The 57,671-nt window shown below is 39.5% G+C and carries 43 protein-coding genes and 2 pseudogenes (2 of these 45 running past the window's edge); 35 read left to right on the top strand and 10 right to left on the bottom strand.

Annotated features, from left to right (window positions below; translation table 11 throughout):
- A protein-coding gene (locus tag ACOWPH_RS12590) for a GNAT family N-acetyltransferase (RefSeq protein ID WP_015215724.1) crosses the window boundary here: on the top strand, positions 1-986 show its 3' portion. 430 nt of this gene lie to the left of the window's left edge; 986 of the gene's 1,416 nt are visible here — the last part of the coding sequence; its start codon lies off the left edge, out of view; it ends in the stop codon at positions 984-986.
- Positions 987-1,194: 208 nt separating this feature from the next.
- On the top strand, positions 1,195-2,193 hold the full coding sequence (locus tag ACOWPH_RS12585; RefSeq protein WP_015215723.1) for a histone deacetylase superfamily: 999 nt from the start codon (positions 1,195-1,197) through the stop codon (positions 2,191-2,193).
- A 20-nt stretch (positions 2,194-2,213) separates the two neighbouring features.
- Here the strand turns inward: ACOWPH_RS12585 and gntT are convergent, their stop codons facing one another.
- Positions 2,214-3,665 carry a guanitoxin biosynthesis MATE family efflux transporter GntT gene (gene gntT / locus ACOWPH_RS12580; RefSeq protein WP_015215722.1) on the bottom strand — a complete coding sequence of 484 codons (1,452 nt, stop codon included), beginning with the start codon at positions 3,663-3,665 and terminating at the stop codon, positions 2,214-2,216.
- A gap of 203 nt (positions 3,666-3,868) precedes the next feature.
- A pseudogene (locus ACOWPH_RS12575) lies at positions 3,869-4,003 on the bottom strand (ISAs1 family transposase); the annotation flags it as partial.
- A 184-nt stretch (positions 4,004-4,187) separates the two neighbouring features.
- On the opposite strand from ACOWPH_RS12575, the gene ACOWPH_RS12570 reads away from it, so the two are divergent.
- The 9 genes from ACOWPH_RS12570 (at position 4,188) to ACOWPH_RS12530 (ending at position 20,764) form a co-directional block, all read left to right on the top strand.
- Complete coding sequence (locus ACOWPH_RS12570; protein ID WP_171815804.1) at positions 4,188-4,340, top strand: hypothetical protein; 153 nt, start codon at positions 4,188-4,190, stop codon at positions 4,338-4,340.
- 38 nt (positions 4,341-4,378) lie between these two features.
- Complete coding sequence (locus ACOWPH_RS12565) at positions 4,379-7,135, top strand: non-ribosomal peptide synthetase (RefSeq protein WP_422665731.1); 2,757 nt, start codon at positions 4,379-4,381, stop codon at positions 7,133-7,135.
- Complete coding sequence (locus tag ACOWPH_RS12560) at positions 7,111-7,680, top strand: phosphopantetheine-binding protein (protein ID WP_422665730.1); 570 nt, start codon at positions 7,111-7,113, stop codon at positions 7,678-7,680. Before ACOWPH_RS12565 ends, ACOWPH_RS12560 begins: the two co-directional genes overlap by 25 nt.
- Positions 7,677-10,385 (top strand): condensation domain-containing protein, encoded by a 2,709-nt coding sequence (locus ACOWPH_RS12555; protein WP_422665729.1) that lies wholly within the window; start codon positions 7,677-7,679, stop codon positions 10,383-10,385. The genes ACOWPH_RS12560 and ACOWPH_RS12555 overlap by 4 nt, the downstream gene beginning before the upstream one ends.
- Before the next feature lie 65 nt (positions 10,386-10,450).
- Positions 10,451-13,801 carry a condensation domain-containing protein gene (locus ACOWPH_RS12550; protein WP_422665728.1) on the top strand — a complete coding sequence of 1,117 codons (3,351 nt, stop codon included), beginning with the start codon at positions 10,451-10,453 and terminating at the stop codon, positions 13,799-13,801.
- A gap of 362 nt (positions 13,802-14,163) precedes the next feature.
- On the top strand, positions 14,164-16,329 hold the full coding sequence (pabB, locus tag ACOWPH_RS12545) for an aminodeoxychorismate synthase component I (RefSeq protein WP_042466074.1): 2,166 nt from the start codon (positions 14,164-14,166) through the stop codon (positions 16,327-16,329).
- Positions 16,330-16,898: 569 nt separating this feature from the next.
- Positions 16,899-17,555, top strand: a complete 657-nt coding sequence (locus tag ACOWPH_RS12540) for a vWA domain-containing protein (protein ID WP_015215717.1) — start codon at positions 16,899-16,901, stop codon at positions 17,553-17,555.
- A gap of 20 nt (positions 17,556-17,575) precedes the next feature.
- Positions 17,576-18,343: a PP2C family serine/threonine-protein phosphatase gene (locus ACOWPH_RS12535; RefSeq protein WP_015215716.1), complete on the top strand. Its 768-nt coding sequence runs from the start codon at positions 17,576-17,578 to the stop codon at positions 18,341-18,343.
- Positions 18,344-18,535: 192 nt separating this feature from the next.
- Positions 18,536-20,764 (top strand): protein kinase domain-containing protein, encoded by a 2,229-nt coding sequence (locus ACOWPH_RS12530; RefSeq protein WP_096713131.1) that lies wholly within the window; start codon positions 18,536-18,538, stop codon positions 20,762-20,764.
- Between the two features lie 37 nt (positions 20,765-20,801).
- On the opposite strand, the gene ACOWPH_RS12525 is transcribed toward ACOWPH_RS12530, so the two are convergent.
- Together ACOWPH_RS12525 and ACOWPH_RS12520 are read right to left on the bottom strand one after the other, a co-directional pair.
- Positions 20,802-21,134, bottom strand: coding sequence for a pentapeptide repeat-containing protein (locus ACOWPH_RS12525; RefSeq protein ID WP_096713132.1), 333 nt, complete (start codon positions 21,132-21,134; stop codon positions 20,802-20,804).
- Positions 21,135-21,563: 429 nt separating this feature from the next.
- Positions 21,564-23,216, bottom strand: coding sequence for a Ppx/GppA phosphatase family protein (locus ACOWPH_RS12520; RefSeq protein ID WP_015215714.1), 1,653 nt, complete (start codon positions 23,214-23,216; stop codon positions 21,564-21,566).
- Between the two features lie 225 nt (positions 23,217-23,441).
- On the opposite strand from ACOWPH_RS12520, the gene ACOWPH_RS12515 reads away from it, so the two are divergent.
- Positions 23,442-24,323, top strand: coding sequence for a 4-hydroxybenzoate solanesyltransferase (locus tag ACOWPH_RS12515; RefSeq protein WP_015215713.1), 882 nt, complete (start codon positions 23,442-23,444; stop codon positions 24,321-24,323).
- Between the two features lie 194 nt (positions 24,324-24,517).
- On the opposite strand, the gene ACOWPH_RS12510 is transcribed toward ACOWPH_RS12515, so the two are convergent.
- Both ACOWPH_RS12510 and ACOWPH_RS12505 read right to left on the bottom strand, forming a co-directional pair.
- The gene (locus tag ACOWPH_RS12510) at positions 24,518-26,386 is read right to left on the bottom strand and encodes a sensor histidine kinase (RefSeq protein WP_015215712.1); all 1,869 of its coding nucleotides are present in this window, start codon (positions 26,384-26,386) and stop codon (positions 24,518-24,520) included.
- Between the two features lie 15 nt (positions 26,387-26,401).
- Positions 26,402-27,295, bottom strand: a complete 894-nt coding sequence (locus ACOWPH_RS12505) for a phosphate/phosphite/phosphonate ABC transporter substrate-binding protein (protein ID WP_015215711.1) — start codon at positions 27,293-27,295, stop codon at positions 26,402-26,404.
- 430 nt (positions 27,296-27,725) lie between these two features.
- On the opposite strand from ACOWPH_RS12505, the gene ACOWPH_RS12500 reads away from it, so the two are divergent.
- The 12 genes from ACOWPH_RS12500 to ACOWPH_RS12445 all read left to right on the top strand — a co-directional run bounded on the left by ACOWPH_RS12500 (position 27,726) and on the right by ACOWPH_RS12445 (position 40,286).
- Complete coding sequence (locus ACOWPH_RS12500; protein WP_015215710.1) at positions 27,726-28,304, top strand: hypothetical protein; 579 nt, start codon at positions 27,726-27,728, stop codon at positions 28,302-28,304.
- A 204-nt stretch (positions 28,305-28,508) separates the two neighbouring features.
- Positions 28,509-28,709, top strand: coding sequence for a hypothetical protein (locus ACOWPH_RS12495; protein ID WP_015215709.1), 201 nt, complete (start codon positions 28,509-28,511; stop codon positions 28,707-28,709).
- Between the two features lie 302 nt (positions 28,710-29,011).
- The gene (locus ACOWPH_RS12490) at positions 29,012-30,244 is read left to right on the top strand and encodes a GNAT family N-acetyltransferase (protein ID WP_015215708.1); all 1,233 of its coding nucleotides are present in this window, start codon (positions 29,012-29,014) and stop codon (positions 30,242-30,244) included.
- Positions 30,245-30,248: 4 nt separating this feature from the next.
- A complete protein-coding gene (gene ruvX / locus ACOWPH_RS12485; RefSeq protein ID WP_015215707.1) occupies positions 30,249-30,722 on the top strand; it encodes a Holliday junction resolvase RuvX in 474 nt (157 codons plus the stop codon).
- A 131-nt stretch (positions 30,723-30,853) separates the two neighbouring features.
- A complete protein-coding gene (locus tag ACOWPH_RS12480; RefSeq protein WP_015215706.1) occupies positions 30,854-31,426 on the top strand; it encodes a DUF3727 domain-containing protein in 573 nt (190 codons plus the stop codon).
- A 360-nt stretch (positions 31,427-31,786) separates the two neighbouring features.
- Positions 31,787-32,326: a YqeG family HAD IIIA-type phosphatase gene (locus ACOWPH_RS12475; RefSeq protein WP_015215705.1), complete on the top strand. Its 540-nt coding sequence runs from the start codon at positions 31,787-31,789 to the stop codon at positions 32,324-32,326.
- A 279-nt stretch (positions 32,327-32,605) separates the two neighbouring features.
- Positions 32,606-33,715, top strand: a complete 1,110-nt coding sequence (gene proB, locus ACOWPH_RS12470; RefSeq protein WP_015215704.1) for a glutamate 5-kinase — start codon at positions 32,606-32,608, stop codon at positions 33,713-33,715.
- Positions 33,716-34,178: 463 nt separating this feature from the next.
- Complete coding sequence (locus ACOWPH_RS12465; RefSeq protein WP_015215703.1) at positions 34,179-37,085, top strand: PAS domain-containing sensor histidine kinase; 2,907 nt, start codon at positions 34,179-34,181, stop codon at positions 37,083-37,085.
- Positions 37,086-37,287: 202 nt separating this feature from the next.
- Positions 37,288-37,710 carry a response regulator gene (locus ACOWPH_RS12460; RefSeq protein ID WP_015215702.1) on the top strand — a complete coding sequence of 141 codons (423 nt, stop codon included), beginning with the start codon at positions 37,288-37,290 and terminating at the stop codon, positions 37,708-37,710.
- Between the two features lie 9 nt (positions 37,711-37,719).
- On the top strand, positions 37,720-38,637 hold the full coding sequence (locus ACOWPH_RS12455; RefSeq protein WP_422665727.1) for a diguanylate cyclase domain-containing protein: 918 nt from the start codon (positions 37,720-37,722) through the stop codon (positions 38,635-38,637).
- Positions 38,627-39,457: a putative bifunctional diguanylate cyclase/phosphodiesterase gene (locus ACOWPH_RS12450; protein WP_422665726.1), complete on the top strand. Its 831-nt coding sequence runs from the start codon at positions 38,627-38,629 to the stop codon at positions 39,455-39,457. The genes ACOWPH_RS12455 and ACOWPH_RS12450 overlap by 11 nt, the downstream gene beginning before the upstream one ends.
- A 148-nt stretch (positions 39,458-39,605) precedes the next feature.
- Positions 39,606-40,286, top strand: a complete 681-nt coding sequence (locus ACOWPH_RS12445) for a hypothetical protein (protein WP_015215700.1) — start codon at positions 39,606-39,608, stop codon at positions 40,284-40,286.
- A gap of 171 nt (positions 40,287-40,457) precedes the next feature.
- Here the strand turns inward: ACOWPH_RS12445 and dnaG are convergent, their stop codons facing one another.
- Complete coding sequence (gene dnaG, locus ACOWPH_RS12440; RefSeq protein ID WP_015215699.1) at positions 40,458-42,365, bottom strand: DNA primase; 1,908 nt, start codon at positions 42,363-42,365, stop codon at positions 40,458-40,460.
- A 342-nt stretch (positions 42,366-42,707) separates the two neighbouring features.
- Here dnaG and ACOWPH_RS12435 point away from each other — a divergent pair, with 342 nt between their 5' ends.
- From ACOWPH_RS12435 to ACOWPH_RS12420, 4 genes are all read left to right on the top strand, one after another.
- Positions 42,708-44,060, top strand: coding sequence for an N-acetylmuramoyl-L-alanine amidase (locus ACOWPH_RS12435; protein WP_015215698.1), 1,353 nt, complete (start codon positions 42,708-42,710; stop codon positions 44,058-44,060).
- 458 nt (positions 44,061-44,518) lie between these two features.
- Positions 44,519-45,010: a DUF6174 domain-containing protein gene (locus ACOWPH_RS12430; protein ID WP_015215697.1), complete on the top strand. Its 492-nt coding sequence runs from the start codon at positions 44,519-44,521 to the stop codon at positions 45,008-45,010.
- Positions 45,011-45,288: 278 nt separating this feature from the next.
- A complete protein-coding gene (locus ACOWPH_RS12425; RefSeq protein ID WP_015215696.1) occupies positions 45,289-46,143 on the top strand; it encodes a M23 family metallopeptidase in 855 nt (284 codons plus the stop codon).
- 190 nt (positions 46,144-46,333) lie between these two features.
- Positions 46,334-46,936, top strand: a complete 603-nt coding sequence (locus tag ACOWPH_RS12420) for a peptidoglycan-binding domain-containing protein (protein ID WP_015215695.1) — start codon at positions 46,334-46,336, stop codon at positions 46,934-46,936.
- A gap of 62 nt (positions 46,937-46,998) precedes the next feature.
- On the opposite strand, the gene wecB is transcribed toward ACOWPH_RS12420, so the two are convergent.
- Complete coding sequence (gene wecB, locus ACOWPH_RS12415; protein ID WP_015215694.1) at positions 46,999-48,108, bottom strand: non-hydrolyzing UDP-N-acetylglucosamine 2-epimerase; 1,110 nt, start codon at positions 48,106-48,108, stop codon at positions 46,999-47,001.
- 576 nt (positions 48,109-48,684) lie between these two features.
- Here wecB and ACOWPH_RS12410 point away from each other — a divergent pair.
- Positions 48,685-49,270, top strand: a pseudogene (locus ACOWPH_RS12410) (YdeI/OmpD-associated family protein).
- Positions 49,271-49,598: 328 nt separating this feature from the next.
- Here ACOWPH_RS12410 and ACOWPH_RS12405 read toward each other — a convergent pair.
- Entirely contained in the window at positions 49,599-49,970 is a 372-nt protein-coding gene (locus ACOWPH_RS12405; protein WP_015215692.1) for a hypothetical protein, read from the bottom strand.
- A 765-nt stretch (positions 49,971-50,735) separates the two neighbouring features.
- On the opposite strand from ACOWPH_RS12405, the gene ACOWPH_RS12400 reads away from it, so the two are divergent.
- From ACOWPH_RS12400 to ACOWPH_RS12375, 6 genes are all read left to right on the top strand, one after another.
- Positions 50,736-51,986, top strand: coding sequence for a type IV pilus twitching motility protein PilT (locus ACOWPH_RS12400; protein ID WP_015215691.1), 1,251 nt, complete (start codon positions 50,736-50,738; stop codon positions 51,984-51,986).
- 88 nt (positions 51,987-52,074) lie between these two features.
- Positions 52,075-52,845, top strand: coding sequence for a circadian clock KaiB family protein (locus ACOWPH_RS12395; RefSeq protein WP_015215690.1), 771 nt, complete (start codon positions 52,075-52,077; stop codon positions 52,843-52,845).
- A 66-nt stretch (positions 52,846-52,911) separates the two neighbouring features.
- Complete coding sequence (locus tag ACOWPH_RS12390; protein WP_015215689.1) at positions 52,912-53,664, top strand: MBL fold metallo-hydrolase; 753 nt, start codon at positions 52,912-52,914, stop codon at positions 53,662-53,664.
- A 108-nt stretch (positions 53,665-53,772) separates the two neighbouring features.
- Positions 53,773-55,377, top strand: coding sequence for a tetratricopeptide repeat protein (locus ACOWPH_RS12385; protein ID WP_015215688.1), 1,605 nt, complete (start codon positions 53,773-53,775; stop codon positions 55,375-55,377).
- A 44-nt stretch (positions 55,378-55,421) separates the two neighbouring features.
- Positions 55,422-55,991 (top strand): hypothetical protein, encoded by a 570-nt coding sequence (locus ACOWPH_RS12380; protein ID WP_015215687.1) that lies wholly within the window; start codon positions 55,422-55,424, stop codon positions 55,989-55,991.
- Positions 55,992-56,064: 73 nt separating this feature from the next.
- Positions 56,065-56,817 (top strand): hypothetical protein, encoded by a 753-nt coding sequence (locus ACOWPH_RS12375; RefSeq protein ID WP_250855211.1) that lies wholly within the window; start codon positions 56,065-56,067, stop codon positions 56,815-56,817.
- Positions 56,818-56,994: 177 nt separating this feature from the next.
- Here the strand turns inward: ACOWPH_RS12375 and ACOWPH_RS12370 are convergent, their stop codons facing one another.
- Positions 56,995-57,671: the 3' portion of a PRC-barrel domain-containing protein gene (locus ACOWPH_RS12370; RefSeq protein WP_015215685.1), read on the bottom strand. Its footprint extends 313 nt past the window's final position; only the last 677 of its 990 coding nucleotides appear in the window; the start codon falls outside the window, past its right edge; it ends in the stop codon at positions 56,995-56,997.

The raw sequence follows: 57,671 nt of genomic DNA, 5'->3' as shown, positions 1-57,671 counted from the left end.
CCGCAGCCGGTTCTACCCTCGCTAGAGCTAAGATCAGTGGCTTCTATGCTGTTGAAGCTGCGGCCGATCGCAATGCCAAAAAGCAAGGATTTGACGGTAATCTAATGTTAAATCCAGATGGCACCATCTGCGAAATGACAGGAGCAAATATTTTTATCGTCAAAGACTCTGTTTTGTATACTCCTGTTCTTCCTCAGAGTATTGATGGAGTCACAAGGCGTTTGGTTATTGAATTAGCGAGCGAATTGAGTATCCCTGTCAAAGAAGTACCCTTGCCTTTGGGAGACTTGATGGTGGCAGATGAAGTATTTGTTACCGGCACATATCATGAGATTCGTCCAGTTTCTGCCGTAGGTGGACAGGTTCTCGGTAGTCAATTACCTGGACTTGTTACCCAACGGCTGCAAGAGCGTTTCCAAAAAATGTTTCACAACCCGGAAGATGTCATCGCATCACGTTGGCTGACAGGAACGGTTATAGAAAAATCTATACCCAAGCCTGTGGCTAGTCAAGCATACCAGATTCGTGCTGCTGAGTTAACCGACGTTCCTGGGGTGATTGCAGGTATTGGTTCTCTGTTAGCGGAACTAAAAGGTGTTACAGAATTTCAACTTCCTCCTGCCGCAACGGAAGTTTGTCAGCGTCTGATTGCGGGAAAATATCCTGGTGCTATTTTCGTGGCCAATCCACAAGGGGACAATGATTCTATCCTTGGTTTGATTACTTTAACTGTGCAAGAAGCGATTCATGTGGCGGGTTCTTTTGTGCTAGTTCAGGAGTTATGGGTTCATCCAGAGCATCGTAGTCAAAATATCGGTGAAAATCTCATGAAAGCTGTGGAAACCTACTCTCATCAACAGGGAATTTCTCGGATAGAAGTTTGTTTACCAACCCATGAGTTCCCCAGCTTTTCTAGCACTCACCATTTTTATCACAAGAGTGGCTTTGAAGATTTTGGGCCGCGAATGCGGAAGATACTGGGTTGATACTCCCCGGTCTAAAAACACGGGGATTTTTGGTTCAACAAGACCACTTAAACTAGACTCCTTGCGTTATCTAGCGAGCGAGGTGAAACCCTACCCAAGCGATAAAGCGTACATCTCCGGCTTAAAAGACATCGACACCTAAAAATCCCAAAAATTTTTAGGTGTTAATTCCGGGGTTTTCAACCTATTTTCTTATAAGAGATTTGCCATGACAACTACAAATATACGTCATTTGTCTTTGGAGGTGAGCTTGCAAAGGGAAATGCAAGGCGCATCTCCAATAATTGTTACTTCTGAGGGAAACAAGGCTGGCAAAGAAGTTGAAGAACGTAGCCAGTGTATTGTTAAAGGTTTAGAGCGTCTTCCTAGATGCAATTTTTCCACAGCAGAGGTTAGCGATCGCTATCTTGACAACATTCTCCAAAAAATTCATCATCAGGAGTACCTTGACTTTTTGGATCATTGGAATCGGGTGCTGGTAGGAGAAGAGTTACTGTTTGATTATCCGTTTGTTGACCAGGGAATTGCAGCAGATACTCCTCTATTTGCGGGAGTCTACGACTTGTCTCGTGAAGGGGCTAGAACTGCAATCGCCGCAGCACAAAAAATTGTCAATGGTGCTTCTTTGTCCTATGCTTTGTGTAGACCTCCCGGACACCATGCTGGTCCTGCTTGGTTAGGAGGGTATTGCTTTTTAAATAATGCAGTTGCGGCTGTAGTTACACTTCTAGAATCTGGAATAGGTCCGGTAGGATTGATTGATATTGACTTTCATTTTGGCAATGGTTCTGCTGCTTTATTAGCATCACGACCAAGTGTTTGGTTCGGTTCTATTCACAGTTCCACAATCGTTAGTTACCCTTACAAAGAAGTTCAACCAGCTAATGATAGTCAAACTTTCATTCCTTTTTCCCATTCACCTAGTTCAGAAGAATTTTTAACTGGAGTTGAACAGCTAGTTAAAAAGTCCAAAATTGAATTTGGCTGCGCGGCTATGGTTGTTTCTGTTGGCTATGACATTATCATTGATGATCCTCATGGAGGTTGGCATCTACCACCTGCTATTTTCGAGGAAATTGGTCAGATTCTTGCCCAAGCATCCATACCACTTTGTATAGTGCAGGAAGGAGGCTATTTGTTAAATGCTTTAGAAGAATGTGCCTATAAATTTGGATTAGGATTGCTCGGTCGTAGTCAAAATAGTTAACTTTGGTGAAAAAATATGGTTCAAAATAACTTCTCTTCTTGACCTATCGGCAAATTTTCGACCATTATCTGTTTATGGGTTTCTTCAAAAGTCAGAGTCAAGGCTGAACTTGGTTCTAAAGCTGCGAGGGAAACACTACTATCGTCAATATCATTGCTAAATGTACTAGGTAACTTGATGACAAACATCAGCATTCTGATTGCATAAAAAACAGATAGACTCAACCACAAGAGATGGTTACTTGAAAACTTAATCGCAACAAAATTCGTAGGCGCAAACCCGACGATAAAAGCGATTAAGCTAACATTACGAAGAGTATGTCCTTGTGCCAACCCTAAGAAGTATCCTTCCAGGGTGAAATCTATTGAACTAAGTATGAGGACGAGTAGCAACCAGGGAACAAAAGTATCTATGTTAGATACGACTTCGGTGTGGTTAGTTAACAACCTAAAAATAGGATCAGGAAATAGCACACACACCCCCCCGAAAAACAATCCTACTACCAGAGCAGTTAAGACAGAAACACCAGCCAGGGGTGCTAATTGTTGTGCAGATCCTTTTCCTTTAAAGTTGCCTACCAAAGTTTCTGTACCAAATCCCAATCCGTCTACAAAATATGTATTAAAACTGACTATCTGCCACAGTAAAGCATTTTGAGCATAAATCATCGTCCCCATTTGTACTCCTTGATAGCTAAATGTTAAGGAGATAAACAAAAGAACTAAATTGCTAATAAAGATGTTTCCATTCAGGGTCAAGTTAGATTTTATAGCTGAGATTTCCCAGATTTTTCCAGCTAGAGTTCGTATTTCAATCCACTGAAATTCTCTGCACAAAAATATCAATCCCACCAACAACGATAGATATTGGCTTGTTGCAGAAGAAACTCCTGCCCCTGTACTTTCCCATCCCAAATAGATAATAAACAGATAGTCAAGTGCGATTTTGATACCATTGCCAACGAATGACAACAGCACAACTAAGCCACTTTTTTCTCGTCCTAGTAGCCAACCTATCAGGACAAAATTGAGCAAAACCGCAGGCGCTCCCCAAATTTGGGCGTTGAAATAGGCAAGACCTGAAGATTTGATCTCTGGGGTAACATTTAGTAGGGCAAACCCAATCTCTCCCAAAGGGTATCGCAAGAGTGCGATCGCACTCCCCAGCATCAGAGCAATTAAACCATTACGCAGTCCTACCAACAACATACCTTCTCGGTCATTTCGTCCAACTGCTTGCGCTGTTACTCCAGTGGTTCCCATTCGTAAAAAGAGTAAAACGAAGTAGAGAAAGTTAAGCAAGTTTCCAGCGAGTGTGACTCCAGCGAAGTGATGGATTTCTTCAAGATGACCTAAGAAGATGACACTGACTAAATTAGCCAGCGGTACCATAATATTTGATAGGACGTTGGCTAGAGCTAGTCGGAAGTAGCGGGGTATAAAGTCATACTGGCTGGAAAATGTCAGATTCATAGATTAAGCAGCTAATTACGGGGTCTAACACTTCATAAATCATTCAGAATAGCCCTTTGTATACAGTCTACTTGACAACTGCCAAAAAAGACCGATTGACTGTACTCAAAGGATTGCAAAACGTTAGAGAATTTGAATTTATTCTGAATCAACTGACCAGTGAATTGCTGAAAAATTTCCCACTAGGTGAATGCCTAAGCCATTTCCTCTACCTTACATTGTTCTAATACTAATTTATTAGTAGTTGCCCATGCACTCACCATATGAATGGCTTTTTTATTCTTTCCTTTATCATAAGGATGCCTTAATGTTTTACCATCTATTGCCATAACTTCTCCTGCTGCGGAATGTGGGCTATAATTGCAAACCGCAACATTTATCCAAAAGATTATCCAATTTTTTTCGGTGATTTACGTACCGATATACCAGAATTTATTCCTCAGTTGTCTCAGTCAAACTATTGCCTTAGACGAAAAGAATAAACCTTGGACTACTAAAACCCTCAGTTACTAAATTGAGAAATTGGTAATAGCCGGTTTACTAGTCAAAGAAAGTAAATTATGTCCAGAATGTCATCCGTTACTCACGGAAATTGCTACTCGTCATGCTATAGAAACTGGAAAGTTTGAGATATTAGTTGCAGCCGTAGAGGAAAAATGCTTCTTTCGTTTATAATTACCTGAGTTCGATACTAAGAAAAACGCTTGTAATTTATGCAATTTCCCCTCTCGTATGGTCAACAAGCGATGTTGTTTCTCTACCAGATAGCACCTCAAAACATCGCTTACAATATATATACGACGGTGCGGATTAGCTCAGAGTTAGACTTGGAAGCATGGCATCGAGCGTGGCTTCTTATAGTAGAACGTCATCCTATCCTGCGAACTACCTATACGCAGCATGAAGATCAACCTGTTCAAGTAGTTCACCCATACCAAGAAGTAGATATTAAAGTAACAGATGCTGCTGCTTGGAACTTAGACTATTTGCAGAAGCAAATTCTGGCAGAAGCTGACCGTCCCTACAACTTGGAAACAGGCCCAATGCTGCGGGTTCATTTATTTACACAGTCGGCAACTGAACATATTCAATTGCTGGCTATGCACCACATTGCTGGGGATATGTGGTCTTTTGACATATTATTAAATGAATTCCAATTACTATATGCCGCTGAAGTAAAAACATCGCTTCAAGTTTCTTCACAGGTTATCGAAAATTCTTTTATTTCCAATTTCCAAACAGATAATATTCTTTCCCTGCCGAAACTATCATACACAGATTATGTGCGTTGGCAAACAGAGATATTGACAAGTTCTCAAGGTGAACAACTTTCAGCATATTGGCTCAAACAATTAGCTGGTGAGTTGCCGCTTTTAGATATTCCGCTGGATAAACTGCGACCAAGTGTGCAGACTTATGGTGGCGCAACACACATCATTGAGCTAGATGAAGAATTGCTCAAAAAGCTAAGAAAGTTTTCAGCATCTGAAAAGACCAGCCTTTATAGAATTTTCCTCGCTGCTTTCTTCGTACTGTTTTACCGCTTATCGGGTCAAGAAGACATACTAGTAGGCTGTCCGGTGGCAGGTCGGTCAGGTCGCGAGGAGTTTGCAAGAATTGTCGGCTATTTCACAGACCCCGTTGTATGCCGTGCAAATCTGGCGGGAAATCCTACCTTCAAAGAGTTTCTCGCTCAAGTACGTCGCACAGTTTCTGAGGCTAAAAAGCATCAAGATTATCCTTTTCCCCTATTAGTAAAACAGCTCGCACCTGAGAGAGATTCTAGTCGTCCTCCTCTGTTCCAAGTTGCCCTAACTTGGCAAAAACATCGCTGGTACGAGAATGTCCAAAAATCATCTTTAGTGATGTCGCCAGAGGTTATCGAAGGACATCAGCGAGGATCAGCATTTGACATAGATTTGGCAATTATTGAAGCTGGTACTGAGCTTCAGCTTTGCTGGCAATACAATACTGACCTGTTTGATGCTGCCACTGTAGAACGAGTAGCAGGAAATTATCAAACTTTGCTAGAAAGCATCTTAACCAATCCAGAGCAGCCCATTTCCCAATTACCACTGCTAACAGAAATTGAGCAACATCAATTGTTAATAGAGTGGAATAATACTAAAAAAGATTATCCATTAGATAAGTGTATTCACCAATTATTTGAGTTGCAAGTAGAGTGCAATCCTGATGCAGTAGCGGTGGAGTTGGCAGGGGAAAAATTAACCTACCAAGAATTAAATCAACGTGCAACCCAACTGGCACACCACTTGATAAATTTGGGTGTAAATGCAGACGTGTTAGTGGGGATATGTGTAGAGCGTACACCCTTAATGGTGATCGGATTATTAGCAATCCTCAAAGCAGGTGGTGGATATGTGCCACTAGACCCAGCTTATCCCAGAGAGCGCCTAGCTTATATGTTGGATGATTCTCAAGCCCAAATATTGCTGACTCAACAGCAGTTAATAGACTCATTGCCGTCTACTGGAACAAAGGTAATCTGCTTAGATAGCGACTGGGAATTAATCAGCAAACAAAGTCAGAAAAACCCAGAAACTGAGGTCAAACCGCATAACTTAGCTTATGTAATTTATACATCAGGGTCTACAGGAAAACCGAAAGGGGTGATGATAGAACATCGGTCATTAGTGAATTTCACCCTATCGGTAGCAGATAAATATAAAATCAGCAACACAGACCGCATCCTGCAAGCAGCATCCATCAGTTTTGATGCCGCAGCCGAAGAAATCTATCCCTGTTTGCTCAGTGGTGCAACCCTAGTGCTAAGAACTGCCGAAATGTTGGGTTCTATTTCCACATTTGTGGAGAAGTGCTGGGAGTGGAATCTGACAGTATTAATGGTAGGAACAGCCTATTGGCATCAGTTAACGTCAGAATTAGCCACAACCAATGATACCCTACCAACCTCAGTCCGACTGATATCGACTGGGGGAGAAAAATGGCTACCAGAAAAGTTGAAACTGTGGCAAAAGTGTATGGACAAGCGATCGCTTGTCCATAATTTAAAATCACCACCGATGTTGATGAACGGCTGCGGACCAACAGAAGCAACCGTATTGTCAACTGTATATGACTTATCGCAGTTAGTAGTAGAAGATACACAAACACGGCAACTAATTGGTAAAGCTTTTGATAATGTGCAAATCTACATCCTCGATAGTTACCTGCAACCAGTCCCCATCGGTGTACCAGGAGAATTACATATTGGCGGTGTGGGTTTAGCTAGGGGTTATCTCCACCGTCCAGATTTAACAGCACAGAAATTTATTCCCAACCCTTTTAATCAATCCGAACGTCTGTATAAAACAGGGGATTTGGTGCGTTATTTACCCGACGGGAACATCGAGTTTATCGGTCGAATTGATAATCAAGTGAAGATTCGGGGTTTTCGCATTGAATTGGGGAAATTGAAACTGTATTGGTTACACACCCGCAAGTATTAGAAGCTGTAGTTATTGATTCTGATGATATTCCTGGTTCTAAACGCTTGGTTGCTTATGTTGTGACTCGCAGCAAGTCGGAAATTAAAGGTCAATTGCGCTCTTTTGTCAAACAGAAGTTGCCAGATTACATGATCCCTTCTGCTTTTGTGGTTTTGGATGCTCTGCCCCTTACCCCTAATGGCAAGCTTGATCGCCGCAATCTACCTAAGCCTGACCAAACTAGACCTGATATAGAAGCAAATTACGTAGCGCCTCAGACTGAGGTTGAGCGACGCATTGCGGCTGTCTGGGAAGAGGTACTTCATTTAGAAAACATAGGTATCCACGATCACTTTTTTGAAATCGGTGGTCATTCCCTGCTTGCCACCCAAATCATATCTCGGCTACGTCAAGTCCTCCAGATGGATTTGTCCGTGCGTACCTTATTTGAAGCACCAACCATAGCTAGATTTGCCGAATATTGTGAGATAATCCATGCAACAGTGCAAGGACTACAGCATTCTTTTGATACATCTGATGGTGAGTACGAGGAAATTGAGATATGAATACATACGAGTTTTTGTCTCACCTGCGTAGTTTGGATGTGAAACTTTTTCTTGATGGTGAGAGGCTAAAATGCAAAGCACCTAAAGGAATTTTGACACCGCAACTTCAAGCTCAGATAGCTGAACGCAAAGCAGAGATTCTGGCATTTCTACACAAGGACGCTCTTTCAGCAATTAAGCCAGTTAGTAGGACAGAAAACCTTCCACTCTCCTTTGCACAAGCAAGACTGTGGTTTCTGGACAAATTGCAACCCAATAGTGGATTTTACAACATCCACATTGTCTGGCGTTTTAGCGGTCAACTCAGTATAGATGCGTTGCAATCGAGCTTAAACGAAATTATCTGCCGTCATGAAGCATTACGCACAAACTTCGTCACCCAAGAGAATCAACCCGTTCAGATTATTGCTGCAACTCTTTCTTTGCCACTGGAAATCGCGAACTTGCGGCATCTGTCTCCAGAGGAGCGAGAAGTGGAGATGCAGCGATTGGTTACAGATGAAGCAGTGCGACCTTTTGATCTAGAACAAGAAGCTTTAGTTCGTGCGACGCTCTTACAGCTTGGCTTAACAGAGTACGTCTTTGTGCTAACAGCGCACCACATTATTTTTGATGGTTGGTCAGTAGGCGTATTCGTCCAAGAGTTAGCAACACTCTACACGGCATTCTGGACTAATAAACCTGCAATTTTGCCTGAATTACCTGTACAGTATGCCGACTTTGCTGTGTGGCAACGACAGTGGTTAGAACAGGAAGGACTTGCAGAGCAGCTATCCTATTGGCAGCAACAACTTGAAGGCGCTCCCACCTTACTAGAACTTCCCACCGATAGACCAAGACCAGCTATTCAAACAAATCGGGGAAAACATCAACAATTTACACTTTTGCGATCGCAAGGTGATGCTATGGACTCACTTAGCAAGCGTGCGGGAGTCACCCCGTTCATGGCGTTTTTTGCGGTCTTTGTTACCTTGCTTTATCGCTATACAGGTGAAAAGGACATCGTAGTAGGTACACCCATTGCTGGCCGCAATCGTTCAGAAATAGAAGGGATAATTGGTCTTTTTGTCAATACTTTAGTGCTGCGGACTGATTTGTCAGGCGACCCCAGTTTTGAGCAGTTGCTGATTAGGGTGCGGGAAGTATCACTGCAAGCTTATACTCATCAAGACCTGCCCTTTGAAAAATTGGTAGATGCCTTGCAAATTAAGCGTTCCTTGAGCCATTTGCCTCTGTTTCAGGTGATGTTCGATCTCCAGAATGTACCCATACCATCTTTGGATTTGCCTGAGATTAATGTCAGTTCTTTTCCTGTAGAAACGGGAACGGCAAAGTTCGATTTGGCGCTATCAATTGAGAATACCTCTTCTGGATTAATAGCCGAATGGGAATACAATAGCGACCTGTTTGATGATGCAACGATCGCTCGCATGGCAGGAAATTTCCAGACTTTACTGACAGCAATTGTAACCAATCCAGAGCAGCCCATTTCCCAATTACCACTGCTAACAGAAATTGAGCAACATCAATTGTTAATAGAGTGGAATAATACTAAAAAAGATTATCCATTAGATAAGTGTATTCACCAATTATTTGAGTCGCAAGTAAAGCGAAATCCTGATGCAGTAGCGGTGGAGTTGGCAGGGGAAAAATTAACCTACCAAGAATTAAATCAACGTGCAAACCAACTGGCACACCACTTGATAAATCTGGGTGTAAATGCAGACGTGTTAGTAGGGATATGTGTAGAGCGTACACCCTTAATGGTGATCGGATTATTAGCAATCCTCAAAGCAGGTAGTGGATATGTGCCATTAGACCCAGCTTATCCCAGAGAGCGCCTAGCTTATATGTTGGATGATTCTCAAGCCCAAATATTGCTAACTCAACAGCAGTTAATAGACTCATTGCCGTCTACTGGAACAAAGGTAATCTGCTTAGATAGCGACTGGGAATTAATCAGCAAACAAAGTCAGAAAAACCCAGAAACTGAGGTCAAACCGCATAACTTAGCTTATGTAATTTATACATCAGGGTCTACAGGAAAACCGAAAGGGGTGATGATAGAACATCGGTCATTAGTGAATTTCACCCTATCGGTAGCAGATAAATATAAAATCAGCAACACAGACCGCATCCTACAAGCAGCATCCATCAGTTTTGATGCCGCAGCCGAAGAAATCTATCCCTGTTTGCTCAGTGGTGCAACCCTAGTGCTAAGAACTGCCGAAATGTTGGGTTCTATTTCCACATTTGTGGAGAAGTGCTGGGAGTGGAATCTGACAGTATTAATGGTAGGAACAGCCTATTGGCATCAGTTAACGTCAGAATTAGCCACAACCAATGATACCCTACCAACCTCAGTCCGACTGATATCGACTGGGGGAGAAAAATGGCTACCAGAAAAGTTGAAACTGTGGCAAAAGTGTATGGACAAGCGATCGCTTGTCCATAATTTAAAATCACCACCGATGTTGATGAACGGCTACGGACCAACAGAAGCAACCGTATTGTCAACTGTATATGACTTATCGCAGTTAGTAGTAGAAGATACACAAACACGGCAACTAATTGGTAAAGCTTTTGATAATGTGCAAATCTACATCCTCGATAGTTACCTGCAACCAGTCCCCATCGGTGTACCAGGAGAATTACATATTGGCGGTGTGGGTTTAGCTAGGGTTATCTCCACCGTCCAGATTTAACAGCACAGAAATTTATTCCCAACCCTTTTAATCAATCCGAACGTCTGTATAAAACAGGGGATTTGGTGCGTTATTTACCCGACGGGAACATCGAGTTTATCGGTCGAATTGATAATCAAGTGAAGATTCGGGGTTTTCGCATTGAATTGGGGGAAATTGAAACTGTATTGGTTACACACCCGCAAGTATTAGAAGCTGTAGTTATTGATTCTGATGATATTCCTGGTTCTAAACGCTTGGTTGCTTATGTTGTGACTCGCAGCAAGTCGGAAATTAAAGGTCAATTGCGCTCTTTTGTCAAACAGAAGTTGCCAGATTACATGATCCCTTCTGCTTTTGTGGTTTTGGATGCTCTACCCCTTACCCCTAATGGCAAGCTTGATCGCCGCAATCTACCTAAGCCTGATACAGCACGTCATGAACTAGAAACGGATCTAGTAGCACCTAACACTGAGTCTGAAGAAATACTAGCCAAAATCTGGCGTGAGGTTCTGCACCTTGAGCAAGTTGGCATCCATGACAACTTCTTTGAACTAGGTGGGGATTCCATTCTTAGCATTCAGATTATTTTTAAAGCCAAACAGGCCGGACTGCAACTGACTGCAAAGCAGATATTTCAACACCAGACGATCGCTGAATTAGCAGCAGTGAATAATGTTACTCGAATAGTGAGGGCAGAACAAGGGCTGGTAACTGGGTTATTACCTCTAACACCCATCCAAAACTGGTTTTTTGCCCAAAATTTCCTAGAACCTCACCATTTCAATCAGTCATTTCTCCTGGAAGTACCGCAAACACTTGATCCGGCTCTGTTGTCGCTAGTTGTGCAACAATTATTGTTACATCATGATGCGCTGCGCTTACGTTTTGTGCAGTCTAATTCAGATTGGCAACAGATTAACGCTACCCCTGATGATACTATTTCTTTTTCTCATGTAGATTTATCGGGAATATCAGAGGCAGAACAAAAAGAAACCATAGAAGCTACTGCTGCTTCCCTACAAACCAGCTTGAATCTTGCTGCTGGTGCAATAGTGCGAGTAGTGTTTTTTGCTCTTGGTACTGACAAAGCCAGCCGATTACTAATCATCATCCACCACCTAGCAGTAGACGGCGTTTCCTGGCGGATTTTGTTAGAAGATTTGCAAACAGCCTACCAACAAATCAGTCGCGGCGAAAAGATTCAGCTTCGTTCCAAGACGACATCTTTTAAATACTGGGCTGAAAAACTGAATGCTTACGCGCAATCAGATACTGCAAAGCAAGAACTAACTTATTGGCAAGGCATTTCACGTACACAAATTACCCGGATACCAGTAGATCATGCCTTAGGTGCTAACACCGTAGCATCTACCCGCATAGTATCGGTATCACTTTCACCGAGCGAAACCCGCGCTCTGTTGCAGGAAGTTCCCAAAGCTTATAAAACTCAGATCAATGATATCTTGCTGACTGCTTTGGTGCAGACCTTAAGTAAATGGACTGGTAGTAGCTCTGTGTTGCTCGACCTTGAAGGTCATGGACGGGAAGATATTTTTGACGATGTAGATTTATCGCGGACAGTCGGTTGGTTTACGGCGATTTTCCCTGTACTTTTAGAGTTAAAAGCAACAGATAATCTAGCAGATGTAATTAAGTCTATCAAAGAACAACTCCGTGCTGTTCCTAACCGAGGAATTGGTTACGGTGTGCTGCGCTATTTGAGTGGGGATGCAGATATTACCTCTCAACTTTCTGCAACACCACAACCAGAAATAAGTTTTAACTATTTGGGACAATTTGATTGGGGAACGCAAGAAAATTCCTTTTACAAACCAGCCTCTGAATCAGTGGGGGCAGAACATAGCCAGAGCGAAAGTTGCGATCGCTTGCTAGATATTAACGGACTCGTCGTAGAAGGACAGTTACAGCTAGACTGGACTTATAGCGAGAATTTCCACCAACGCGCCACAATTGAAAATCTCGCTCAAGATTTTGTGGAAAGATTGCAATCGCTAATTGCCCATTGTTTATCTGCTGATATATCTGCAAATCAGACCATTCACCATCAGGAAAATAATCTTTCTGCGCCCTTACATTTATTAGAACTGACTGAGAATATCTCTGATTTACTGCCTGAAGATACTGAATTGGCGTATCCTCTTGCCAAAATGCAAGAATTTATGTTGTATCATTACGCCAATGACCATCAAAAAATGGGGGTTTACCACGGACAGGAATCATTCGATATATACGATGATCATCTTTCTTTAAATGCCTTTAAGAAAGCTCTAGAAATTCTGGTACAAAAACATCCGACTTTGAGGACGGCGTTTATTTTTCATAACGGCAAACCAGTTTGTCAGGTGGTTAAAAAAAATCTGATATTTTCCATCAATGAAAAAGACATTAGCAACATCGAATCGGATGCACAGGAAAATTACATTGATGAGGTTGTAAAGCAAGATAGACAAAATTTATTCAATGTTGAAAATCCCCATGAACCACTTTTTAGACTCTGGATTTTTCGTAAGGCCGAGAATAGATTTGAATTCTTCATGTCCATACATCATGCAATTACAGATGGCTGGAGTAGTATCGAATTTCTTAACCAACTGTATGACTTATATTCTGCTATCAAAAAAGGTGAAGAAATTACAGTATCTACAGCCGCCAATGTCTACCAGGAATTTGTTACTTTGGAAAAAGAGATAATTGGCTCACCAGACGCATCTAATTTCTGGAGGCTTCACTTGAGAGATTATACATATAAACCATTACAGCCGTTAATTAATTCAGGCAAACAAGTAGAATATACTGCTGAAGAATACAATTTTGGCTCAGAAATAATTGCCGATTTACGTGAATACTCTCGAAAATTGAAAGTTTCACCAAAAGCAATTTTCTTGAGTACCTACCTTGACCTCATTGGTACTTTTATCAAAGAAAAAACGGTTTCTGTAGGAGTTATATCCAATGGTAGAACAGAAAGATTATCTGATCCCTTTGGAGCTTTGGGTTTATTCTGGAATATTGTTCCGTTTTGCCAAATAATTACAGAAGATAAAGGCGCACAAATTAAAAATGTACAGCAATCCCTAATTGATATCGAACCTTATGTTAGATATCCACTTTTACAAATTTTTTCAGACCAACAATTAAAACCTATTTCTAGGGCAGAGTTATTTTTCGCTACGTTTAATTTTGTACATTTTCATAATGCTAAAGATGTTTCTGAGCATACTGGCTTAGAGATAAACAGGAGAAGGTTTCATGACAAGTTTAACTTCCCTTTAAATTATGGTGTTGCAATGGAATCATTCTCAGGAAATGTCAGCATACGTGTAGAATATGATCGCATATATTTTAGTTGCCAAGATATTCGCTCAATGCTTCAGAATTACATTGAAATCTTAAAAAATACAGTTAATAGATGAGGATTATGGAGAACCTATTAGTATCTGTAGAGTAGGCAATGTTTACCAAAACCTCGATCTGGTGGGCAATGCCCACAGGGGAAACGCATCTAAATTATCTTGACAAAATACAATTTTGATGTATTAACGAAGAAATCTTAATTTATCGTTTGATTGATTTTTTAGAGTCATGGTAATTGATTAAAGTATTGTCAATAAGGAGGCATTAATGCGAATTTATAGGTCGTTATTGAGATTCAATAGTCCTTTATTGATAAGATGCGTTTCCCCTGGCAATGCCCACCCTACTAACAATTATGAACGACCTATCAGCCACTGGACTTAATGAGATCGTTGAGAACTTAAATTGTGAGGATAGCAACGTGAAAACTTTAATTATTGATAACTATGATTCTTATACTTTTAACCTTTACCAATTAATTGCCGAAGTCAATGGAGAATATCCCACCGTAATTACAAATAAGTTTGCATGGGAAGAAGTGCAACAGTGGGAATTTGACAATATTGTGATTTCACCAGGGCCTGGTCGTCCTGAGAATTTCAAAGATTTTGGCATTTGTCGTCAAGCTATTCAAAATGCCCAAGTCCCACTTCTAGGCGTTTGTCTTGGACATCAAGGGCTTGGTGATGTGTTCGGAGGAAAGATTATTCATGCCCCTGAAGTGCGGCATGGTCGGCTGAGTGAAGTTTATCACAATGGAACTGATTTATTATTTGCGGGAATTCCTTCTCCCTTCTCCGTTGTGCGCTACCATTCCTTGCTGGTTGCAGATCATCTACCGGACTGTTTAGAAAAAGTGGCGTGGACAGATGACAACCTGATCATGGGAATGCGCCATCGCTCTTTACCACTGTGGGGTGTGCAGTTTCATCCAGAGTCAATCTGTACTGAGTATGGACACACCTTATTTGAGAATTTTAAACAAATTACCCGACAATTTGCCCAAGAGCAAGAAAACAGCCCGAAAAAACACTATTGGACAGGAAACAACGGGACTGCTCCCACGCCTTCAAATTCTTCTGACCAAAAACAGCAGCAGAAATTTGAACTTTGTACGCACAAGTTGAATCTGTGTCCTGATACCGAGCAGATGTTTGTACATTTATTTGGCAAATCACCAAATGCTTTTTGGCTAGATAGCAGTCGTGTTGAACCCGGTCTTTCTCGCTTTTCCTTCATGGGAGATAGCAGTGGCGAAAACAGTCTGTTGATTCGTTATCAAACGCTAACCCAGGAACTCACAGTTACAAAATCTGATGCCATCAGCCGTAGGACAGAGGGAATTTTCGAGTATCTCCAAAGGGAAATTGAACTGCGACACTGTTCATCTGATGATTTACCCTTCGATTTTAACTGCGGGTTTGTGGGTTATTTTGGCTATGAACTCAAGGCAGAGTCTGGATCTCAGTTAAAGTACGCCTCTATCTTACCCGATGCCATGTTTCTGTTAGCCGATCGCCTGATTGCGATCGATCACCAGGAACAAACCCTTTATCTACTCTGTTTAATTCAACAAGGACAATACGAATTAGCAGAAACTTGGTTTGAATCGATCAGACACCAAATTGATCACCTTCCTCCCCTGTTGCCAATTGTGCCTCTGAAGAACGAGACACCTGTAATTTTTCGACTAAGCCGATCTCATCAGACTTACCTCCGTGATATTAATAATTGTTTGCAAGAAATTCATGAAGGAGAAACTTATCAAGTTTGTTTGACAAACCATATTCACACAGACACGACACCTGATCCTCTGGTGTTTTATCGTTCATTACGCCGCATCAATCCGGCTCCATACTCGGCATTTTTGCGTTTTGGCGATGTAGGGATCGCCTGTTCATCTCCAGAGCGATTTCTACGCATTGATCGCCAAGGTTGGGTGGAAACAAAGCCCATCAAAGGGACTCTACCACGCGGAAAAACACCCGAAGAAGATTTTATCCTGCGCGAACAATTGCGGAACAGCGAAAAAGACCGGGCGGAAAATCTGATGATTGTGGATTTGCTCCGTAATGATTTGGGACGGGTTTGTGCAGTTGGTACAGTCCATGTTCCCAAATTGATGGATGTGGAAACCTATGCCACCGTGCATCAACTGGTAACTACCATTCGCGGTCAATTACGCGCCGGGATGAATGCCACAGACTGCATTCGTCATGCTTTCCCTGGTGGTTCGATGACAGGCGCACCCAAGATCAGAACCCTGGAAATTATTGATCGCTTAGAGCAAGAAGCACGGGGAGTATATTCAGGAGCGATCGGCTTCTTAGGATTGAATGGTTCGGCCGATTTGAATATTGTCATTCGGACTGCTGTGCTGACGACAGAACAAACCTCGATAGGCGTTGGCGGAGGCATTGTAGCGCTTTCTGATCCGGAAATGGAGTTTCAGGAAACAATGCTGAAAGCAAAGGCATTGCTCCAGGCTATGGCGATCGCAACTCATGGAGCTTTTGATCCTGACCAGTATTACATTCAGGAAACAGAAACAGAGGTTCTTGATAGCTATGAAAAAGTGCAGGCATAGGTGCTTAAAAATGCAAAATTCAATCCGAAATTATTTTAGTTTGTGGACAGTTTCCAATACGATAAGACTAGTATTTGATCTTTGAAATACAAGTATTGACACCCTCCCCACCTTCTTGCTTCGTTTAAGGTGAAGATTCCAAAGATTACTCTTTGGGTTACCTCTTTCTGCGACCCAACTTACTTAGAGGAGTTTAGACTAAATCTTTTTTGTAGGCTCAAACCCTTTCTATATAAGGCTTATGACTTACAATAAATTGAAAATCCTCACAGCCTTTCCTAGAGATAGAAATCTGATCAAATTGCGCTAATAGTTAAACCCTTTTTATCAAGCTGTTAGGGAACACCAGAAAATAAATTATTCAATCTTGTGGGATGGGCAGGATGCCCATCCTTGATAATTTGCGGGCTTTTCGGCCCGCACCACAAGAAATTTTTGTACATTTTTTTATTTGGAAGTTCTTTATGGGTATTGATCACGTACCAACACTCGTGTTAAAATATGTAGTGACAAATAGAATCTAAATTATATATTTTGAGTCCCATTTTGATTAACCAGGAGCATCAAAAATGCCAATAGGACTACCTGAATTTGTGGAAAACCCAGAAAATCGTTGTCCTGTAATTCTTCTACTTGATACTTCTGGTTCAATGTCAGGGCTACCTATTCAGGAGTTAAATCGAGGTTTGGCAGCTTTTAAAGAAGATGTTTTAAAAGATGCTCAAGCTTCCCTCAGCGTAGAAGTTGCTATTGTCACTTTTGCCCCTGTGCGAATGATGCAAGATTTTGTGACTATTGATAATTTTACAACCCCCAAGCTAGAAGCAGAGGGTGGTACACCAATAGGTGAAGCAATAGAATACGCTTTGGATTTGTTGGAAACTCGCAAACAGACTTATAAAAATAACGGCATACTCTATTATCGTCCTTGGATATTTTTAATTACTGATGGTGCGCCTACAGATTATTGGCAAAGTGCAGCGCAAAGAGTGAGAGAAGCAGAAGAACAACGCCGAATGTTGTTTTTTACTGTTGGTGTCCAGGGTGCGGATATGAATAAACTCAGAGAAATTGCACCTCCTGAACGTCCTCCAGTGATGCTAAATGGCTTAGATTTTCGCTCTTTATTTGTTTGGCTTTCCACTTCCATGAAACGGGTTTCTAGTGGCAAAGTAGGGGAAGCTGTTGCATTACCGCCGGTTGGATGGGGTCAAATTACCAGCTAGATTGAGAGGATTTATTTATTGTGGGTTGGAAAGCAATTGTTCGTTCTGCAACGGGAACGAGTCATCAAGAGCAAAAAATACCTTGTCAAGACTATGGAGATTATCGCATTTTTAATGATGTGATTGTGGGCGCGGTTGCTGATGGTGCAGGAAGTGCTAAATATTCTCAAATTGGCTCTAAATTAGCAGTAGAAACTGTGATTAAGTACTTTGACGATATTAATGAATATCCTCATAAGTTAGGTTTTTCTCAACCACTTTCTCAACCAGAAGCTCAAGATTTTTTTGCTAAAATTGTCAATCAAGTTATCGCCAAATTACACAATCAAGCAGACACAAAAACTTACTCTGTTAATGATTTAGCTTGTACACTTTTGGTTTTTATTGCGTCTTCTGAATGGATTGCAACTATGCAAATTGGGGACGGATTTATTGTAGTGCGTTCCCAAGACTCAGAATATGAATTGTTGTTTGAACCTAACAAAGGTGAATTTTTCAACGAAACGACTTTTATCACTTCAGCTAATGCACTAGATGAAATGCAAGTGAGGGTTATTTCAGGACAGCAAGAGTTTATTTGTGCTTCTACTGATGGACTAGAAAAAGTAGCAATTCGCTTGAGTGATTGGCAACCTTTTCCGCCATTTTTTAAACCTTTTGAAGAATATTTACGAGAAATAAATAATCCAGAAGATGATGATCATTATATTATTGATTTCCTCAATTCGGAACGGCTAAATTCTCGTACTGATGATGATAAAACTTTGCTTTTGTGCCTTTTTGAATAGGATGAAATTTGTTTTGAAAAAACTGTAGGTTAATTTGTTCGCTTTCTTCGTTGCAAAGCAATAGAATGAAACCCAACATTTTCAATATTTCTGAGATTTTGTTGGGTTTCCCATAGCCTCAACCTAATCTACACATTTTAGGATTTTAGGAATATATTTCAGCAAGCCCTAATTAAACCTAATTAAAATTATATGACAGTTCTCACCTGTGCCAGTACGGGAAAATCAATTACTCTGTTAGGTGAATCTATAGATAGTGGTGAAGCGAAAGTTTGGCAAACTAATCTCAATGGTTATTTAGCTAAAATTTATCATTTACCAACACCTGAACGATTGCAAAAACTAACGGTAATGATATCGTATCCACCAACTGATCCCAATTCCCACCTGAATCATATTTCTTTTGCTTGGCCTAAGTCATTGCTGAAAGATGCTAATGGTAATTATGTGGGTTTTTTGATGCCAGAAGTGAAGAATGCCAGACAACTTATTGATATTTATAATCCACAGCGTTGTCAGAAGTTAAAACTTGGTATTAATTGGCATTTTCTACACGTAACAGCATTAAATATTGCCTCATTTATTGCGGCAATTCATGATTCTGGATATGTGTTAGGAGATATTAAGCCACAAAATATTTTAGTTAATAATCGCGCTTTACCTTCAGTTATTGATACAGATTCTTTTCAGGTTAAAAATCCTAAAAATGGAAAAGTTTATCGTTGTTTAGTAGGTTCAGATGGTTATACACCACCAGAGTTGATTGGTGCAGATATTGCTAGTATTGAACAAACAGAAATACATGATAGATTTCGGTTAGCAGTAATTATCTATCAATTATTATTTGGTGGTAATAGTCCTTTTCAGGGAAAGTGGATAGGTGCGGGGGAACCTCCAGAAGTTAATGAACTTATCCGCCAGGGTTTATGGTTATATAGTTCAAATAGTTTAATTCAATCTGTAGAGAGAACAATTACTCTTGATATTGTTCATCCAGAGTTAAAAAAATATTTTTTAAAATGCTTTAATGATGGTTATCAAAATCCTAATTTACGTCCTACCGCTAAGGAATGGATGACAGCTTTAAAGGTTGCTAGTAATGAGCTAAATGTCTGTGAAATGGTAGATAGTCATTATTATAGCCGAACTTACGGTAAGTGTTATTGGTGCGATCGCTCTACAAAACTCGGTATTGATATATTTGGGGTTAATAAACCAAAAGAACTACCTGCTATTCATGCCACTACGGTAGCAGGAATCCTGACTATCACTGGACATTCCAACTCTATCAATTCCATAGTATACAGTCCAGATGGCAATACTCTTGCTAGTGCTGGTCGTGATCAGGTGATCAAATTGTGGAATACTTCTACAGGAGGGTTAATCAAGATTCTGACTGGCCATTCTGACTGGATTAATTCCCTCGCATACAACCCAGATGGTAAAATCCTGATTAGTGGTAGTCGTGATAAAACTATCAAAGTGTGGAATGTCTCTACAGGTAGGGAAATACGCATTCTCGCTGGACATAACAACTCTGTTTGTTTCCTCAGCTATAGTCCAGATGGTAATACTCTTGCTAGTGGTAGTGCTGACAAGACTATCAAACTATGGAATGTGTCCACTGGTAAGGTCATAATTACTCTGAAAGAACATTCTGACTCGGTGCTTTCCTTAGCCTATAGTCCAGATGGTCATACTCTTGCTAGTGGTAGTGCTGATAACACTATCAAACTGTGGAATATCTCCACTGGTAAGGTAATTCTCACATTGATAGGACATGATAATTGGGTTCGTTCTTTAGCTTATAGTCCAGATGGTAAAATTCTTGCTAGTGGGAGTTCTGATAACACTATCAAACTGTGGAATATCTCCACTGGTAAAGTTATATTCACACTTACAGGACATTCTGATTCTGTTCCTTCCTTAGCTTACAGTCCAGATGGTAAAATTCTGGCTAGTGCTAGTGGTGATAAAACTATCAAACTTTGGAATGCGTCTACCGGATGGGAAATAAACACTCTTGAAGGACATTCTAACTCAGTTCGTTCTTTAGCTTATAGTCCAGATGGTAAAATTCTTGCTAGTGGAAGTGCTGATAATAGCATTAAAATTTGGCCGCTACTATCACAAACCATTTACTCACGAAAATCTACTCCCAAATCAAAACCAGTTCGTTCACGAAAATCTACTCCACAATCAAAACCAGTTAGTTCACGAACATCTACTTCCAAATCAAAAGCATTTTTCAAACCTAGTATACTAGTCAGGAATAAGCAACGCAATCAAGGATTCTGGAGTGTTATTTTTTTGTTTTGCTTACTGGGTTTTTCCTATTTTCTTACTGTTGCAAATAATAATAAGAATAATCAAACACCGAATTTCCCTATTGAAGAAATACCAGGAGGTAGTATTTTATAATGAGGAATTGCGATTCCACTGGATACTTGGCTCAGACTCACTCAAGTTGGTTAGGCTCAGTGACAATATCTCCATCCGGCAAGATAGTATTGCAGAAGAAAGCACCATACATCTCAGCACAGTACCAGTCAGCACCTTCCAAGTTGGCATCTTGCAAGTTGACTTCCTCCATACGACTAACCCTCAAGTCAGCCCCACTGAGATTAGCTCCACTGAGATTAGCATTTCTCAAATCGGCAGCATACAAGCAAACTCCACTAAGGTCAGTTCCACTCAGATTGACTCCACTCAAATTAGCATTTCTGAGATTAATCCCAACAAAATTTCTTTCGCCAGTAGCATAACGTTGCAACAACTCTTCAGCATCCATAATATAAGTTTCTCATCAAATAACACATATAACTCTAACCTACTCACCATCTGGAACACCTTCAACTTTACCTTCTTTTCCACCGACCTACCCACAGGACAACTAGCCGAAGCCCAAATCACCAATATTTCCGGTGATAGCCAGGGGAAACGCATCTAATTTTTTTTGACAAAATGTAACTTATATGGATAGATAAAAAAGGTAGTATTACAAGGGTAATATCTAGTTAAAAAATATTAATAATCATCCTCATTTTACCCAGATATTTGTATAGGTGCATTAACTGAATTTTAACGTAAGGATTCAGGATATAGAATGTTTGATATAGCAGGGAACAGGTAACGGAAGAGAGAAATATTCTTATTCCTTCTTTCTCCTGACTCCTGACTCCTGACTCCTGACTCCTTACATTTTAACGCACCATAAAAGCTAAGAAAAATTTACGCTGCAAGTATTTACTAAACTTGCTACCAATTTTAGCCCGAATTCTTCTTCAAACACTCCTTTTTTATAATCTAAATTCCACAGTTCTAAGGCGCAATCATCACCTAGACTAGAAGGAAAAATCAGCATTTTCAATTCATGTACATTGGGAAAATATTCACATTGCACGCGAGAGACTGCCCCAATTTGTCTTCTATCTAAAGCTACTGCTAATCTTAAAATTGCACTCAATTGACATACCATTTGCCGATGTTCTTTATGTAATAAATTACGGTAGTTTTCGTGCTTTTTCTTGGGTGCAGATTTACGGTGATAACGGGCTAAATTAGCGATGATTTCGATCTCGGTTTCGTTGTAACCAAGTAATTCACCATTTCTAATTAAATAGTATGAATGTTTGTGGTGTGAGGAATGACTGATGTAATGTCCGCAATTATGTAAAATGGCAGCAGCCCAGAGTAATTGTCTTTCGTCTTTACCCCAATTATGTAGTTTACCTTGACTTTGATCAAATATACTCAATGCAAATGCAGCAACGCGATCGCTATGCTCCAGGTTAATTTGGTATTTTTTGGCAATTTTCAGCACATTACGCTGTCTAATCGAACCTTGATAGCGCAATCTGTTGTCAATTAAACCATGTGTCAGCATCCAATCTACAATCACACCTTCCCGCAAGGATCGCTCACAGAGTGTGACTGTATCCACATCTAACAGGGTCATAGCTTCTTGTAATATTATTGCCCCAGCTAGTATCACTTCTGACCGCTTATCTGGCATTCCTGCAATTGCTGCGCGTTCTACATTCGTCATCCGTCGCAATCTAGTTACCCATGTCCGCAAGTCTTGAAGACTAAATTGATAACCGTTGAGAGTAGAAGGGACAAGACCCATTTTTTCTTTAGCATGAATTGTTGCTAAAGTTTCAATTGTGCCAGATGTTCCTACTAACTGCGGAGATTCACCAGGTTGGAGTTTAGAAAGTACATCTTCTACAGAACGTTCTAACATCCCTCTTGCGTAAGCTTGCAAGTATTTAAACTGAATATCGCTAATGGGGTCTGTGCTGATTAATTCCCCAGTCAAGCGCACTGCACCTACTTTGGTACTGGTGAGGCTACGGGGTTCTTGGGAGTCACCTAAAATTAATTCTGTAGAACCACCACCAATATCAACAATGATATGCGGTTGGTGATTAAATTCCATCCCCGATAACACGCCTAAATAGATGCGTCGTGCTTCTTCTTGACCAGAAATCAAGTCAATGGTTAAGCCTATTTCTGTTTCTACTCTATGTAAAAAATCTTGACCGTTGGGTGCTTCACGGACGGCGCTAGTTGCTACGGCGATAATGCTTTCTGCTTCTAGGCTTTTAGCGAGTTCTTGGAAACGTCCTAAACAAGCGATCGCTTTTTTGATCACTTCTGGTTTCAGTTCTCCAGTCTCCAAATTGCGATCGCCTAATCTGACTGTTTCTTTTTCTTTAGCAATCATCGTAAAAGCTGGTAAAGCCGGTTCAATCCTCACTATCACCATGTGTAAGGAATTAGTACCAATATCAATGGCCGCAATAATCGGGTTTTGCTTAACTGGTTGAGTAGGTGTACTCTCCCAATTAGCTGAAACTAAATTCAGCATTTAAATTACTCTCTCTTAACAACATATGGTCAAACTTTGTGTCGGTTTAATCCGCACTCAATACTTATTACTGGCAATCTACAGGCTTGTCAGGTTAATTGTTTGGTAACATTACCCACAATTTAGAATAGGAATTTGTATCCAAAGCTGCAACTTCACTTTATGTGTTGGTGGTGTTCAAATAAGGATATTCTATAGATGTGAAGATATATGAATCGATCAAATATGCTAAAAACATCAGAAAATGACCAAAAACCATTATGGCTTGTAATTATCCAGCTATTACGGTGGCATAAACCAGAAGGCAGATTGATTTTGATGATCCCTGCACTGTGGGCTGTGTTTTTAGCATCTGCTGGTAAACCACCTTTACCCTTAGTGGGGGTAATTATATTAGGTACTTTAGCCACAAGTGCCGCAGGTTGTGTTGTCAACGATTTATGGGATCGAGATATAGATCCGCAAGTAGAGAGAACACGCGATCGCCCCCTTGCTTCTCGCTCTCTTTCTGTAAAAGTTGGTATAGGAGTTGGTATCGTTGCCCTAGCCTGTGCAGCAGTCCTCGCTTTCTATCTTAACCCATTGAGTTTTTGGCTATCTGTAGCAGCAGTACCCGTAATATTACTTTATCCAGGGGCAAAACGGGTGTTTCCTGTACCGCAATTAGTGCTTTCCATCGCTTGGGGTTTTGCGGTTTTAATTAGCTGGAGTGCAGTCACACAAAACATTTCCGCACCCACTTGGTTGCTGTGGGGGGCAACGGTTCTATGGACATTGGGATTTGATACAATTTATGCAATGAGCGATCGGGAAGATGATCAACGTATTGGCATCAATTCTAGCGCCCTGTTTTTTGGTAAATACTCCCCTACAGCTATTGGCATTTTCTTCGTTGGTACTGTCATTCTCCTAGCTGGTATCGGTGTTTTAGTTCATCTCAATACAGCTTTCTGGATCAGCTTAATAATTGCTACTTTTGGCTGGTTATGGCAATCTCTGCAATTAAGAAACCCAGAACTACCCAATCCAGTTTATGGTGAAATGTTTCGTCAAAATGTTTGGATAGGTTTCTTAATTCTAGCAGGTATGATTGTCGGTTCTTTTTAAATACTTAGGGCTTGATGAATAAAGCTGAAATCGCTTATTGATAAGAGTTTCGTGAATTTTTATCACAATAAAGTGCAAGATTTTAGCTGATGGTGTCTCAAAACAGGTGCATTTTTCCTAGTCGAATTTGGGAAACTGAGGATATGAAAATGCCTAAAACTGTTCCCTGTTCCCTGCCCTCATAGATAACTTTTTCAGCAAACCCTAATTATATGTTTGATCGGCAAAGTAATTGCAAACTCTGTCCCTTGGGTAATAGCCGAAACAACTTCTATTTTACCTTTGTGTTTTTCAATTATCTGATAACAAATACTCAGTCCTAAGCCAGTACCTTTACCAACTGGCTTAGTAGTGAAAAAAGGATCAAATAGCTTATTGATAATTTCTGCTGGAATTCCTAATCCATTATCTCTAATTTTGACTTGAATATGATTATCGTCTACCTTTGATGTACTTATCAATATTTGTTTATTGGGTTGCTCCTTATGATCAATTAGCGCATCTATTGCATTACTTAGAATATTCATAAACACTTGATTGAGTTGGGCTGGATAACAATCAATTAAGGGGAGATTACCATAATTTTTAATAACCACCACTTCTCTATTAAGTCGATGATTTAAAATTAATAAAGTATTATTAATCCCTTCATGAATATCTACATCCTTGATTTCAGATTCATCTAATCGAGAAAAATTACGCAACGACAAAACAATTTCCCGAATGCGTTGAGCGCCCATTCTGATAGAAGAAAGCATTTTCGACAAATCTTCATTGAGAAATTCTAAATCAATTTCGGCAATTTTTTCCTCAATTATCAAATTTTCATGAGGATATTGTTGCTGATATAAATTTATTAAATCAACTAAATCTTGCAGATAATCTTCAGTATATTGAATATTGCCATAAATAAAGTTAACAGGATTATTAATTTCATGAGCTATTCCCGCTACCATTTCCCCCAGAGAAGACATTTTTTCAGTTTGAATTAATTGTCCTTGAGTATCTTTTAATTCTTGCAGTGCTTGTTGGAGTTCCTGGGTTCTTTCTTCTACCCTTTGTTCTAAAGTTCGCTGTGCTTGTTGGAGTTCCTGGGTTCTTTCTTCTACCCTTTGCTCTAAAATTTTACGAGCTAACTCGAGTTGTTGAGTATATTCCCCCACCCATTCCACTAATCTATTTAAAGATTTTGCTAATGTACCTACCTCATCATTACTGCTCACATCAGCCCTGAGTTGAAAATTCGACTCTTCGGTAATTTTTCTAGCAGTTCGAGTAACTGCTTTTAGAGGGTGGGTAATTAATTTAGTAGTAAAAAATGCCAGTATTGCTGCCATTATAGAAGAAAGAAATATACTTCCTAAAATAATTTGTATTCGCAGTTTCTCTGCATTTTTAAAACTAACATTTGATTGTTTTCTTTGAATATCAGCACGTTGGATAACGACAATTAAATCATCTGACAATTGCTCAAATTTAATATTAATATCACGATATTTTTTGTTATTTAATAATGATATTAGCTTTTGCTCGGAAGAATTATCTATTTCTTCTAGTGATAAATTATTTGATCCTATTTGTAACCAAAAATTTTCAACTATTTGAGTATACAAATTTGTATTTATTTTATATTTTTCTGCTAAAGTAGTTAAATCATGATTGTTTATTGCCAAGCTATGGGGATTGGCTTTAATAAAATTTTTCAACTCAGATAATTGCTTATTAACCAGAGAAATATCACTCAAAAATCTATTTTTTTCTAATTCAAACCAAATAGAACTATCTAATACAGTAGCTAATCTTTGTGGGTGCAATCTTACTGTTATTACTGCATTTTTTAAATCTTGTAAAAGTGACTGTTGTTGATAAGATAAAAATAATTGATTTTGAGCAGTTCTTTCATAATGATTTGCAATCACCAAGCCGCTAAACGTCCCAATTGCAGCAATGCTAATTGTGATAGTGTAACCATAACTAATTTTTTCAGCTATGTTCCAGTTATTGCTTAAGTAACTGAACCACAAAAACACACCTTTAATTTTTTGCTTGGCAACATCTATCATTCATTGAGCGATTATTTATTGTAAAAAATTTCCCTGTCCAAGTTTTTGATAAACTTCACGAATCATATTATATTCCGAATCGTCGGTTCTAACTAGCTGCCCTCCTTGATATTTTTGGTTAGCTGGAGCAACTAACAGACTCTGAATCAGTTTATCCTGATTTGCCATCATACGCGATCGCACGGTTTCTACAAAATCAGCTGCCATCTGGTTACTAACCACAAATACATCACTAGGCAGTAATGGCCCTGTAACAATTATAGAAAAATCCTGCTCAGACAAGCCTTCACTTGCTAGAATATTCTGGTATCTATCCGATGCAACTGCCCAGGCATCAACTTCTCCTTTTTTTAAAGCGACTATACCCTTATCGTTTAACATCACAATTTTGAAGTCTGTATTTGGATCTAATCCCGCATCAATGAGCAACTTCATAGGAGAAAGATGGCCAGAAGTTGAACCAATACTTCGCATAGCAATTGTTTTGCCTTTTAATTGACTTACTGATTTAATGGGGCTATTGGCACGCACTAAAATAATTGAATGATAGTTAATGCGCTTAATTGCAACTACAGGAATGGCTTTGGCTCTGGCATTTAAAACTAAGTATTCTGAAGGGCCAGCAAACACAATATCCACCTCTCCCGATAGCAAAGCAGGTGCGGCCGCCGTAGGATTATCCACAGGGAAAAATTCAATAGGTATACCTAATACTTCTGATAAAGCCGTGCGAAAGGCTCCAAAATCACGCTGCAAATCTTCAAGCCCAGTCACATCTGTAACTGCAAATCTTAATTTTTTCGGCGCTGTAACTGCTAACTGATCTGGCGTATCATCAGCAGTATTAATCCCAGATGCACAACCGACAGTAAAAAGTAAAGAATACCATATCAACTTACGGCGTTTCATACATTAAATTCAATTATGGTTATAACGGGTAATTTTTTCAGGTCTATTTCGCCAATCTCTAATTGGGAAGATTCATGGATTTATTAAAATTTGGTATTAATTTGTTACTTAAATCACCGCATTATTATACCTCACCGTAGCAACTCGTAAGGTTAAGGCAAGGTTATTATTATAGTAATTGATTCATTAATCATAAAAAAATGTGCCAGTTGCGTAAGTCCTGAAATCTTGCCTCTTTTTATTCTTGATTTCATAAGCATTCTGAATTCTGACTCCTGAATTCTTACAAAATTGCCATAGTTCTTTAATCACGCAGAATAATATAAAAATCAGGATTTTTGTCAATATATTGGCAGACAGATTCAAAATTATCAGGACTATAGTTTTAATAGTTGGGATATTAATCTACAAGCTAGATTCACCCAATTAAATGAAGAAATCTCTTCTTGTAAAAATCGCCACAATAGTTTTATTCTCTTTTGGTAGCTTGAGTGTAATTGCTGGCAGTTTTCTCCTCACTAAAGCTGCTAGCAAAACTGAAACAGCACAAATAATTACTGATGCATCACGCTATCCTGAAATTCGTAATCAAAACTGGTCGGATATTGAGCCAATCAAACACTTTCCCCTCACAATACCAGATGATGCCAAAGCTGTGCGAATGGCTTACTCTCTGGGTTTGATGCAAGGAAGTAGTTTTTTACAAATTCGTTTTCAACAGCCTCCTGAACAAATTCAAAAATTACTTTCTAAATACAGTAAAATTGCTTCGCATCAATATCAAGGAGGTGATACAAACGACCATAGCCAACAAGCAAACGGTGTGCCTACCACATTTTTTTATACTGGTGAATCCAAAACTGAAGCCTTTCCCAATACTTATGAAATATTAGTATTAAAGGCACAGGCTCAAGGACAACCTGGTTTCAAATGGAATCATGGTAAAAGCTATGGAGTAGCCATTGATAGTTCAGCTTCAGAAATTGTCTATTGGCTAGAAAAGTGGTAATTTATAGCGAAATTCACAAGTAGGGGCGTATTGCAATATGCCCTTAACATTCTATAACGCAGCATAGCAGTAGCTTTAAAATAATGACCTAGTGTAAATAACCATTACACTTCGTTGCAAATTAACAAGCTAGACCCAACAACATGATAAGTTTTGATCATGTTATAAATTTGTACAAAATTTATCAAGGGGAAAACAGTGGCAATGGAATCCAACTTACTAACGGGCGCAGTTGTAGAAAACCAAGATATCAGCGAATACGTAGCTCATCTACAGTTGCACATGACGCTTCAAGCTCGCAATCTGGTTCCAACCCTCAAACAGACAATAGAAGATAGTCGTCAACAACTACTCCATCAAACCCAAGCCAACTTTGAAAAGCTAGTTTCTCGGCAAGGTTTATAGAAGCAGTAGCCATTTCCCGAAGGGTATTTTCCCTACAAAGGGTTTCGAGCAAGGCAGGATTATTTTTTACTCCTGTGTCTATTACACAGAATTTCAACCGGAATTCCCATAAAATAGGAGCAGATATTGTTGTCTCTACACCAATGGTGTACTCACAATCTCTGCTTTTTATGCTTTTTTGGTATTAAGTTACAAAAATCACTCTTTTGGAGCAATAGCTAGGAGCAGAAAGCCGTTAAGATGATTGCAGCAGTACCTCACCAATCGCAATTAGTAAAGGCTAAATGGCGGCTTGAATCAAAATGAATTCACTACTTCCTCGAAACCTCAGCGTTATAATTCGACCAGTTCAATACCGAGATTTGGACGGTATTGAACGCCTAACTCAAGATTCATTCGCAGCCCTCTCTCCTAAGAGAGCTTCTTGCACGATGGAATGGCTGCGCCATTGGTTTGGGTTACTCAAGTTTTTGAGTTGGTTCCCCAACCCATTACAATATCGCTTCTGTGGTTACGTTGCAGAACAAGGGCGGATGCTTTTGGGGATGATTCAAGTGTCACCATTTAACCGCACCCGCAGCACTTGGCGAATTGATAGGGTGATGTTAGACCAGACTGCTGACAAGCAAGGTGTAGGCTCTCAACTTTTACGCCATTGCTTTGAATCAATTTTAGAAGCTCGCACCTGGCTATTAGAAGTTAATATCAATGACATTGAAGCATTAGCGCTGTATCGGCAAAATGGATTTCAGCGGTTAGCAGAAATGACATACTGGGAAATTAGCCCAGAGTTGTTGGTTGAATTAGCACTAGCAGAACCAGACTTACCTAATCTTTTACCAGTAAGTAATGCTGATGCACCATTGCTATATCAACTAGATACAGCATCAATGCCGCCTTTGGTACGTCAGGTGTTTGACCGACACACCCACGACTTTAAAACCAGTTTATTTGGCGTTCTTTCGGATGCAGTCAAACAGTGGATGACTAAAACTGAAGTCGTTAGTGGCTATGTGTTTGAACCCCAACGCAAAGCCGCGATTGGTCATTTTCAAGTGCAACTTGACCGTAAGGGCGAAAATCCTCATGTAGCAACTTTGACGGTTCACCCGGCTTATACTTGGTTGTATCCAGAAATGTTGTCTCAACTAGCCCGTATTGCTCAAGATTTTCCTCAGCAAGGTTTGCAACTGGCTTCTTCCGATTATCAACCAGAACGTGAAGAATATTTAGAGAGAATCGGAGCCAAGCGCATAGAACATACTCTGATTATGTCGCGCTCGGTTTGGCATAAAATCCGGGAATCAAAATTGGTATCCTTAGAAGGAATTCAGTGGCCGGAAGTACTCCAAGGACTACAACCAGCACGTAAGCCGATACCAGGCGGGATGTCATGGGTTCCCAAACAACAGCAGCCCAAGTCAGACAGACCAATACCAGTTAAATCAGAAATTGTTCCTTTTGGTAGCCATAACTTTAATATGGACGCATCTAGCCAATCTGAACAAACTGACCCAATACAGGAGAACAATTAGCGTGATGCCTCAGCAGCAATCAAAGTCTTTTATATCAGCCTTGGGATTAGATGTTGGTAGTAAACGCATTGGTCTAGCAGGGTGTGATGGTACGGGTTTGATTGCTACAGGTATTATGACGATTGAGCGCAGATCCTTTAAAGAGGATGTTGAGCAAATACAACAAATAGTTAATGAGCGCCAAGTGCAACTTTTAGTTGTTGGGCTACCATATTCAATGGATGGCTCTTTAGGTTTTCAGGCTCGTCATGTGCAGAAATTTGCTAAAAGACTGTCTGAATCGCTGCAATTGCCTATGGAATATATGGATGAGCGATTAACTTCTTATCAAGCAGAACAACTGATTATTGCTGAAAACCGTTCTCCGTCACGGAATAAGGGACTGATTGACCGCAAGGCTGCTGCTTTGATTTTGCAACAATGGTTAGATGCTAGACGTAGTGCGACCAAAAGATCAGTAGCATTTGTTGAGGATTGATACCTTTTAACATGGTATTCTGAAAACTATTACTCAGCTGCATATCCAGATTTTTGGTTGACATTGACTGCCATATCACAGTCCAATAAATGCCATAGTTAGGGATATTGATAAATTTACATAATGTGACTATGTATTCCTCTGAATTTTCTGAAGAAAATGATCACGCTAATTCTGGTTCTATCACTTTGACAGATGACAAAGAGCGATCGCTTGAATGTTATATTGAGCATTCGCTCTCGGTCGATGAACAAGAATATGTTTTGCTTCTACCAGTAGATTCACCTATTGAAATCTTTGCTTGGCAAGATGAGGGTGAAGAGGAAGAAGCCGTTTTAGTGGAAGACGATGCTACAATTGACAAAATTTTTAGCACTGCCCAAGCTGTCCTCTCTGAGCAAAACCTGATCATTAAAAACACTGCCTATGCTTTGACAGTGGCAGGTGAGTTACCTCCGGTAGAAGAATCAGAACTCTTCACTTTAGAAATCGAAGATGATGAGGCCGATTTAGAACCAGAACAACTTCAGTTACTCGCCAGCTTCTATCATGAAAATCAGGAGTATGCAATTTATACTCCTCTTGATCCGCTGTTGTTTTTTGCCCGGATCACTAATACTGGCAAGCCCGAATTGCTCTCTCCTGAAGAGTTTCGCAAAGTTCAACCGCTGCTAGAAGAACATCTATTTAATGAGGTTGAATAATCAGAGTTGAAATTTAAATCCTAAGAATTAAAAAGAGCAATCTTTAATTAAGGAAGTTTCAATTTTAAAATTTTCCATTGCTAATCGAACTGCTCACGTTATGTGAATTGCTTGATTAGTAGTGGAATTTTATTCGTAAGATGTTGCAGTTATTAAAGAGTGTTTGAAAAGTTTTGGTTGGTAATTTTAGACACTTGCTAATCCCCCCTAACCCCCCTTAACAAGGGGAACTAGATTCAAAGTTCTCCTTAAAAAGGAGGATTTAGGAGGATCTCAAGTTTTTAATACATCAGCAACCACTTTTCAAACATTCTTTTAGGATCAGTATTTCCAATTCAAAATCCAAAATCTAAAATTATTATGACTTGGAACAATGTCTTACAGCCTGACTTGATTTTAGAGGGTTCAGTATTGAACTTGACTCCAGATATTATCCAGCAATATGGGCTAAAAGGGCTAGTTTTGGATGTGGATGAAACTTTAGTACCAATTACAGTCAAGGAGGCTTCCTCAGAACTGCGAGATTGGGTAGAAGAAATCCGCGCTTGTGCTGCACTGTGTTTAGTCAGCAATAACCTGAGTGAATCCCGAATTGGGAGTATTGCCCGTTCCCTTAACTTACCTTATTACCTGGGTGCTGCTAAACCTTCACGGCGTAAAATTCGATCTGCGCTTCAAGGAATGAATTTACCTGTAAATCAGGTGGGTATGGTAGGCGATCGCTTGTTTACTGATGTGATCGCAGGTAATCGTCTGGGTATGTTTACTATTTTAGTTGAACCGATTGTCCATGCTGATGCTGCCCTCCGTTCTCATCCCATCCGTAACTTTGAAGTCTGGATATCGGAGATATTAGGCGCATCTATTATTCCCAAGCAAGAGAAGGTTCACAAAGATTAGCAATCATCAGGAAACTAAATCTAAAGAAATCCTTAAGAAATCTTAAAGTTTCCTGAAAATCAGAGATTATATATACTAATAACATCAGGGTCAGCTAACAAAGACCCTAGTCGATAACAGATAAATATAAACCCGTACAGCGTCAGCCTTCACTATAGAGGGATTGGCGCTGTACAATTTTTTAGGTATTTACCCAAGTTGCAAGTCATCTAGTTGAGGCTGGTAATGGGTAATGGGTAAGTAACCGACTAATGACTAATAACTAATGACTAATGACTAATGACTAAAACAATAGTTGTAAAAATCGGCACTTCTAGCCTCACTCAACCAGAAACAGGACAATTAGCCCTTTCTACTATTGCTACTTTGACGGAAACTCTTTGCTATTTAAGGCATCAAGGGCATAATGTGATTTTGGTTTCCTCTGGTGCGGTGGGTGTGGGTTGTGCGCGTCTGGGTTTAACAGAACGTCCGAAAGCGATCGCTCTCAAACAAGCTGTAGCAGCAGTTGGCCAAGGTCGGCTCATGCGTATTTATGATGATTTATTTAGTACTTTAGAACAGCCTATAGCTCAAGTATTATTAACTAGGGCGGATTTAGTACAACGTAGTCGTTATCTTAATGCCTATAATACTTTTCAGGAATTATTGGGGCTGGGTGTAATTCCGGTGGTAAATGAAAATGATACCGTTGCTGTAGAGGAATTAAAATTTGGTGATAACGACACCCTTTCCGCTTTAGTTGCCAGTTTAGTGGAGGCAGATTGGTTATTTTTGCTGACAGATGTGGATAGATTGTATTCAGCCGATCCTCGTACTGTACCAGATGCCCGTCCTATTTCTTTAATTAGTAATATGAAAGAATTGGCAGAATTACAAATCCAAACTGGGGGACAGGGTTCACAGTGGGGTACTGGGGGGATGGTGACAAAGATTTCGGCTGCTAGAATTGCGATCGCAGCTGGAGTGAGAACTGTAATTACTCAAGGACGTTTTCCGCGCAATATTGAAAAAATTATTCAAGGGGAAGCTATAGGAACGCATTTTCAACCCCAACCAGAACCAACTTCAGCGAGGAAACGCTGGATAGCTTATGGTTTAGTGCCTACGGGTAAATTATATTTAGATGATGGGGCGATAAATGCCATCTTGCAAGCGGGAAAATCTTTGTTAGCTGCGGGAATTAAGGCTGTAGAAGGGGAGTTTGGGAATCAGGAAGCAGTGCAGTTGTGCGATCGTCATGGTAACGAAATTGCCAGAGGATTGGTTAACTATAACAGCGAAGATTTACAAAAAATTTGTGGTTGTCATTCGCGGGATATTGCAGGAATTTTGGGTTATGCGGGTGCAGAAACTGTGATTCATCGGGATAATTTGGTGTTGATTTAGGACTATTTTAAACGCAGAGGTTCGCAGCGTTTTTCTAGACTTTTCTTTACACAGTTTGGTTTGATTCTGCCCACCTAGAGGACTCCTATTTGATTTTTGATCGTTTGATACAAGACTCAGTAGGTATCCATTCTGTCTTTCCTGCTCCCTGACTACACAAGTAAATATGCCTACGGCACGCTACCGCGAACAGGAATCAAACCGGATTCATATACTTACATTATGTATGTGTCTGATAAAGACGTACTATGGTATTGATACCATGGTACTGAATTTGTCCAGTGTATTTTTACGTATCAGGACAAAACCCTATTCAAATTTTCCTAATCCCCAATTCCTAATTAAAAAATATTTCTAAAGATAGATTAAAAATGTTGCTAAGGATATAGTGATAATTTTATTTAGCGTAGTTATTTTGAATTCGATGGTTATAAGCCCAAATTAATTTGATTTAGATAAGTATATGGAATTTTCCCTGTATCCTAACCTGGACAAAATGGATGTAACCAGAATACACAAAACAAAGCTTCATTTAGCGGCTTCTAATCTCTCTAATCAACTGGCTTTAACAACTGCTTTTATTGGTTTAGTGGTTTTAATAGGATGGGTTTTTAATCTGGAGTTCCTCAAAACTTTAGAGCCACGATTGATCACAATGAAAGTAAACACTGCACTGGGTTTTATCTTCAGTGGAATATCTTTATGGTTATGGCATCAAAATAACCAGCAGAAGCAATCATCTCATGTGCAATTACTCTCTCAGGTTTTTGCGGGGCTTGTCGTACTGGTTGGTTTGCTAACTCTAATTCAGTATGGCTTCAACATCAATTTAGGAATTGATCAATTGCTAATTAAAGAAGATATTAATGCTGTTGATACTTACCATCCTGGACGGATGGCACCAAATACAGCCCTGTGCTTTTTTTGGCTTGGTTCAGCTCTAATTTTACTGCAATACAGGCTGATGAGTGTCGCCCAAAGTTTTGCTGTAGGCAGTTTTTTCACTGCTTTATTCGGGCTGATTGGCTATCTATTTGGAATTAGCTCTTTTTATAGCCTAGCGCCCTTTACTGGTATGGCAGTGCATACCAGCGTCACATTTTTGTTGTTGGGGTTAGGTATTATATTGAGTAGTCCAGAAAATGGCTGGATGCAAACAGTGATGAGTCCGTACTTTGGTGGAGTGATCGCCCGTCGCCTGTTACCTGTGGTAATCGGTGTCCCTATTCTAAGTTCAGGATTATTTTTGTCAGCTTACCGAAGTAATGTTATCCCTGGGGAGATTGGATTTTTATTGCGAGCTATTATTAATATTTTTGTTCTTGGTGTAGTAGTTTGGTGGAATGCTAGATATCTGAATACGAGTGATCATAAATATCAAAATGCTCAACAAGCACTCCAAGAAGCTTATGAAAATTTAGAAACAAAAATCCATGAGCGCACGGCTCAATTAGAGGCCGCAAATCAGGCTTTGAAAGATGGTCGTCGCCAGTTATCAAATCTAATTAATACTTTACCGGGAATTGTTTTTTCTCGCAGTGTTGATGATGAGTGCTTAATTCATAGTTTAAGTGATGGTTATTTATCTATTATCGGTTGCAGCAGAACAGATATATCTAGTTATAGCGATCGCACATTACAAGATTTGATTGTTCCAGAAGATATACCCAAAATTGTCGCTGCCATCCAAATAGCCATAGAGCAAAACAGTTCTTACGAAATAGAGTATCGCATTCGGACTCAATGTGGTGAAGAAAAATGGTTATGGGAAAAAGGCATAGAAACATCCATTGATGGACAAATACCAACCATTCAAGGATTTATCACCGAGATTACCTCTCTCAAACACACACAAGAAGCCCTAGGGGAAAGTGAAGCTAAGTTTCGGGAACTAGCCGAAAATATTCATGAAGTCTTTCATATCAACTCCGCTGATTTGAGCCAGATTTTATATATCAGTCCTGGCTATGAACAGATATGGAGACGGAGTTGCCAAAGCCTCTACCAAAACCCGAATTCTTGGAGTGAGTCTATACACCCAGATGATTGCGATCGCATCTTAGCGGCTTGCGAACGTCTGATTCAAGGAGAACCGCTGGAAGCAGAATATCGCATCATTCGCCCCCAGGGGGAAATACGTTGGATTTTTGCTCGTGTTTTCCCTATTTATAGCCTATCGGGAACAATATTGCGTCATGCAGGAATTGCTGCGGATATCACTGAACGCAAACTAGCAGAAATTGCTGTCCAACAAAGTGAAGAGCGCTACCGTTCTTTGGTAGAAGCAACAGCCCAAGTTATTTGGATCACCGATCCTCATGGGCAATTTATTACTCCCCAGGAAAGTTGGCAGGCTTTTACTGGTCAATCTTTTCTAGAATATCAAGGATGGAACTGGCAATATGCCATTCATCCTGAGGACAGAGAACGCACAAAACAAGCTTGGTCTAAGGCTCTGCAAAAGAGCGAGTTGTTTGAAAATGAATGCCGCATTCAGTCCAAAAATGGTGAATATCGCTATTTTTGGGTGCGGGCTGTACCTGTTCTGAAGACTGACGGCTCTAACTGCGAGTGGGTAGGAACTTGTACTGACATCACAAATCGCAAACAAGCTGAAAGGGAAATCCAAGAACTGAATGAACAACTAGAGACGCGAGTGCAACAACGCACAGCCCAACTCACCGCAGCCAACAAAGAACTAGAAGCATTTTCTTATTCTGTTTCCCATGATCTCCGCGCCCCATTACGCGGTTTAGATGGCTTTAGTAAAACATTGCTAGAACGTTATCAGGATCAGTTAGACGATAAAGGTAAGCACTATCTAACTCGCATTCGGGCGGGAACACAACGAATGGGAGAGCTAATTGATGATTTGCTGCAACTTTCAAGAGTAACACGCTCTCAGATGCGACATACTCAACTTAACCTGAGTGCGATCGCTCAAGAAATCGCTCAAGAACTCAGCGAAAGCAATCCTGAACGACAGGTAGAATGGCTAATTTCCCCTCATCTTACCGTCACTGGTGATCCCCGACTGTTGAGAATAGTCATGGAAAATCTTCTCAATAACGCGTGGAAGTTTACATCCGTTAAAATACAGTCACAAATCGAATTCAGCTGTACAGCTTCACATAACGAAAATGGGACAAACATAACATATTTTGTGCGCGACAATGGAGTTGGTTTTAATGAAGTTTATGTAAACAAACTTTTTCAACCATTCCAACGTCTTCATACTATCGAAGAATTTCCAGGTACAGGAATTGGTTTAGCAACTGTGCAAAGAGTCATTTTCCGCCATGGTGGCTATATCTGGGCTAATGGAGTGGTCGGAGAGGGAGCCATTTTTCACTTTACTTTGCCAGGTTAATAAAAGATTAAGTTCGGATATTCATCAATATATTTTGATCTCCTACTAAGAGACTATTTATGAAATCATCCCCTCATTTTTAGATTTTGATATTGCTACAACTTTAGCAAATCTTCAATATAAGCTCAGTAAAACTTCCTTAGTAAAAAAAAAATAGCCATCCTAATATTATTGTGAAACATACGATATACTCCAAGATCATATGACCACAAAAAATACACTACTGATTATTGAGGACAATCCTGATGATATAGAACTAACATTACTTGCATTTGAGCGAACGGGGCTACAAGAAAATGTCGTAATTGCTAGAGACGGCGTTGAAGCAATTAATTATCTATTTGCAGAAAATACTCTACCTGACTTGATTCTGTTAGATTTACAGCTACCCCGTATCGACGGATTAGAAGTTCTTCGGCAAATTCGTGCTAATTCTCGGACTAGATTGTTACCTATTGTGATTTTGACGACCTCTAATGAAGAGAGTGATCGTCTTCAAGGCTACGGTTTGGGTTGCAACAGCTATATCCGCAAACCAGTCGATTACGACCAATTTGTGAGTGTCATGCAACAGCTAGGAATGTACTGGTTGGTTCTCAACAGTCCTTCGCCCCTAACCCAATAAAGAATTTTTATGACTGAGCAAATTAAAATTCTCATTGTTGAAGATAATTTAGACGATGCAGAATTAATGGTCTTAGAATTGGAAGCGGCAAATTACAAAGTAGTTTATCAACGAGTTGACACGATTGAAGCAATGATAGCCGCTCTTGAATCTCAAGAATGGGATGTAATTTTAACAGATTATTCTATGCCTCAATTTAGTGCTGTGGCTGCACTCAGTTTGATCAAACTGCGAAAATTGGATACTCCTTTTATCGTTGTCTCCGGTTCAATCGGGGAAGAAATAGCTGTTAAATTAATGAGAGATGGCGCTCATGATTATTTGCTCAAGCATAACTTAACAAGGCTTGCTCCAGCTATTGAAAGAGAATTGCGAGAAGCTAAGGTACGATGTGAACGTAAACAGGCATTAGAGAAAGTCAAATTTTTAGCATTTTATGATGAATTAACCGGCTTACCTAATCGCAATGCAGTCTTAAATATTTTACGAAAGCAAATCCTCAAGTGCTATAAATTTGCGGTTCTATTTATAAATATTGACCAATATCGCAAAATTAAATATGGCTTTGGACACATTAAAAGTGAACAACTGCTAATTGAAGTCGCAAACCGTCTGCAAGCCAGCTTACGTCCTGGTGACTACTTAGCAAAAATGGGCAAGGATGAATTTATATTAATACTAGGAAATATCAATCATGTAAGCGAAGCAGAAACCCACGCAATAGAAATGCATCGAGTCATAGATCCTCCCTTCGCGCTAGAAGGTTTTGTAATTTATGCCTCTATTACAATTGGTGTTGTAGATTCTAGTCTTGGCTTTGATGAACCGGAAGAGTTTTATGCGGGCAGCAGAAACGGCCAACTACACTGCGAAAGAACAGGGATTACAATATCCCACGGTTGTATACAATCGCAGTATGCAAACTAGAGCTTTAGAGCGATTGCAGATGGAAACTGAACTAAGGCAAGCAATCAGCAAACAACAGTTACAACTTTTTTATCAACCCATTATTTCCCTTCATCCTTACAAAGTAGTGGGATTTGAAGCTTTGATTCGCTGGCACCATCCAGAACAAGGATGGATTTCACCGATTCAATTCATCCCCTTAGCGGAACAAACTGGGCTAATTATTCCCCTGGGCGAATGGATTTTAGAAAATGCTTGCCAACAGTTAACTATTTGGCAAAATCAGTTTTTAGATGATCTACCTCTAAGTTTGTCAATAAATCTATCAGGGGTACAGTTAAATGAAATAGGTGTAGTTCCCAACATTATTCATCATTATCAGTCTCTGAATTTACATCAAATCACACTCAAGCTGGAAATTACAGAGAGTACGCTGATGAACAACACGCAAACAGTTATCGCCAGTTTAGAAGAATTTCGCGCAGCAGGTATCCAAATTAGCATTGATGATTTTGGTACTGGTTATTCTTCTTTGTCTTATTTACGCGATTTGCCTGTTGATACTCTCAAAATTGATCGCTCTTTTGTATCGCGAATAGATAGAGATGAGCAGAACTTGGGAATTGTGCAAGCAATTATCACTTTAGCTCATACTCTAGGTTTAGATGTGATTGCCGAAGGTGTGGAAACAGTCGCACAGATGAAGCGTTTGCGATCGCTTGGCTGCAAATATGGACAAGGCTATCTATTTTCTCAGCCAATGCCATCATCTCTCCTCTCTCAATGGCTGCAAAAAGCAAACAAAGAAATAGGCTTTGCTATCGATCTATTGGGTAAATAGTAATTGGTAATTGGTTTACTACAAGTAATTATTCTCACTAATATGAATCGGATATAACAATGATTGCAGAAATATTGAATAGCGTTATGATTGTGAAACAGGCTCAAAATTAATTTTTGACTCAACTTTCATTCTAGTAATATGTTTTATGGAACTTCCAATAAATACAAACTTGCAAATATTAAAAAATAATGTTCACTCTTTCAGTCAATCAGCACAGCAACTTGGTAAGTCTTTCAAAGAAACAGCAGATTATAAAACTGATCAGGCAATTAATAAAATTACGACAACTTTAGATCAAGCTAAAGGTTCTTTAGAGGATAGTTGGCAAACCGCTACACAAATTAAAAATACCACATCAGAAACAATTGAAAATGTAATTACTCATTCTGTCAAAGATTTAATAACGCAACACCCAACATTTTTATGGATTTTACAAATACTCGGTTGGGCAAGTAATCACCCCATTATAACTTTAGTAATTCTGCTATTTATAATCGCTTTTACTTGGAGCATATTTAAAGGAATCATCCATTTAATTGAAACTGCTAGTTGGTCTATTTTAAAAATTCCCTTTCAATTGATTCAAGCTTTATTTAAAACTATTTTTTTGTCATTAAACAAATTTGGTAATTTCCAGTTAGCGAAAATTACAGATACTAACGAAAATAATTATATTTCCGTAGTAACGCCGGATGGAATAACTTACCAAAATAAACAACAAAGATTAGCAGAAATTTCTCATCGTTTAGAATCAATTCAAAAAGAACAACAGCAGCTTTTACAAGAAGCAGCTAACCTCATTGGCTCAGAAACAATAGATATATAGCAATTCCCAAGCTCATGAAATACACCCCACCCGCGCTGTCGCGCACCCTCCCCTTGGTAAGGGGAGGGTTGGGGATTGGTAATTTTGTATCTTACTAGAGTGGGAAAGGCTATAAAAAGAGTCAGAATTTAGGAATCAGGAAGAAAAGTTAGATAAGAATTACAAATTATTTTATAGTAATTCAGTAATGGGAAATTGACGTTGTTTATCTAATTCTTGTATCCGCATTTTCTCTGCATATATGGCATCTGCATAAGATTTATATTTATCTGGTTCTGCTTGGATATCAATATTCTCCCACAATTCCATAAAGTGACGATAACGTTTTTCTCTCAAGACTATTTCCATACAAGCCAGCGTTGCTTGAACTACTTGGGGAGTACGCAGTATTTCTTTGTTAGTTTTTTCATTCAAATGGAATAAATGCGAAATCAATCCCAATTCTTCGGATAATTCTAAATACCTGTTTTGTAAATTGGAAATTAAATCAGCTTCATCTGTTAATTCTGAAATCTGTAGCCATAAAAAACGGTGATGAGTAAGGCTTAATTCTAAATTTCTTTCTTCTAATTCATTAATTATTAGCTGACGCTGTTCTGGACAATGGAGATAAATTTGTAATAATAACGCCTCGGCTTGTTCTAATAAACTACGTTCGGTATTTACTAGAGATAGCTTTGGCGTTTTAGACTCCTGTTTGCGGAACCGCGATGGTGGAGTTTGCACACTAGCGGGTGCAATTTGAGTTAGTAGATTTTCAACTCGTAGGGGGATAATTCTAGAGTCCCCTAAGCTGAGTATTTCTGCACAGTAGGAAATGTAGTAATTAAGAGTATCACCATTAACTATATTTTGCAAGAGTTTAACTATTTGTTGCGTGACTTGTTGAAAGTCAGTAGCTTGTCTTAAATCTCTATTTTGAATAATTTGGTCAATCTGCCAATTTAACCATAGTGGGGCGGTTGCTAATAGTTGCTGATAATCTGCTGATGTATGACTTTGTAAATATTCGTCAGCATCTTTACCATTGGGTAAGTTAAGAATTTTTAACTGCACTTCGCCTTTGTAAGCTAATGTGGCAATTTCACCGATCGCTCTTTCGGCGGCGTTGGTTCCCGCTTTATCGGCATCAAAGTTGAGTATTAGTTGTTTGGAATCGGTGTAACGCAATAGCAGTCTGACTTGTTCTATGCTTAATGCTGTACCTAGAGAAGCGACGGCGTTGTTAATTCCCGCAGCATGGAGAGCGATCGCATCAAAATATCCCTCAACCACCACAGCTTGATCTAGTTTAGCAATACCATCTTTGGCTTGATCTAGCGCAAATAAGGTTTTACCTTTACTGAAAAGTTCGGTTTCCGGGGAATTTAAATATTTTGGTTGTTCTTCTGTCAGCGTTCTCCCACCAAACGCAATAACTCTCCCTTGTACGTCGCGGATAGGAATCATCAGCCTATCCCGGAATACATCATAATAACCGCCCCCTTCTTTCCTCGGTTTAATCAAACCCGCTTTTTCCACCAGTTGTACTGGATAATGTTTATCTTCCACCAAATACCGATGCAGGGTTTCCCAACCTGCGGGAGCATAACCTAAACCAAATTGTTGAATTGTTTCTTCTCTGAGTTGGCGATTTTCACGCAAATACTGCATCACCTTTTGTTGCTGGGTATGTCTAAGAGCGTGTTGATAAAACTGGGCGGTGGAAGCTAAAACTTCATACAACTGTTCACGCAAAGACAACTGGCGCTGTAATTCTTGTTTTTGCTCAGGTTCTAAGGTTTGTACAGGTACTTGGTAACGTCGTGCTAAGTCTAATACTACTTCCGTAAAGTGCCTTTTCCCCAAATCCATGACAAACTTAATGGCGTTACCTCCAGCTTGACAACCGAAGCAATAAAACATTTGCTTGCTGGGGCTAACGGTGAAACTGGGGCTTTTCTCATCATGGAAAGGACATAAACCGACAAAATCTTTCCCTCGCTTCCGCAATACCACATATTCCGAGACAACATCGACAATATCAGCCCGGAGTTTAACTTCTTCAATTGTGTCTGGATGTAAGCGAGGGATTTCCATTTTTTAAGGAATTGGTGATTGGGGACTGGGGACTGGGGACTGGGGATTGGGGATTGGTGATTGGTGATTGGGGACTGGGGACTGGTAAACACTTTTTCAGGTTCTAGATTATTCTAAATCCTCTTCTTCCTCCTGACTCCGAACTCCGAACTCCTAACTCCTAACTCCGAACTCCTAACTCCTGCTTCCTGACTCCTAACTCCTGACTCCTGACTCCGAACTCCGAACTCCTAACTCCGAACTCCTGACTCCCGCCTTCAAAGACTATTATAATTCTTGTTTTCAGCCGGGAATACTCGCTAAAATTGCATACGCTGGAGCTTAACAACGGGAAGAATCAAAATGGGACGTATTTTTATTTCAGCGGCGCATGGAGGAAGGGAAGCCGGGGGAATTGATCCTGGTGCGATCGCAGGTGGTACAACTGAAGCCAAAGAAATGATTCTGTTACGTGATTTAATTGTGACAGAACTCAGGGCGCGTAGCATTGAAATTTTATCGGTTCCTGATGATTTAAGCGCTGCCCAAACTATTACCTGGATTAATTCTCGCGCTCGTTCCACTGATGTAGCGCTAGAAATTGCAGCTGATGCTGCTAGTAGTCCTACGGTGAGAGGGGCTAGTGCTTACTACATTGCTAATAACAATCAACGCAAGCAAAATGCAGAAATGTTGCTGATGGGATTGTTGCGCCGTGTACCTCAACTACCTAACCGTGGCGTTAAGCCAGATACAGATAGTGGCTTAGGTAGTTTGCAATTTTGTCGCCAAACAACTGTTCCTGCAATGTTAATACAAGTCGGCTTTCTCAGCAGTCCAGATGATCGCAATTTGTTACAAACTCGTCGCCGTGATTTCGCCTTGGGAATTGTTGACGGGTTAATAGCTTGGAGTCGAGCAATTGACCCAACGCCAGGAACACCTCCAGAACCAAATTATCCACCAATTAATATTAATATAAATGGTCAAAATTATCCAGAGCAAGGAGTGTTAATTAATGGCAACTCTTATATACCCATTGATTTAGTAGATCGCTTGCGAATTGATTTATCTACATCACCTAATGTCATTCGTACTACTTATCGGCGTATAGTTTATATTAAAGCCATAGAACTCCGGGATTTTAATATTTCTGTTGGCTGGGATGCTGCAACTACTACTCTCAATCTCCGCTCTATTCTCACTGTTTGCACTGGTCAAATAAACCAGATTATCTCTAATGGTAATACCACAGAAGTACAGTTACAAATCTTCCTGAAAAACAACAATGAAAATGCCATTGTCCAATTTCCTGATATACCAAAACTATATCGAGAGGAAGCCAATATTGAGGGAGTAAATTATGATATTGCTTTTTGCCAAATGTGTCTAGAAACAGGATTTTTACGTTTTGGCAGTGATATTAAACCTCAGCAAAATAACTTTGCAGGTTTAGGTGCAATAGGTGGTGGGACAGAAGCAGCATCTTTTCCTAGTGCCAGAATTGGTGTGAGAGCGCATATTCAACATTTGAAAGCTTACGCCAGTTTAGAACCTTTAGTCCAGCAAGAAGTAGATCCTCGATTTAGATTTGTAACCAGAGGTATTTCTCCCTCTGTTGATCAACTATCAGGAAGATGGTCAGCAGATTTAGATTATGGTACAAAAATTAAAGCGATGTTTAAAAGGCTTTATGAATCAGCAAAATTACTTTGATTCAGAGGGAACGGGCAACAGGTAACAAAAAAACTCATGTTTTTAAACATGAGATTGAAATAATGACACTTTGTAAAAACATCTTTTTTCACTGAGCTTTCAACTCTGAAACTTTAGTTTCTTATCTGTTAAGAGTTCCCTGTTCCCTTTTTTGTAATAAAAGACAATACTTCCATCAAAAAAAAACAATATTTAGATGATTTTGAATATGTAGAATTATGAGCTAATTCACCCCATACTGCATTTTAATAATAGAAAATGTGTAGAATATTCTCGCTTCGTCTCTTTACTATTGAGGTAATTTTGTTGCTTGAGTATAGAGATAGATTCAACGTCCTCATCCCAATCATGCCATAAAAAGGATAACCCTGAAAAATTTCTGCAACTTTTGCACCTAAAGCTCGTCTATAGTCTATATCAGGAATAACAACTATTAATTACAAAAGATGGAGACTTTTATGCGCTTACCTATTGCTATTGGTGCAGGATTACTAATTTCTTTGGGGTTGTATTCACCATTAATTGCTCAACCACCTATTCAAATCGCACAAGCACGACCCACCGATTCCAATTTGGGACAGTTAAGAAAAAATAGGCAATTATGGAAACAGCAAAAGATATCTAAATATCGCTATCAATTAACGCGGAGTTGCTTCTGCACACCTGAAGCTAGAGGCCCTGTGATTGTTGAAGTCCGTAATGGTGTGACAACTTCTGTGATTTCTGTAGCCACTGGCAAACCTGTTGATAAAGAATTATTCCAACAATATAATACTGTCCCTAAGCTGTTTAGTGTAATTCAAGATGCGATCGCTCGCAAAGCAGATAGTCTAACAGTGAAATACGACCCCAAACTCGGTTACCCGTCCCAAATTAACGTTGATTATAGCCAACAGATGGCAGATGAAGAATTATATTTAACAATTGAAAATTTTAAAGTACTTAAATAACGCATCTATTCCTCTGTCACAATAATAGAACTTTCTCAAGATGTGACCAAAAACCTTGTAGGCTAGGATAGCAGTCCATAATCCGCCATAAATTCAGGGGATAATGCTGGGTTACGCAGCGTAACCCATCCTCCAAATTGGGGATTTTTTTAATGTGCAAGTCCCTCAGACAGCCACAACTAAAACGTCAACGGTGCATTATTAATTTAATGGTAGCAATTTTCCTGATGTCAGCCGAGTAATGCTGAAACAGCAAATAAAGAACTTAAGAGTTTTTTATGAAAAAAAATACTATTTCTCGGTTCTGTAGTTATACCTTAATTGGCATCATATCTTTCACATCTATTTTAGGTACAACGACATCTGCATTCCCTCAAATAGTCAAAGCCTCCCTCGTTAAGCCAACTTTTTCAATAGAGACTACTTTAATCTGGCCTACTCACGGAATTGTTTCTCAAGGTTTCCGTAAATATCAACATGAAGGAATTGATATTGCTGGAGCAAGTGGTACTCCTATTTTCGCTGCTGCATCTGGTACAGTTATTAAAGCTGGTTGGGATGATTGGGGCTTAGGTAATTTTATAGAAATTAAGCATCCTGATCATAGTGTGACAGTCTATGGTCACAATCGTCGTTTGTTGGTGAGTAAGGGTCAACAAGTTAATCAAGGCCAAATAATTGCCGAAATGGGGTCTACAGGTAATAGTACAGCGCCTCATTTACACTTTGAATTTCATCCAGACAGTCGGATATCAGTTGATCCTCTGCACCTATTACCATCTTCAACTACAGCAAAAATACCATTAAAGAAACCAGTTTCACCTTCACAACCAATTCTTACACCAGTGAGTACTGATAATAAATGCAGCGGTGTGACAGTTATAGCAGGTGAGACAGAAAAGATTCGTGTTCAAGTTTGTCAAGAAAAGGGTCAATTATTTTACATTGGTCAATCAAAACAAGATGCAAGTAAACCTGTCAAGATAGTAGCTTGGAATGTTGGCCAAAATAAATATCGAGCAGATAATGGTACTTTTTCGTACTTAATTAGTCCTGAAAAGGTAGAAGTATGGCGGTATGGAAGTCCGATTCGATCTGATAATTTTAATACTTCAGATAGTGTGGGTAATTGAAGCTCCTATTCAGTTGAGTAAGTCATGATTTCGTAAAAAAATACCCTTTGTGACAGTTGAAAGGGCGGAATATGCAGCCAAAATTTCTGCCGATTAAAGAGTATAAAATACATCTAGATTAATTAAATCTAGACAAACGCAAATTAAATCTGAGTAATAGCCAACCATTCACGTCAAGGAGCAGGGCATCATGGAATATATGGCTTATTCGTATATGTATATGGCGAATGAAGAGGAACCTGTAAATATTGAATTGAATCTTCCCGAATTTCCAGTTAATTGGCAAAAATTACTGAAATCTTCTGCTTGGTTAACTTTAGCTGGTATAACTGTTTTGCTTGCGGCTGTATCCCAAGTTCAAGAAGCTTCAGCAGAATATGTGAGAACTAATGGAAATTGTTTATATATTCGGAGAGGGCCTAGTGGTGGTAATTCATCTGTAGCTTGTGTACCTAATGGCACAAATATTGGCAGTACGGGAAATGTTAGAAATGGTTTTGCTCAAATCACTTCAGGACGCTACCAAGGATATTATGTCTCTGAAAGATGGATTAGTATGAATCGGGGAACATCTCCTAATCGTCCTGGTCTTGGTGTTGGTGGTCGGGTCTTGTTAAGACGTGGCTCTAGGGGTGAAGCGGTGAGATCAGTTCAAAGAGCTTTAGGAATAAGAGTTGATGGTGTCTATGGCCCAAATACTGCTCAACAAGTCCGCAATTTTCAAAGCAGAAATGGTCTGCGTGTAGATGGTGTGGTTGGGCCTGCAACTCGTAACGCTTTGGGTATTAGTTAGCCCGTCAAAAGATCCTTTTGAAACCCCTCCTTACAAGCTGGAGGGGTTTTGAGTTTTTATTTTTACTCCAAATAATTCTGCACTATTGCCAAAATGCGTTCTGCTGCATGACCATCACCAAAAGGATTGATTGCATTAGCCATTGCTGTGTATGCTTCGGGGTTACTGAGTAACTCGCTTGCAGCAGCAACAATACTTTCTGTTTCGGTTCCTACTAATTTGGCTGTTCCAGCGGTAACGGCTTCTGGTCTTTCTGTGGTGTCTCTGAGAACGAGTACGGGTTTACCGAGACTGGGTGCTTCTTCTTGTAAACCACCGGAGTCTGTTAGTAATAAGTGCGATCGCACTATTGCCCCTACTAATTCACCATAATCTAAAGGTTCTGTCAAGAATATGCGGGGATGATTCCCTAACAGTTGCTGCAATGGTTCCCTAACTGTAGGATTCCTGTGTAAAGGCAATAATAAGGCTGTATCAGGAAATTTTGCGAGAATCTGTAAAAAACTTTGTGCGATCGCTTGCAGTGGTTCTCCCCAATTCTCCCGGCGATGCACTGTTGCCAGTATAGTCCTATATTTATCCCAATTTAAACCCTGTATATCACAAACAGGTTTAGTTGCAGCCACATTCAACAACGCATCAATTACCGTATTACCCGTCAGGTGAATTTTCCCCAACACCCCAGAAGCTTGCAAATTTTCCATTGCTAAAGAAGTCGGAGCAAAATGTAACTGCGTGATTTGCGAAATCAACCTTCTATTAGCTTCTTCTGGGTAAGGATTAAATAAATCATCAGTTCTTAACCCCGCTTCCACATGACCCACAGGGATTTTTTGATAAAAAGCTGCCAAAGCTGCCGCAAAAGCTGTTGTCGTATCGCCCTGGACTATAACTAAATCTAGCTTTTGTTCTCTAAATAAAGCTTCTAAACCTTGCAAACTCCGACAGGTAATATCATTTAGAGATTGTTTAGGCTGCATAATTTCTAAATTATGATCTGCCTTTAAGTTGAACAACTGCATCACCTGTGCAACCATTTCCCGATGCTGTCCAGTCAAAATTACCTGTACTGCCAAATCTGGACAACCTTGGAAAACCTGAATTACTGGTGCTAGTTTAATTGCTTCGGGACGAGTACCTAAAATAATGCCAACTCGGTTTTGATTAGTCATGAGTTATTAGTCATTAGTCATATCGTGTTCGGTTAAATATTTATCCTTAAATTAAGGCAGCACAAAGGTATTAAGAATTTTGGCGTTGCTGAATTTGGATATGAATTTCAAAAAAGCTAAATCTTGATTCCTTGCGTTTTTGCGCCTACTCTTACCAGATCCTTAAAAGCGATTGCGTGAGATATATAGCCTTTCCCACTCTAGTTAGATACAAAATTACCCCTCCCCAACCCTCCCCTTACCAAGGGGAGGGTGCGCGACAGCGCGGGTGGGGTGTATTTCATGAGCTTGGGAATTGCTATATTCATATTTTCAATCAGCAACACCAGAATTTTTGTACAGATGCAGGAATTATAACTAATCAGCCGCACCCATATCATTTAATGTTCTCGTTCATATCTCAACTCAGGGTGAATACTGCATACTACAGCATCATGTATTTAGACCACGCTCTTGATTCCTCTCTGTGCCTCTGCGCCTCTGCGTGAGACAGAAAAATGTGGTTCATTTACCCAAAAATCGCTGTAAAATTATTTATTGGGCTTTCAACCTTACAATCCCCTACTCTCTTCGAGAATGCCAAAATTTGAAGACCAATTGGAAACTATTTATGCTAGTGATCGGCAAGAATGGCGGGAGTGGTTAGCAAAGAATCATCTTACCTCTCCTGGTATATGGTTGATTTACTACAAGGTCAAAAGCGGTAAACCAAGCGTTAGATATAGCGAAGCAGTCAAACAAGCTCTCTGCTTTGGTTGGATTGATAGTAAAGTTAAATCATTGGATGCAGAGCGTTATCAGCAAATTTTCACACCCCGAAAACCGAAAAGTGTATGGTCAAAATTAAATAAGCAATATATTGAAGAGTTAATTGAACAAGGCTTAATGACCGAGGTGGGTCTGGGAAAAATTCAAGCTGCAAAACAAAATGGCTCATGGAACGGCCTTAGATGCGATCGAAGCATTGATAATTCCCATAGATTTGAAACAAGCTCTAGAAGCAAACTCTTCAGCCAATCTTAATTTTGAGGCGTTTAGTAATTCATCTAAGAAGAATATTCTATTTTGGATTGACAGTGCAAAACGTCCAGAGACTAGATTGAAAAGAATTGAGCAAACCATAATTTCAGCAGCACAAAACAGAAATCCATTGAGCCGATAAAGGGGCTTTCTTGCACTTAGTTAGGGTTTGGTGGAATACAAGACTAATTAGGGTTTGCGGAAAAAGTGATCTGTGAAGGCTAGGAGTCAGGAGTCAGGAGGAAGAATTAGAAGAAGAGTTTTGAATCTGCTCAAGTGATAGGTTTTTGGTAGTTTCAGCACTTATTCCTTGCACCTGATTCACTTTTTTAACCTTCAAACTCTTGATATATCTAAGTTTTAGATTTATTTAGCAAGCCCTAATTACTGATTCTGATAGTCAGGAAGTCATGAAAAAACCCGGCTTAACCGGGCAGATGAACTGTTTGTCGAATTTAACAATGTGTTAACTATTTGAGTTCACAAGTTAAAGGACAAGCTGCAAAAACAGTAGTCTGCGCCTTGTCTTCCTCACCATGCAGCCAGCTTAACCATCTGACTTCTTTGGGATGAACACCTTTTGCAGTCAGCACACCGGCCATGATCAACACTGCCATAACATTAAACATTATTAAACCACCTGCCACCAACAAAACAGCACTAACAGGCATTACAGATTGCAACACAATCGACAACAGGCATCCGACCGTAGCCATTACCACAACTAATGGAAAACCAACAACTAGCAAACACACTGCCAATGTGAAAGTCCATATCAAAAAGCTTTTCATCATCAACAAGGAGTAGGTCTTTCCTTGATTAGAGCTTTGAGCCAAAACCATGACTTTTCCTCCCAAAATTACATAGCTAAAGTTTAAAGTTTGACTTCAGTTACTTCTCGCTGTTTACGAGCTAACTGAAATGATTCAGTGAAATCCAGTATATAGAAACCTGATGAAAAGATGAGCATTTCTTTACTAAAGTTTACAGTTAATCTTTTGTAATTATGAATGTAACGTTCAATTTAGGTTTTAGTGATCAAACCAGTTCCGCTATATGCCTTCAGGAATAGACCCTCATGGGTACAAGAGTAATATATTGATCCCCAAATCCCGATGACGATTGAGCTTAACATTTCTTATAAAAACTAGGATTGATTCTCATAATTCTCAGACGGGGCTGAAAAAATTATCTGCTGCTGACTTTGTCACTCAATTGGGTAGAAAAAGGTCAGAAATTTCTCATATAACACCGTGAAATATTTGTAATTCGCAATTTGAGTCTTATTAGACACAACACATTAATCAAGTATTTGCGCGATAGTACTGAAGATTAACTGGTGTAAAACCAGGTTATATTGGTAAAAGAATTTGTATATAACCGATAACTCCTGAAATTAGCAGCAAAAAAAACACAGATGGAGGTGGATAGCCTAAAACTGAGTGTTGTGCCTAATTTCCTCTCGTCTTCCTATCTGCCTCAAGTGTGGAAACAGATGTAAGTATTTATTACTTTTGTGGAAATGACTTAATTAACAGATAGAAAATTGAAATTTTTTGTATAAAACCCTAAAACATTCTCCGTCCCAAAAGCCACACAAGATTTATATGATGGAATCCCAATCCCGCAATCTACCACCACCACCTCCACTACATTACGAGCCTACACAAACAATGCAGGTGTCAACACAGAGGACAAGTAATTCCTCTGTTAGTCCACTACCAGCTGCGGCTCAACGTCCAGTGACACCACCACCATCAATGACACCTGCTTCACCAGCTACTCCTAAACAGCCTGTGGGATTAACTTTGGCACAGTTGATTCAGGAAGCTTTTGATCAGGGATTTTCTGACGTTCACGTAGGTGTGGGTGAAATACCCCGTTTCCGTAACAAAGGAGAAATTCAAACAACGAATTATCCAGAAGTTGATAAACCTACTTTTATCGGTTGGTTACGGGAGATAATGACAGATGCAGAAATCCAAAAATTTCAAGACAATCTGGAATTTGATGGTGCAACTCAGTACGAATTTGCCAGGGTACGGATTAATGTTTTTGACTCCCTGCGAGGATATGCAATGGTGCTGCGGTTAATTCCGCTGAAAATATTATCCATGGATCAGTTGAGATTACCTCCAGTTTTTCGGGATATTTGCCATTATCATAAAGGTTTGATTTTGGTGACTGGGCCTACTGGTTCTGGTAAATCTACGACAATGGCGGCAATGGTTGATTACATCAACAGAGAGATGCCGAAGCACATTATTACTATTGAAGATCCAATTGAATTTGTACACCAAAGCCGTAAGTCATTAATTAAGCAGCGGGAAGTGGGAATGCATACCCGCAAGTTCGACAACGCCTTGAAAGCAGCTTTGCGAGAAGATCCAGATTTGATTCTAGTGGGGGAAATGCGGGATAAGGAAACTGTTAATACTGCCTTGAAAGCTGCTCAAACTGGTCACTTGGTAATGGGAACATTGCACACCAATAGTGCGGTGAAAACTATTGAACGGATTCTCAATTTGTATGCAGGTGATGAGCAGGATGCAATGCGGGTGGCGGTTTCGGAGTCTTTAGTGGCAATTATTGCCCAAGGTTTGTGCCGCACGACTGATGGCAAGCGGGCTGCTTTCCACGATATTCTGATTAACACTGAGGCTGTAAAAGAGTGGATTAAAGATGGTAAGTATGATGAAATTGGTGAATTGATGAAGCAAGCCAGTTTTGATGGCATGATTACCATGAATCAGGCTTTATTCAATCTCTACCAAGAAGGTCGTATTACTGAAGAAACTGCTATAGAAATGTCACCAACTCCAAATGAAATGATGCAATTCCTCCGAGGACGTGTTTAATAAGGATGGGTCATTGGTCATTGGTTATTGGTAAGAGTTTTTCCCAATTCCTAGACCCTAGTCCCCAGTCCCTAGTCCCCAGACACCTGTGACCAAGTTGACTACAGACAAACTATCTACACCCCAGTTGTTTAAAGGTATTGCGCTGTTTACACCTGGGGGAGATTTAATTTACTGTATTGACCCTAGTAAGCAGGGTCGATGGCATTTGCATTTGTGCGCGGCTTTACAAGAAATCCTAGATTTATCAGAGCCGCCGCATTTTTTGGTTCCTTGCTATACAGCAACTATTGATCATTGGTTAAATCCACGCACGCAACAGGTGCAAACTTTTGCCGAAGCGTATCCGGCTGTGATGCGTCATCAATCGGTGCTGAAAGCTATTTTTGGTACGGGGGATATAGTATGGCAAAGGGCCCCTTGGCAGGAGGGATTGTGCGATCGCATGGTATTAACAACTTATCGATCTGCATTTCCCCAATTGTGGGAAGACCATGACTTAATTGTCCGCTTAGACCGTGCTGATATGGCTCCCAGATACCAGCAAAAGATTTTGAACCCAAAACAGGCAATAATCAACACTCCAGGCTATGTTTTGCGTCTGTTTGTGGCTGGTCATAGCGTTGCTACAGAACGCAGTTTAGAAAGTTTACACGAATTATTAGAGCGATCGCTTGGTTATCCTTACACCCTTAAAGTAATTGATGTTCTCACCCACCCAGAACAAGCAGAAATCGATCAAGTTTCTGCAACTCCTACCCTAGTCAAGGTTTGGCCTCACCCAATTCGGCGCATTGTTGGCGAATTGGATAATGTTGATAAACTATTACAAATGTTAGGTGCAAAAGAAAATCCATGAGGTAGCGGCAGGCAGAAACAAGATAATAAAAACAGGCATTACTGAATACTACCTTCACATATATATATGTACTTCACTTGGTTAGACAGCAATAGTTGGTTGATAGAAATTGGTGAACAGCGGATACTAATAGATCCTTGGTTAGTTGATTCTTTAACCTTCAACAATTTGGATTGGTTATTTAAAGGTTATCGGACTCAAGAGAGACCAATACCAAAAAATATTAATTTGATTTTGTTATCCCAGGGTTTGGAAGACCATGCTCATCTACCAACTCTCAAACAGCTTGACAAAAATATTCAAGTTGTAGCTTCTCCTAATGCAGCAAAAGTAGTAACGCAGTTGGGTTATACCCAAGTCATAACTCTCAATCATGGTGAAACATTCACCTTGAATAATCAAGTAGAAATTAAATCTCTTCCCGGTTCTCCAATTGGCCCAACTATTTTAGAAAACGCTTATTTTCTCAAGGAATTAGCCAGCGGATTAAAGCTCTATTACGAACCACATGGATATCATTCTCCACAACTTAAAGAGTTTGCACCAATTGATGTGGTGATTACACCAATGATTGATTTGAGTTTGCCTATACTAGGGCCAATTATTAAAGGGATGAATAGCGCCTTAGAAGTCGCCAAATGGTTACAACCTCAAATTATGCTACCTACAGCAGCAGGAGGAGATGTTATATTTGAGGGATTATTAAACAAATTTATCCAAACTCAGGGAAGTGTGGAAGAATTTCAGGCATTATTAGATAAAAACAATTTATCAACACGAGTAATTGCACCTAACCCTGGGGAACAGATTGCTTTTTGAGGAGATATTAAAAATGTAGTAGCATATTGCAACACGCCACTACTATATTTACTCAAACCAGATTTTTGATTAAAATAAGTCAATCAAAAGACCGCAGAAATATAATAAATGGATTGGATTACCTTACTGCGATCACTACAATCTGACTTTCTTCAAAGATTAAAATCTGGTTGTCTACTTCATTGTCAAACAGAAGGTCAACATAGTGAAATAACTATCATCTCTGGTGAGAGATTAAAAGCACTACGGGAATTCTGCTGGTTAATGGCAGAAAAATATAAACGGACTTCCCCCGTTCGTGACGTTTTTATTAATAATCTCAAAGGCAAATTAGGTGAAGAATTAGTCAAAGAACGTTTATCTAATTTTATTACTGAAGTCGATTATGAAAAACGCTTTGGTGGTGATGGTAAAAGTGATTTTACTCTCACCGCTCACCCCACCATTGGCGTAGAAGTTAAATCTCGTCATGGTACTATTGATAAAGTTAGATGGACAGTTAGTTGTGAAGAAGTTGAAAAAAACACGGTTATTGTTTGTATTTTAATTCAAGAAGAAGTTAATGAAGCTCAATCTGAATATCATCTTTTTTTAGCTGGGTTTCTACCTACAAAAATGATTAAATTGAAAACTGGTAAAATTTCTTTTGGGATAAATCAGTTATTATATGGTGGTGGTTTATTGTGTTATCTAGAACAGTCACAAAATTCCACCAATAATTCACATCAACAACAATCATCTATTAACCAATTTAAAACATCTAAAAATGAATTAATTAAATCTCATGTTTATTCAGAATTAGATAAATATCCAGCACTAAATTCAACTCTTATTTATGAAAAATTAGGTGATAAATATTTCCAAAAAGGTGATTATGCAGCAGCAATCAATAACTACAATCAAGCACTACAAGATAAACATCAAGATGCCAATATTTATTATAAATTAGGTTTAGTTTATCATCAATTAGGTGATTATAAAAAAGCAATTATAGATTATAGTCAGGCAATTAATATTAATATTAATTATAGCCAAGCTTATAATAAAAGGGGTTTAGCTCATTATCAATTAGGTAATTATCAGACCGCAATCGAAGATTATAATCAAGCAATTAGAATTAATCCTGATGTTGCAGTTAATTACAGAAACCGTGCTGAAGCTCGTTCTCACATTGGAGATCATCAAGGAGCAATTGAAGATTACAATCAGGCAATTAAAATCAATCCTCTTGATGCTATTACTCAAAAAAACAGAGAAATTACTCGTTATCTGCTAGATGATCAACAGAAATTAGTCCCAGAAATCAAGATTGCTCCTGATGACGCAGTTGCTTATAAAAACAGAGGTAATACTCGTTTGGAATGTGGAAACTATGAAGGAGCAATTGAAGATTATAATCAAGCAATTCAAATAAATCCTAATTATGCCGATGCCTATTATAATCGGGGTAATGCTCATTCTGATTTAGGAAACTACGAAGCAGCAATAGATGATTTTAGCAAAGTAATTAAAGTAAAATCTAATTATACCGATGCTTATTATAATCGGGGTAATGTTCGGTTAATTATAGGAGATAAACAGGGAGCGATTGAGGATTTTCAGCAAGCAGCAGATTTATATTGGCAACATGGAAAACTAGAAGAACACAAAGAAACGCAAGCTCGAATTTTAGATTTAGAAATAGAAAAATCATTAGATATTTTAAATTTCTAATAAATAGTAAAATGTATTTTATTTCGTAAAGTTGTTTTCTTGATATGATTCTCACAACAATAAATACCAGTGTTTTGTCTGCATCATTTTTGCTGGTTAGTGGCAGTATCTCTCCTAACTTTGCTCTAATATCTGTCGCAAATCCACCTCAGATATTAGCAAAACAGCAAATTAATAATAAAACTTCTCAACCACACCCAGTTTTTAAATCGATTCTGCCCAAATTAAAGAAAAATATTCAAATTAACATTTTATTACCTAAGTATATTCCTGAATCAGATGGAGAAAATCCTCTCTACGCCATAATCGAAACTGCGACAAAAAATAAATACGAGATTTTACTGAGTTTTAGTCCAGATTGTAATGGTGGTACAGCTTGCCGCCTGAGTATTATTACTGGTGAGGCTGTAACTAGCAAAACACCTAAATTGACTGGTAAGGCTATATCTTTAGCTAAAGGTATGTCTGGGTATTTTGTAGACTTTCAGTGTGGTGCTAATTGCTCTGACGCTACTTTAACTTGGCGAAAAAAGGCTGTGCAGTATAGGATTGGATTAAAAGCAGGTAAGCAGGCTGATTTGGTCAAAATGGCAAGGTCAGTAATTACACAGTAGTCCAAAAGCTAAACTTCATACAAACTATATATGGCAATATAGAAAATGAAATTGTAGTCCAATGTATAAAGCAATGATTTCTAGCCGCCAAGTCACAAAGTATCTGCAATTTCCAGTTTTATCAGCCATATTAGCTGCTAATTTAGGAATTACAGCCATAGATGCTCCCGCTTTAGCCGCAACCCCAGTTTCGTCTGTCGGTAATAGTGTTACCTTTACTTGCAACGACACTGAAGCGACAATCAAAGCTAAAAATGGGCCAAAAGTAACTGTTGGCAAAAACACAATTTACATTGGTTATCAGCAAGTATCATCTACTAACAAAGACCCCCGCATCATCCGTTTTGATAATGGTGTGAAGAAATGGTGTCGCAGCGACTACGAAACAACTGGTGATGATGGTAGCGGGTATGGACTACTTTGGGATGGAGGAAGTACTTTATACGGCGTTTTTTCCTCTACTGGCTCCCAAACAGGTAATGATTTTCGGCGCTTTGCTACTGGACGTTGGCTATCTAGCTATGGCAGTGGTGGGGGTGCAAAAGTAGCAATCATAGCCCGGATTGACCCTGCAAATGGCAATGTTAATTACGCTACATTTTTATCTGCCAGAAAGACAAGTGATGGGAAAAGTAATACTTTAGTTGTTAAGGGACTGTCATTGAATGGCACAAATTTAACTGTACAGTCAGATTCCTGGTGGAGTCCCCGTCGTCCTAATAAAAGTTCTATGGCTTGTTCTGGTTCATCACCTTTTAAATACACCGCTGTATTCGCTGGAGACTTAAAAACTGTTAGTTCGGCTTCAGCCATAGGTTGTACTTAATTTAGAGGTTTAGTCAATCATAGTTCTGCACTAGTACAGGTTAGAGCAACAAAACCCAACACCAAAGTTGGTAAAAAATCAGTGCTTTGGGACTCTTGCAACAGGTAGACGCATTTACGCCATACTGTACTAGTGTTATCTGGCAGGCATTAACCCCCTGATACTGGTTTAGTAGGGTTAATAACCACCTTCTTCTTCGTATTCAGGCTGTCTTTCTTTCACTTTTTTGGGAATATTGACTGGTTTTGGTGCATCTTCCCAAGCGTCACCCTCTACATCGTCATAATCGTCGTAGTCGTCCACGTATGATTTGTTAGAGGGTTGGGGCGCGTATCTTGGTGGTGTTTCATACCTATCTGTACCTGATGCCTCACTCCAGTTATCTTCTTCGTCTTCTTCATATTGAATGGATTCATAAGAACGCGCTTGCATAACGCGACGTTGGGGACGTTCTTCTTCAAGATAATCCTCACTCCATTCTTCCTCTTCCCGTGCTATGGGTTCAGGAGTACGAACTTTTGGTCTAGGTGGCTGTAATGGTACTCCGCTGGGTAATTGATTAGCTGGAGAAACTGTGCGAGGAGCAGAATAGCCATATTCTTCTTCTGCATCTCTTTCCCAAGGTGCTTTACCAATACCCAACCGTTCTAATACCCCAACTGTTAATTGGTTAACTCTTTCTTCAGCACCTTCAAAAACAATCAAGCGACTAGGGCCAGTGCTGACTATTTCATCTACCGATATTTCGTAGGTACTCAAAAACTGGTCAGGTATTTGGGGTACTCCCAAGGAAGCGATAACTACGGAGTAAATTTTGCCTGTTTCTCCATTGAACTTAAATCCCCTCACTTTGC

The organism is Anabaena sp. PCC 7938 (assembly GCF_049315035.1).
GTDB classification, from domain to species: domain Bacteria; phylum Cyanobacteriota; class Cyanobacteriia; order Cyanobacteriales; family Nostocaceae; genus Anabaena; species Anabaena cylindrica.
This window is presented reverse-complemented; position numbering and strand designations above follow the sequence as displayed.

Excerpts from the sequence above, each read along its gene's own strand:
- gntT (WP_015215722.1), bottom strand. The coding sequence starts at position 3,665 with ATGAATCTGACATTTTCCAGCCAGTATGACTTTATACCCCGCTACTTC.
- ACOWPH_RS12555 (WP_422665729.1), top strand. The coding sequence starts at position 7,677 with ATGAATACATACGAGTTTTTGTCTCACCTGCGTAGTTTGGATGTGAAA.
- ACOWPH_RS12540 (WP_015215717.1), top strand. The coding sequence starts at position 16,899 with ATGCCAATAGGACTACCTGAATTTGTGGAAAACCCAGAAAATCGTTGT.
- ACOWPH_RS12455 (WP_422665727.1), top strand. The coding sequence starts at position 37,720 with ATGACTGAGCAAATTAAAATTCTCATTGTTGAAGATAATTTAGACGAT.
- ACOWPH_RS12435 (WP_015215698.1), top strand. The coding sequence starts at position 42,708 with ATGGGACGTATTTTTATTTCAGCGGCGCATGGAGGAAGGGAAGCCGGG.
- proB (WP_015215704.1), top strand. The coding sequence starts at position 32,606 with ATGACTAAAACAATAGTTGTAAAAATCGGCACTTCTAGCCTCACTCAA.
- ACOWPH_RS12465 (WP_015215703.1), top strand. The coding sequence starts at position 34,179 with ATGGAATTTTCCCTGTATCCTAACCTGGACAAAATGGATGTAACCAGA.
- ACOWPH_RS12520 (WP_015215714.1), bottom strand. The coding sequence starts at position 23,216 with ATGCTGAATTTAGTTTCAGCTAATTGGGAGAGTACACCTACTCAACCA.
- ACOWPH_RS12530 (WP_096713131.1), top strand. The coding sequence starts at position 18,536 with ATGACAGTTCTCACCTGTGCCAGTACGGGAAAATCAATTACTCTGTTA.
- ACOWPH_RS12430 (WP_015215697.1), top strand. The coding sequence starts at position 44,519 with ATGCGCTTACCTATTGCTATTGGTGCAGGATTACTAATTTCTTTGGGG.
- ruvX (WP_015215707.1), top strand. The coding sequence starts at position 30,249 with ATGCCTCAGCAGCAATCAAAGTCTTTTATATCAGCCTTGGGATTAGAT.
- ACOWPH_RS12390 (WP_015215689.1), top strand. The coding sequence starts at position 52,912 with ATGTACTTCACTTGGTTAGACAGCAATAGTTGGTTGATAGAAATTGGT.
- ACOWPH_RS12495 (WP_015215709.1), top strand. The coding sequence starts at position 28,509 with ATGGAATCCAACTTACTAACGGGCGCAGTTGTAGAAAACCAAGATATC.
- ACOWPH_RS12510 (WP_015215712.1), bottom strand. The coding sequence starts at position 26,386 with ATGATAGATGTTGCCAAGCAAAAAATTAAAGGTGTGTTTTTGTGGTTC.
- ACOWPH_RS12475 (WP_015215705.1), top strand. The coding sequence starts at position 31,787 with ATGACTTGGAACAATGTCTTACAGCCTGACTTGATTTTAGAGGGTTCA.
- ACOWPH_RS12375 (WP_250855211.1), top strand. The coding sequence starts at position 56,065 with ATGATTTCTAGCCGCCAAGTCACAAAGTATCTGCAATTTCCAGTTTTA.
- ACOWPH_RS12490 (WP_015215708.1), top strand. The coding sequence starts at position 29,012 with ATGAATTCACTACTTCCTCGAAACCTCAGCGTTATAATTCGACCAGTT.
- ACOWPH_RS12425 (WP_015215696.1), top strand. The coding sequence starts at position 45,289 with ATGAAAAAAAATACTATTTCTCGGTTCTGTAGTTATACCTTAATTGGC.
- ACOWPH_RS12500 (WP_015215710.1), top strand. The coding sequence starts at position 27,726 with ATGAAGAAATCTCTTCTTGTAAAAATCGCCACAATAGTTTTATTCTCT.
- ACOWPH_RS12505 (WP_015215711.1), bottom strand. The coding sequence starts at position 27,295 with ATGAAACGCCGTAAGTTGATATGGTATTCTTTACTTTTTACTGTCGGT.
- ACOWPH_RS12380 (WP_015215687.1), top strand. The coding sequence starts at position 55,422 with ATGATTCTCACAACAATAAATACCAGTGTTTTGTCTGCATCATTTTTG.
- ACOWPH_RS12450 (WP_422665726.1), top strand. The coding sequence starts at position 38,627 with ATGCAAACTAGAGCTTTAGAGCGATTGCAGATGGAAACTGAACTAAGG.
- ACOWPH_RS12405 (WP_015215692.1), bottom strand. The coding sequence starts at position 49,970 with ATGGTTTTGGCTCAAAGCTCTAATCAAGGAAAGACCTACTCCTTGTTG.
- dnaG (WP_015215699.1), bottom strand. The coding sequence starts at position 42,365 with ATGGAAATCCCTCGCTTACATCCAGACACAATTGAAGAAGTTAAACTC.
- ACOWPH_RS12460 (WP_015215702.1), top strand. The coding sequence starts at position 37,288 with ATGACCACAAAAAATACACTACTGATTATTGAGGACAATCCTGATGAT.
- ACOWPH_RS12585 (WP_015215723.1), top strand. The coding sequence starts at position 1,195 with ATGACAACTACAAATATACGTCATTTGTCTTTGGAGGTGAGCTTGCAA.
- ACOWPH_RS12445 (WP_015215700.1), top strand. The coding sequence starts at position 39,606 with ATGGAACTTCCAATAAATACAAACTTGCAAATATTAAAAAATAATGTT.
- wecB (WP_015215694.1), bottom strand. The coding sequence starts at position 48,108 with ATGACTAATCAAAACCGAGTTGGCATTATTTTAGGTACTCGTCCCGAA.
- ACOWPH_RS12515 (WP_015215713.1), top strand. The coding sequence starts at position 23,442 with ATGCTAAAAACATCAGAAAATGACCAAAAACCATTATGGCTTGTAATT.
- ACOWPH_RS12480 (WP_015215706.1), top strand. The coding sequence starts at position 30,854 with ATGTATTCCTCTGAATTTTCTGAAGAAAATGATCACGCTAATTCTGGT.
- ACOWPH_RS12565 (WP_422665731.1), top strand. The coding sequence starts at position 4,379 with ATGCAATTTCCCCTCTCGTATGGTCAACAAGCGATGTTGTTTCTCTAC.
- ACOWPH_RS12400 (WP_015215691.1), top strand. The coding sequence starts at position 50,736 with ATGATGGAATCCCAATCCCGCAATCTACCACCACCACCTCCACTACAT.
- ACOWPH_RS12385 (WP_015215688.1), top strand. The coding sequence starts at position 53,773 with ATGGATTGGATTACCTTACTGCGATCACTACAATCTGACTTTCTTCAA.
- ACOWPH_RS12525 (WP_096713132.1), bottom strand. The coding sequence starts at position 21,134 with ATGGATGCTGAAGAGTTGTTGCAACGTTATGCTACTGGCGAAAGAAAT.
- ACOWPH_RS12420 (WP_015215695.1), top strand. The coding sequence starts at position 46,334 with ATGGAATATATGGCTTATTCGTATATGTATATGGCGAATGAAGAGGAA.